The organism is Enterococcus aquimarinus, assembly GCF_001885765.1.
GTDB classification, from domain to species: Bacteria; Bacillota; Bacilli; order Lactobacillales; family Enterococcaceae; genus Enterococcus_I; species Enterococcus_I aquimarinus.
Genome location: NZ_JXKD01000003.1, coordinates 1 through 57,671 on the forward strand (window position 1 = coordinate 1; position 57,671 = coordinate 57,671).

Annotated in this window: 55 protein-coding genes and 1 tRNA gene; 8 read left to right on the forward strand and 48 right to left on the reverse strand. The window is 35.9% G+C overall.

The genetic code is table 11. From position 1 onward, the window contains the following. Positions 1-82: 82 nt before the first annotated feature. The 3 genes from RU93_RS02990 to RU93_RS03000 all read right to left on the reverse strand — a co-directional run bounded on the left by RU93_RS02990 (position 83) and on the right by RU93_RS03000 (position 2,467). Positions 83-1,135, reverse strand: coding sequence for an LCP family glycopolymer transferase (locus RU93_RS02990; protein ID WP_071874127.1), 1,053 nt, complete (start codon positions 1,133-1,135; stop codon positions 83-85). Between the two features lie 136 nt (positions 1,136-1,271). Next, on the reverse strand, positions 1,272-1,673 hold the full coding sequence (gene tagD, locus RU93_RS02995) for a glycerol-3-phosphate cytidylyltransferase (protein WP_071874128.1): 402 nt from the start codon (positions 1,671-1,673) through the stop codon (positions 1,272-1,274). Between the two features lie 185 nt (positions 1,674-1,858). After that, positions 1,859-2,467, reverse strand: a complete 609-nt coding sequence (locus RU93_RS03000; protein WP_071874129.1) for a superoxide dismutase — start codon at positions 2,465-2,467, stop codon at positions 1,859-1,861. A 214-nt stretch (positions 2,468-2,681) separates the two neighbouring features. On the opposite strand from RU93_RS03000, the gene RU93_RS03005 reads away from it, so the two are divergent. Then, a complete protein-coding gene (locus RU93_RS03005; protein ID WP_071874130.1) occupies positions 2,682-3,491 on the forward strand; it encodes a DUF1189 domain-containing protein in 810 nt (269 codons plus the stop codon). A 46-nt stretch (positions 3,492-3,537) separates the two neighbouring features. On the opposite strand, the gene RU93_RS03010 is transcribed toward RU93_RS03005, so the two are convergent. The 7 genes from RU93_RS03010 to mltG form a co-directional block, all read right to left on the reverse strand. Then, positions 3,538-3,834 carry a HesB/YadR/YfhF family protein gene (locus tag RU93_RS03010; RefSeq protein ID WP_071874131.1) on the reverse strand — a complete coding sequence of 99 codons (297 nt, stop codon included), beginning with the start codon at positions 3,832-3,834 and terminating at the stop codon, positions 3,538-3,540. 13 nt (positions 3,835-3,847) lie between these two features. After that, positions 3,848-4,513, reverse strand: coding sequence for a potassium channel family protein (locus RU93_RS03015; RefSeq protein WP_071874132.1), 666 nt, complete (start codon positions 4,511-4,513; stop codon positions 3,848-3,850). 16 nt (positions 4,514-4,529) lie between these two features. After that, positions 4,530-5,159 carry a response regulator transcription factor gene (locus RU93_RS03020; RefSeq protein WP_071874133.1) on the reverse strand — a complete coding sequence of 210 codons (630 nt, stop codon included), beginning with the start codon at positions 5,157-5,159 and terminating at the stop codon, positions 4,530-4,532. Continuing rightward, complete coding sequence (locus RU93_RS03025) at positions 5,156-6,235, reverse strand: sensor histidine kinase (RefSeq protein WP_071874134.1); 1,080 nt, start codon at positions 6,233-6,235, stop codon at positions 5,156-5,158. Before RU93_RS03025 ends, RU93_RS03020 begins: the two co-directional genes overlap by 4 nt. Continuing rightward, complete coding sequence (gene liaF / locus RU93_RS03030) at positions 6,232-6,963, reverse strand: cell wall-active antibiotics response protein LiaF (RefSeq protein WP_071874135.1); 732 nt, start codon at positions 6,961-6,963, stop codon at positions 6,232-6,234. Before liaF ends, RU93_RS03025 begins: the two co-directional genes overlap by 4 nt. 114 nt (positions 6,964-7,077) lie before the next feature. Next, positions 7,078-7,551, reverse strand: a complete 474-nt coding sequence (gene greA / locus RU93_RS03035) for a transcription elongation factor GreA (protein WP_071874136.1) — start codon at positions 7,549-7,551, stop codon at positions 7,078-7,080. Positions 7,552-7,732: 181 nt separating this feature from the next. After that, positions 7,733-9,040, reverse strand: coding sequence for an endolytic transglycosylase MltG (gene mltG / locus RU93_RS03040; protein WP_071874137.1), 1,308 nt, complete (start codon positions 9,038-9,040; stop codon positions 7,733-7,735). 187 nt (positions 9,041-9,227) lie between these two features. Here mltG and RU93_RS03045 point away from each other — a divergent pair, with 187 nt between their 5' ends. Further along, complete coding sequence (locus RU93_RS03045; protein ID WP_071874138.1) at positions 9,228-10,283, forward strand: acyltransferase family protein; 1,056 nt, start codon at positions 9,228-9,230, stop codon at positions 10,281-10,283. A 71-nt stretch (positions 10,284-10,354) separates the two neighbouring features. On the opposite strand, the gene RU93_RS03050 is transcribed toward RU93_RS03045, so the two are convergent. From RU93_RS03050 to RU93_RS03170, 25 genes are all read right to left on the reverse strand, one after another. Then, positions 10,355-12,700: a bifunctional glycosyltransferase/CDP-glycerol:glycerophosphate glycerophosphotransferase gene (locus RU93_RS03050; protein WP_071874139.1), complete on the reverse strand. Its 2,346-nt coding sequence runs from the start codon at positions 12,698-12,700 to the stop codon at positions 10,355-10,357. Then, entirely contained in the window at positions 12,697-13,872 is a 1,176-nt protein-coding gene (locus tag RU93_RS03055; RefSeq protein WP_071874140.1) for a glycosyltransferase family 2 protein, read from the reverse strand. The genes RU93_RS03050 and RU93_RS03055 overlap by 4 nt, the downstream gene beginning before the upstream one ends. Before the next feature lie 10 nt (positions 13,873-13,882). Then, the gene (locus RU93_RS03060; protein WP_071874141.1) at positions 13,883-14,998 is read right to left on the reverse strand and encodes a CDP-glycerol glycerophosphotransferase family protein; all 1,116 of its coding nucleotides are present in this window, start codon (positions 14,996-14,998) and stop codon (positions 13,883-13,885) included. Between the two features lie 3 nt (positions 14,999-15,001). Further along, the gene (locus RU93_RS03065) at positions 15,002-16,027 is read right to left on the reverse strand and encodes a ribitol-5-phosphate dehydrogenase (RefSeq protein ID WP_071874142.1); all 1,026 of its coding nucleotides are present in this window, start codon (positions 16,025-16,027) and stop codon (positions 15,002-15,004) included. Further along, the gene (locus RU93_RS03070) at positions 16,028-16,729 is read right to left on the reverse strand and encodes an IspD/TarI family cytidylyltransferase (protein WP_071874143.1); all 702 of its coding nucleotides are present in this window, start codon (positions 16,727-16,729) and stop codon (positions 16,028-16,030) included. It lies immediately after the preceding gene. Between the two features lie 21 nt (positions 16,730-16,750). Next, complete coding sequence (locus tag RU93_RS03075; RefSeq protein WP_071874144.1) at positions 16,751-17,569, reverse strand: ABC transporter permease; 819 nt, start codon at positions 17,567-17,569, stop codon at positions 16,751-16,753. A gap of 14 nt (positions 17,570-17,583) precedes the next feature. Further along, positions 17,584-18,321 carry a WecB/TagA/CpsF family glycosyltransferase gene (locus RU93_RS03080; protein WP_071874145.1) on the reverse strand — a complete coding sequence of 246 codons (738 nt, stop codon included), beginning with the start codon at positions 18,319-18,321 and terminating at the stop codon, positions 17,584-17,586. Beyond that, a complete protein-coding gene (locus tag RU93_RS03085; protein ID WP_169818082.1) occupies positions 18,315-19,361 on the reverse strand; it encodes a CDP-glycerol glycerophosphotransferase family protein in 1,047 nt (348 codons plus the stop codon). Before RU93_RS03085 ends, RU93_RS03080 begins: the two co-directional genes overlap by 7 nt. A 67-nt stretch (positions 19,362-19,428) precedes the next feature. Beyond that, the gene (locus RU93_RS03090; RefSeq protein WP_071874147.1) at positions 19,429-20,484 is read right to left on the reverse strand and encodes an ABC transporter ATP-binding protein; all 1,056 of its coding nucleotides are present in this window, start codon (positions 20,482-20,484) and stop codon (positions 19,429-19,431) included. 173 nt (positions 20,485-20,657) lie between these two features. Beyond that, positions 20,658-22,499, reverse strand: coding sequence for an LTA synthase family protein (locus RU93_RS03095; protein WP_071874148.1), 1,842 nt, complete (start codon positions 22,497-22,499; stop codon positions 20,658-20,660). Positions 22,500-22,725: 226 nt separating this feature from the next. Further along, positions 22,726-22,947, reverse strand: coding sequence for a hypothetical protein (locus RU93_RS03100; RefSeq protein ID WP_071874149.1), 222 nt, complete (start codon positions 22,945-22,947; stop codon positions 22,726-22,728). 183 nt (positions 22,948-23,130) lie between these two features. Further along, on the reverse strand, positions 23,131-24,429 hold the full coding sequence (asnS, locus tag RU93_RS03105) for an asparagine--tRNA ligase (RefSeq protein WP_071874150.1): 1,299 nt from the start codon (positions 24,427-24,429) through the stop codon (positions 23,131-23,133). Between the two features lie 43 nt (positions 24,430-24,472). Next, positions 24,473-25,663 (reverse strand): pyridoxal phosphate-dependent aminotransferase, encoded by a 1,191-nt coding sequence (locus RU93_RS03110; protein WP_071874321.1) that lies wholly within the window; start codon positions 25,661-25,663, stop codon positions 24,473-24,475. Between the two features lie 36 nt (positions 25,664-25,699). Then, positions 25,700-26,203, reverse strand: coding sequence for a cell wall elongation regulator TseB-like domain-containing protein (locus RU93_RS03115; RefSeq protein WP_071874151.1), 504 nt, complete (start codon positions 26,201-26,203; stop codon positions 25,700-25,702). Further along, entirely contained in the window at positions 26,196-29,024 is a 2,829-nt protein-coding gene (locus RU93_RS03120) for a helicase C-terminal domain-containing protein (RefSeq protein ID WP_071874152.1), read from the reverse strand. The genes RU93_RS03115 and RU93_RS03120 overlap by 8 nt, the downstream gene beginning before the upstream one ends. Positions 29,025-29,154: 130 nt before the next feature. Continuing rightward, on the reverse strand, positions 29,155-29,355 hold the full coding sequence (locus RU93_RS03125; RefSeq protein ID WP_071874153.1) for a cold-shock protein: 201 nt from the start codon (positions 29,353-29,355) through the stop codon (positions 29,155-29,157). 201 nt (positions 29,356-29,556) lie between these two features. After that, positions 29,557-30,672 carry a baeRF6 domain-containing protein gene (locus RU93_RS03130; protein ID WP_071874154.1) on the reverse strand — a complete coding sequence of 372 codons (1,116 nt, stop codon included), beginning with the start codon at positions 30,670-30,672 and terminating at the stop codon, positions 29,557-29,559. 282 nt (positions 30,673-30,954) lie between these two features. After that, positions 30,955-31,026, reverse strand: a tRNA-Arg gene (locus RU93_RS03135). 52 nt (positions 31,027-31,078) lie between these two features. Beyond that, positions 31,079-32,257 carry a GNAT family N-acetyltransferase gene (locus RU93_RS03140; RefSeq protein ID WP_245785362.1) on the reverse strand — a complete coding sequence of 393 codons (1,179 nt, stop codon included), beginning with the start codon at positions 32,255-32,257 and terminating at the stop codon, positions 31,079-31,081. A gap of 73 nt (positions 32,258-32,330) precedes the next feature. Next, positions 32,331-33,581, reverse strand: a complete 1,251-nt coding sequence (locus RU93_RS03145) for a PTS sugar transporter subunit IIC (protein ID WP_071874155.1) — start codon at positions 33,579-33,581, stop codon at positions 32,331-32,333. A 63-nt stretch (positions 33,582-33,644) separates the two neighbouring features. Next, positions 33,645-33,962 carry a PTS lactose/cellobiose transporter subunit IIA gene (locus RU93_RS03150; RefSeq protein ID WP_071874156.1) on the reverse strand — a complete coding sequence of 106 codons (318 nt, stop codon included), beginning with the start codon at positions 33,960-33,962 and terminating at the stop codon, positions 33,645-33,647. 21 nt (positions 33,963-33,983) lie between these two features. Next, a complete protein-coding gene (locus RU93_RS03155) occupies positions 33,984-34,301 on the reverse strand; it encodes a PTS sugar transporter subunit IIB (RefSeq protein WP_071874157.1) in 318 nt (105 codons plus the stop codon). A gap of 375 nt (positions 34,302-34,676) precedes the next feature. Next, positions 34,677-37,397 (reverse strand): sigma-54-dependent transcriptional regulator, encoded by a 2,721-nt coding sequence (locus RU93_RS03160; protein ID WP_071874158.1) that lies wholly within the window; start codon positions 37,395-37,397, stop codon positions 34,677-34,679. 27 nt (positions 37,398-37,424) lie between these two features. Beyond that, a complete protein-coding gene (locus RU93_RS03165; protein ID WP_071874159.1) occupies positions 37,425-38,759 on the reverse strand; it encodes a DEAD/DEAH box helicase in 1,335 nt (444 codons plus the stop codon). A gap of 9 nt (positions 38,760-38,768) precedes the next feature. Beyond that, positions 38,769-39,764 carry a Gfo/Idh/MocA family protein gene (locus RU93_RS03170; protein WP_071874160.1) on the reverse strand — a complete coding sequence of 332 codons (996 nt, stop codon included), beginning with the start codon at positions 39,762-39,764 and terminating at the stop codon, positions 38,769-38,771. A gap of 332 nt (positions 39,765-40,096) precedes the next feature. On the opposite strand from RU93_RS03170, the gene RU93_RS03175 reads away from it, so the two are divergent. The 3 genes from RU93_RS03175 (at position 40,097) to RU93_RS03185 (ending at position 43,042) form a co-directional block, all read left to right on the forward strand. Next, on the forward strand, positions 40,097-40,444 hold the full coding sequence (locus RU93_RS03175; protein ID WP_071874161.1) for a DUF4828 domain-containing protein: 348 nt from the start codon (positions 40,097-40,099) through the stop codon (positions 40,442-40,444). A gap of 72 nt (positions 40,445-40,516) precedes the next feature. Further along, positions 40,517-41,815, forward strand: a complete 1,299-nt coding sequence (locus RU93_RS03180) for a serine hydrolase (RefSeq protein WP_071874162.1) — start codon at positions 40,517-40,519, stop codon at positions 41,813-41,815. A 30-nt stretch (positions 41,816-41,845) separates the two neighbouring features. Further along, on the forward strand, positions 41,846-43,042 hold the full coding sequence (locus RU93_RS03185) for a YdcF family protein (RefSeq protein WP_071874163.1): 1,197 nt from the start codon (positions 41,846-41,848) through the stop codon (positions 43,040-43,042). Between the two features lie 41 nt (positions 43,043-43,083). Here the strand turns inward: RU93_RS03185 and RU93_RS03190 are convergent, their stop codons facing one another. Next, complete coding sequence (locus RU93_RS03190) at positions 43,084-43,590, reverse strand: HD domain-containing protein (protein WP_071874164.1); 507 nt, start codon at positions 43,588-43,590, stop codon at positions 43,084-43,086. 103 nt (positions 43,591-43,693) lie between these two features. Further along, positions 43,694-44,488, reverse strand: a complete 795-nt coding sequence (locus tag RU93_RS03195; RefSeq protein ID WP_071874165.1) for a TrmH family RNA methyltransferase — start codon at positions 44,486-44,488, stop codon at positions 43,694-43,696. Positions 44,489-44,583: 95 nt separating this feature from the next. On the opposite strand from RU93_RS03195, the gene RU93_RS03200 reads away from it, so the two are divergent. Then, positions 44,584-44,856: an acylphosphatase gene (locus tag RU93_RS03200; protein WP_071874166.1), complete on the forward strand. Its 273-nt coding sequence runs from the start codon at positions 44,584-44,586 to the stop codon at positions 44,854-44,856. A gap of 106 nt (positions 44,857-44,962) precedes the next feature. Then, positions 44,963-45,904 (forward strand): membrane protein insertase YidC, encoded by a 942-nt coding sequence (yidC, locus tag RU93_RS03205; protein WP_071874167.1) that lies wholly within the window; start codon positions 44,963-44,965, stop codon positions 45,902-45,904. A 182-nt stretch (positions 45,905-46,086) separates the two neighbouring features. On the opposite strand, the gene glyS is transcribed toward yidC, so the two are convergent. The 11 genes from glyS to RU93_RS03260 form a co-directional block, all read right to left on the reverse strand. Continuing rightward, a complete protein-coding gene (gene glyS / locus RU93_RS03210; RefSeq protein WP_071874168.1) occupies positions 46,087-48,159 on the reverse strand; it encodes a glycine--tRNA ligase subunit beta in 2,073 nt (690 codons plus the stop codon). A 1-nt stretch (position 48,160) separates the two neighbouring features. Next, positions 48,161-49,075, reverse strand: coding sequence for a glycine--tRNA ligase subunit alpha (gene glyQ / locus RU93_RS03215; protein ID WP_071874169.1), 915 nt, complete (start codon positions 49,073-49,075; stop codon positions 48,161-48,163). Between the two features lie 286 nt (positions 49,076-49,361). Then, the gene (recO, locus tag RU93_RS03220; protein ID WP_071874170.1) at positions 49,362-50,162 is read right to left on the reverse strand and encodes a DNA repair protein RecO; all 801 of its coding nucleotides are present in this window, start codon (positions 50,160-50,162) and stop codon (positions 49,362-49,364) included. A gap of 75 nt (positions 50,163-50,237) precedes the next feature. Next, positions 50,238-51,137, reverse strand: coding sequence for a GTPase Era (era, locus tag RU93_RS03225; protein ID WP_071874171.1), 900 nt, complete (start codon positions 51,135-51,137; stop codon positions 50,238-50,240). Between the two features lie 15 nt (positions 51,138-51,152). Continuing rightward, positions 51,153-51,551 (reverse strand): diacylglycerol kinase family protein, encoded by a 399-nt coding sequence (locus RU93_RS03230; protein WP_211272547.1) that lies wholly within the window; start codon positions 51,549-51,551, stop codon positions 51,153-51,155. Continuing rightward, positions 51,535-52,020, reverse strand: a complete 486-nt coding sequence (gene ybeY / locus RU93_RS03235; protein WP_071874173.1) for an rRNA maturation RNase YbeY — start codon at positions 52,018-52,020, stop codon at positions 51,535-51,537. Before ybeY ends, RU93_RS03230 begins: the two co-directional genes overlap by 17 nt. Then, positions 52,010-54,220 (reverse strand): HD family phosphohydrolase, encoded by a 2,211-nt coding sequence (locus RU93_RS03240; protein WP_071874174.1) that lies wholly within the window; start codon positions 54,218-54,220, stop codon positions 52,010-52,012. The genes ybeY and RU93_RS03240 overlap by 11 nt, the downstream gene beginning before the upstream one ends. A 22-nt stretch (positions 54,221-54,242) precedes the next feature. Next, positions 54,243-55,208: a PhoH family protein gene (locus RU93_RS03245; RefSeq protein ID WP_071874175.1), complete on the reverse strand. Its 966-nt coding sequence runs from the start codon at positions 55,206-55,208 to the stop codon at positions 54,243-54,245. Positions 55,209-55,420: 212 nt separating this feature from the next. Continuing rightward, positions 55,421-55,870, reverse strand: coding sequence for a GatB/YqeY domain-containing protein (locus RU93_RS03250; RefSeq protein WP_071874176.1), 450 nt, complete (start codon positions 55,868-55,870; stop codon positions 55,421-55,423). Positions 55,871-55,909: 39 nt separating this feature from the next. Further along, positions 55,910-56,086: a 30S ribosomal protein S21 gene (gene rpsU / locus RU93_RS03255; protein WP_002356740.1), complete on the reverse strand. Its 177-nt coding sequence runs from the start codon at positions 56,084-56,086 to the stop codon at positions 55,910-55,912. 200 nt (positions 56,087-56,286) lie between these two features. Next, positions 56,287-56,718: a Fur family transcriptional regulator gene (locus tag RU93_RS03260; protein ID WP_071874177.1), complete on the reverse strand. Its 432-nt coding sequence runs from the start codon at positions 56,716-56,718 to the stop codon at positions 56,287-56,289. Between the two features lie 91 nt (positions 56,719-56,809). Here RU93_RS03260 and RU93_RS03265 point away from each other — a divergent pair, with 91 nt between their 5' ends. Further along, positions 56,810-57,667, forward strand: a complete 858-nt coding sequence (locus tag RU93_RS03265; protein WP_071874178.1) for a pyruvate, water dikinase regulatory protein — start codon at positions 56,810-56,812, stop codon at positions 57,665-57,667. The last annotated feature ends 4 nt before the right edge of the window (positions 57,668-57,671 follow it).

The window sequence follows — 57,671 nt, forward strand, 5'->3', positions numbered from 1 at the left end:
AAGATGTACCAACCCTAGTTGTTAAAGAGCCCAAAATCAAAAAGATTCTGTCCTTTTCTTCACGGTAGTTATGTATATATTCCTACCAACTAGTAGTTGACTCAACGTCCTGTGTTGTTTCTTCTGTTTCCGATACGCGATCATCATAAAACTGATTTCCGATAAAACCGTTATAAGAGTATTCGAATTGTGGATCAATCGTTAATTCCTCATTCGTCGGTAACTCTAATTGCTCTTTTAAACTATTTTGAACAGTCAGCAATTCTTGCATTCCCAAAATTTGATAATAAATGCCATTCATTTGTTCATCTCTACCTTCTAACTGCTCTTGTTCAATATTTTCAAAAGCCGGATAGTAATTAGTAGCAATGTCTAGCATTTCATTCCAAGTTAAATCAGTTTTCGAATTTTTCTCAACTGCTTTTAAGATTTTTTGATAATTGCTGACGCCATTTAAACTAAGTACTTTAGCAATAATTTTCTCTAGTACTTCTCGCTGACGTGCTTGACGCCCAATATCTCCAGCGGGATCGTCTTTACGCATTCTGGCATAAGCAAGACCTGTTTTACCATCTAAGGTAATTTTACCAAAAGGGACATGAACATTTTCTAAGGTAAATTCAATTTTGTTATCGACTTCAATTCCACCGACTGCATCAATAAGATCACGCATCCCCTGCATGTTGATACTAACATAGTGGTCAATTGGAATATCGAGGAGTTTTTCAACCGCATCCATCGCTAGTTCTGCGCCACCATAGGCATAGGCGTGATTTAATTTATCAAAAGTCACCCCATCTAACATGTCCGCATAAATATCTCGATCTAAACTCACGATTGTTGATTGTTTTTTTTCAGGATTAATCGTTACAACCATCATACTATCCGAACGACCTTGTTCTGTTCGTCCTAGAGCGCCAGTATCAATTCCCAATAACAAAATAGAAAATGGGTCTCTTTCTTCAATACTCATCGCAACATCTCTTTTTTGAGTCGTGCGATTGACTGCTTGACTAATATTGTCCATCATACTATTTGCGTCCCCTAGAACTTGCATCGCATAGATCGTTATCCCTGCCACTGCAACGACCATGATACTTAAGATGGAGATGACTACTTTTTGATAACGTCGCATAACGCACCTCTTTCAACTATTTAGAATTGTCAGAAAAATTTTCCCATATTATAACAAAGGATACAACCACTTTTCCACTTTGTAATCAAAATTTAATTTTTCAGAGGGCGTCACGAAAAATTAAATTTCAGCTATTTTAAAAACCTATTTCTAAATCTTTCTTAATTTTTGTCGTTGATATTTCAGGGGTACGACTTAAATAAATAACTTTTGCTGCCGTGCTATCTTCAATAAAATCGAATTTCCCAGTCCAATCATTTCCCATAACAAAAGTATCAATTTGATATTCTTTAATATCTGTGATTTTTTGGTCCCAACTTTCTTCAGGAATAACTAAATCAACATATCGTATAGCCTCTAATAATTGCTTTCTCTTTTCATAAGAAAAATAACATTTTTCTTTTTTTTTTTGAAAGTTAAATTCATCTGTTGACAATGCAACCACTAAATAATCGCCTTGCTCTTTTGCACGACGCAATAAGTTAATATGTCCATAATGTAATAAATCAAAGGTACCGTAAGTAATAACTCGTTTCATCATTCTACCTCTTTTTCAATTGTTTCATTTACTTTCATCACGATAACAAATATCTTCTAAAATAGCAACTAGTAATGACAGAATTAGCGGAAGGTTAACTTTTATCATGCCACGAAAGAAGCCTCTCTTATATTTCATCTTCTTGATGAAATTGAGAGAGGCTTCTTTTAATTAATATTTGAATTTTATTTTGCTGCTAAATAAAGTTCATTTACTTTATCCCAGTTTACAACATTCCAAAATGCATCGACATAATCCGGGCGTACGTTTCGATAGTTTAAGTAATAAGCATGTTCCCAAACATCTAGACCTAAAATTGGCGTTAAGCCTTCCATTAATGGAGAATCTTGATTTGGAGTAGAAATAATTTCTAATTTACCATCTTTTAATACTAACCAAGCCCAACCTGAACCAAAACGAGTGGTTGCTGCTGCTTTGAATTTAGCTTTAAAATCAGTAAAACTACCAAAAGCTTCATCAATCGCTGTTTTTAATTCACCAACAGGTTCGCCGCCAGCTTTTGGTGCCATAATTTCCCAAAAGAATGTGTGGTTAGCATGTCCGCCACCATTATTACGAACGGCTGTACGAATGTCTTCTGGAAGCGCATCGATATCCGCAATCAGTTCTTCAATTGATTTTGATCCAAGCTCAGGATGTTTTTCAATTGCTGCGTTTAAATTTGTTACATAAGTATTGTGATGTTTCTCGTGATGTATGTGCATTGTTTCAACATCGATATAAGGTTCCAAAGCATCGTAACCATAAGGTAATTTTGGTAATTGATAAGTCATAAAATTTTCCTCCTAAATGTTATATTTACAATCTTAAGATTAACAAAGTTTAGCACTTTCTTCAAAACATATGCTTGGGTTTTTTCTATTTTTAGGTTAAATCACTCTTTTATTTTTCAAAAACAGTCGTCTTTTTAGTTATTCTCTTGTCATTGCTATCTGACTCCGTTAAAATGAAGGGTATTACCACTACTTACTGTTGAGGAGCTAGACTATGTTATATCTAACAAATGTAAAACGTTCACTATTTAAATTGGATCAATTACAAGAAGCAAAAAAAATGAATCTAGGGGTTGTCATTTTTCATCTTCTTTTATTAAGTTTTGTTTTAGCAATTCCGATTTCTTTACAAGTCATTCAAGTTTTTTCGACCATTCAAGACGATGGAAAAGAAATTGCTCAAAAAATCCCTGACTTTACGATTGAAGAAGGTGTCCTTGTAACGAAAGATGATGCTGAGGGCTTTATTTATCAAACAGACTCGATTATCTTCACCTTTGACCCTGAAGGTAAACGGACTGCAGATGACATTTCTAAAGATATGTTGGGTAATTTTTTGAGTATCGGACTTTTACAAAAAGAATTAGTCGTTACTTTACCTGCTACTGAAAATATCAATTCACTTTTTGGTTCGAATCAATTAACGATTCCGTATACTTCAACTCAATTGAATGATTTAACAGGCGAAAATCTGAGAGAACGTATTTTAGAAAACGAAATGCCTTGGTGGCTTGCACCCTTAACATTTTTGATTGCCATTTATCCGGCTTTTCTTTCTCTAATCATTACAATTGCTATTGCAACTCTTTTCGCCAATCTTTTTTCTCGAATGCGCGGAAGATATGATGGTTTTTTAAATAACTTTAAGATTATTGTTTTTTGTAGTACATTGCCTGTTATCATTACTACACTAATCAACTTACTCAATCCGAGTTTTATCGGGGATACATTTATTCTCATCGCAAGCGTCTTTATCTTTCTTTTCTCATTGAATAACCATTCTGATAAGAAAAAGATTATTTAAAAAAAGATTCCCTTGGTATCCTATCTGGAACACCAAGGGAATCTTTTTATGCCTCTTCCGAAAAAATATAAGTTGGCTCATGTAATTCTTCGTCATAATCAACAACAACATCATATCCTCTAAAAAACCAATCATCGTTTTTATCAATGAAAAACAATACCCCATCTATTGTCTCTTGAAACATGACGCGTTCTGGAAGATCAACAGACATCCCCACAGAGAACCCTTCATGGACTTGTGTACTGCCATAAACTTTCCCGAAAAACCGAATACCTTGCCCTGGTTCCAGAACAATTTCTTTTTTGAACCATTCTAATACTTTTGGAGTAACTGTCACTTTCATCTTACCGACACCTCTATTTATTTATTTTTTCATCGAGCATATCGACATCTTCTGCTGTTCCAATCACGAGTAAATTATCATATTCTTGAACAACTTCTGTCGCATCTGGCGAGACAACGACTTTCCCGTTTCCACGACGAATCGCAACCACAGTCAAGCCATACTTTTGTCGAAAATTCAGTTCAATGAGTGTTCGATTAAAAAAGCGGGCATTCGTTACACGAATTTCTGCCAATGAAAATTCATCCGATAGTTCAATAAACTCTAAAATATTTTTTGAAACAAGATTATGAGCGATTCTGACTCCCATGTCTCTTTCAGAATGAACCACTTTGTCGGCTCCTATTTTCTCTAACACCCGAGCATGATACTCATTTTGAGCTTTCGCTAAAACATTTGGCACACCCATCTCTTTTAACATTAATGTCACTAGAATACTCGCTTGAATATCCTCTCCAATCGCGACAATAACATGGTCAAAATTTCGAATCCCTAAAGATCGTAACGTCATCTCATCTTGAGCATTTCCCACTACTGCATGTGTTGCAATATTCATATATTCATTTACCCGATCTTCGTTGCTATCGATGACTAATACTTCTTGTCCTGATTCTACTAAAGAACGGCAGATACTTCCACCAAAACGTCCTAATCCAATAATGGCATAATTTTGCTTCATCTTTTTGCGCTCCTTTTTATTTTACCAAATGATGTTTAAATGCATAAATCGCCGCTTGCGTTCGATCTTCTACTTCTAATTTCGCTAAAATATTCGATACATGGGTTTTCACTGTTTTTAAGGTAATAAATAATTGATCGGCAATTTCTTGATTGCTTTTTCCTTCTGAAATTAATAATAACACTTCTTGTTCGCGTTTTGTTAAGTCCTCATGCAATTCTTTTCGAGGCTTCGTTGCCTGCTGTACAATCTTCGTCGTCACTTCTGGTTCTAAGACGCGTTCTCCTCTTTGTGTAGCGCGAATGGCATCCGCTATTTCTCGGGCAGTAGACGTTTTTAGTAAGTAACCACTTGCCCCTGCTTGTATTGCAGGATAGACTTTTTCATCATCAATAAAACTAGTGACAATTAAGATTTTTGCTGCTGGCCATTCTCCTAATATTTTCTTGGTGGATTCAATCCCATCCATCACTTCCATTACCAAATCCATTAAAATCACATCTGGTCTTAAGTCTAGTGCTTTCTCATAGCCAATTAAACCATTCTCAGCCTCTCCAACCACTTCAATATCTTTTTGAATCGACAAATAAGAAGAAACACCTAATCTTACCATCTCATGATCGTCAATTAACAATACTTTTATCATTCTACGTTCCCTCCCAGTAACGGTATTTTCACTTCAATACTTGTTCCTTGTTTCGGAAAACTAATAATTTTTAATGTTCCGCCCGTACTCGCCACACGTTCCCGAATATTCATTAAGCCATAACTTCCGGCTTTATTATTCTGGCTACTCACATCAAAACCTACACCATCATCCACAATTCTGAGTAGAATCGATTGATTGACTCGGTGTAGATAAACCTCTAATTCTGAAGCTTTTGCATGTCGCAAGATATTCGAAAGGAGTTCTTGGACCACACGAAACAGTTGATCTTCCGTAGCTAACGGGAGCGCGACATCTTCCATTTCCCACTTTAATTGAATCGTGACTTTCGTTTTCAATTCAATTAATAATTGTTCGATTCCTTCTTTCAATGTTTTCCCCTCTAACGTTACAGGTCGTAAATGAAGGAGCAGGGCACGCATTTCAGATTGGGCTGCATTAATAATGCCTGTCACCACACCTAATTGCTGCTGATAGGTCTCAGGTATCCCACTTTCTTCTCCTTGTTCATCTAACGCAGCAAGTAACATCATCGCTGCAAATAGCTGTTGTGAAACAGAATCATGAAGTTCTCTAGCTAGACGATGTCGTTCCTTTTCCAGAATTTCTTCTTTCGTCACACCATCAATTAATTGCGGTCGACTGTTTAAAAGTTGCAATTCCGATAAAATTTCTTTTAGTTTCATTCGAATCATATAAAAATCGTTATCCATTTCAAAAAGCGTTTGATTCGAAATCGAATAAGGCATACTTTCATCTAAAATCGGATTATCGAAATTTCCACCTGCTAATAAACGTAATTTTTCTTCAATCGGCATTAATAAACGTTTTTGATAAAAAGAAATAAGGATATAATTGGTTAGTCCTATAATCACTGATAGTGCAAATAGATAAAAAACAAAGGGAATAAACAAAAATTTAATTTGAAAAAGCTCGAGTAACCACTTATCGTGACCTAGCGCCATCCCATATGTAAACAATACGAGGACTAAAATTAAAAATGTTAAAAATCCAGTATATATCGCAATAAAAAATTTAGGGTTATTTTTCATCATACTTGAATAACCTCAACATCTCCGATTAAGGTATTGGCAATGATTTTAATTCGGCGTGAAGAAGTATCGTATTCTGGACTATAAAGCATTAAATGTTCATTACGCATCGCAATTCGGCTTTCGTCAAATACAACCGTCCCTGCAAAAACACTACAATCTACATGAATCCCCACTCCGAGCGGAACTAAAATTCTCGTTCGTCCAAACCCCTTACGAATTAAGATGACATTATCTTTTTTAGGTAAAATCGTATTTCCTAAATCAATAATCGTGTCACCACTTGCAATCGTTAAATTAATATCATCCCATTCATAGATTTGACTACCTAAACGTTTATTACCAAAAAGTTGTTGTTTTTCTAATCGACCGTTTTTATTACGAGGTTCCATCGTTTCGACAATCATCATTTTTTTTCTTAAATGAAACGGACTATTCGACAACTGTAGACCAGATAACTCCAAGCCTGTTAGTCCAATAAAGATAATCGCAAAAATCAACATAAACCAAACGGCTGGAATATTCAATAAGCTAAAAAAGATAAGCGTTAACCCAATCATTCTTTTTATATTTTTAGGTTTCGTCTCTGACACATTGTTTTGAGATAATACCATCAAGAACAGACCGATTCCTAACATTACGATGACAAGATAATTATTAATAATTTGCCATATCGCTAATAAGGCAAATAAACACTCAATCACAATGAAAAAACGCCATGATTTATTCATTTCAATCCTCCTATTCTCTCCAGTCTATCATACCAATTTTATCAGATTTTGCATCCACCTTTAGACTGAAAAATAGAAAAAGAAGGGTCAAATTGACACCTTCTTTTTCTATTTTTATTTTACGCCAACAATTTTGACAGACATGTCTCCACCAGGAGTAGAAATGGTTACTTCATCATTTAATTTTTTACCGATTAAAGCCCGAGCAATCGGTGAATCGTTAGAAATTTTACCAGCTAATGGATCAGCTTCAGCACTACCGACAATAATATATTCTTCTTCGTCGCCATCTGGTAATTCAATAAACGTAATCGTTTTACCTAGAGCCACTTCATCTTGATTCACATTGTTATTATCAATAATTTCTGCAAAACGAATCATCGTTTCTAATGTCGTAATCCGACCTTCGACAAAAGCCTGTTCATCTTTCGCAGACTCGTATTCAGAGTTTTCAGATAAGTCCCCAAAACTACGCGCGATTTTAATACGTTCAATAATTTCGCCACGTTTTACTGTCTTTAATTCTTCTAATTCTAATTCTAATTTTGCTTTACCTTCTTCTGTCATTGGATATACTTTTTCTACCATGATTAATATCTCCTTTTGCATCATATACTATTCGTTGATTTTATTTTTTGTTAGATAGAGGACTGTCACTTCCGCTATGTTAAAATGTGTTTTTTTTAATAAACAAAGGTAACCTTTTGCTTGAATCCACAAAAGATTACCATTCTTTTATTTAAATGTAAACCGTTTTATTGTTTTTTGACTAATTATTTACATATTGTTCCACAAGGACATTATGTTCTTCAAGCGTCTCAGAAAAGTACACTTTCCCTGTTTTTAGGTCCGCCACAAAATAGTAATAACTGTTATCAAGTGGGTTTAAGACAGCTTCAATTGCAGACGTCCCTGGATTATTAAAGGGTCCTGGACCAAAACCAGTGTTCTTATATAAGTTATACGGAGAATCGACTTCTAAATCCTCGTAAGTGACTAATTCTTTATGTACGCCTAAGGCATATAATATCGAAATATCTGATTGTAATGGCATCTCGATAGCCAAACGATTAAAGAAGACTTGAGCAATCATTCGTCGATCTTCTTCTTCTACTCCTTCTTTTTCAACTAAAGAAGCTAATGTTAAAATTTCATGAATATTCCAATCACTTGCTTCAATCGCATCCGCGTACTGGGCCATCACTTCGTCCGTCTTCGCAACCATTTGAGAGACAAAATTTTCCAATGTCATTCCCTCGAAATAATCATAAGTTGCCGGGAATAAATACCCTTCTAAACGGTAGCGAACACCTTTTACTTGGCTAACATCTGTTAATAACGCAGGATAACGATCTTTTAACTGATTAAAGAAGGTTTGGTCTTCCATCACTGCTAGAAATTCTTCTTTCGTGAATGAGGTGTCTTTTTCAATTGCATCCCCGATCTGACTCACATCAAATCCCTCAGGAATGGTTAAGCGGGCATCCGCTTGATCTGCGGCCAATCCACCTTCTTTTAATATTCCACTAATTTCATCAAGTGTCATATTTTGCGAAAGCTGATAGCGACCTGCTTGAAAACCACTCAAATTATTAAATTTAGTAAAGAAATTAAAAATTGTCCCATTTTTAATAATATTACTTTCCTCTAAGATTTCACCAATCATTTTGTTAGAAGAACCTATTGGTATTTCCACAAAAACAACTTCATCATTCGCACTATCTAATGGTTTTAAACTATCCGTTACATAACGATACGCGGAAAATCCTAAAATAGAAAAAACTAGAATCAAGGTTAAGACAACAATCATAACAATTCGATTAACAATTTTATCTTCTTTTTGACGACTTCTTTTTTGACTATTTTTATCGGAAGATCGACTATTAGTGGTCTTCTTATTTGGGCTCACCGTTTTGGCTCTTCCTTTCTGATTTGACCGCGTGAGTGTTGGTTCAGCTTCAGTCTCAATTTCAGGGTCATTCATTTTTTGTTGTTCGTTATTTTCGGGAATTTCTTTTTTTAAGGAATTCATCACTCGATCTTTAATCGATTCTTCCTCTGGATGTTGTTTTGACAAAACAAATCCTCCTTACATTCAAAATACTAACTTTTTCTATTATACATGAAATACGTGTGTTTCGGAATATTTTATGTTCTTTATTATTTTTTACTAATAAATTTAGCTCTCTGTTTTTTAAAAAGTTTCAAATCGTAATTTATTATACTATAATAAGATTTACCACTTATTTCAAAGGAGAAAATTTATGTCCATCATTTTATTTTTATTTCTTATGTTTTTTTCTCGGGATTTGATATTTTTACCTGAGGATAAATTTAATGAAGATTATTTATTACAAAAACAAACTACAAATATGAACGGTATTTTTGTTTTTCTTGTTTTATTATCTCATTCCAGTCAATATCTTAATATAGATCAAGAAATTCATCAATATTACAAAATATTCAAAAATTTTTTAGGCCAAGGAGTTGTAGTTACATTCCTAATGTATTCTGGTTATGGTATTATGCAAGGAATCAAATTAAAAGGAAATAACTATATTAAAAGTTTACCTTCTAAAACTATAAAATTATTTCTTTATTTCAATGCGGCACTCTCATTATACTTTTTATTAAATATTTTTCTCCAAAAAAGTTATCCACTAAGGCATACTTTACTAGCAATAACTAGTTGGACATCTATTGGAAATAGTAACTGGTATATCACAGCTGTACTTCTATTATACATATCCGTTTTTATTTCATTTATCATAGCTAAAGATAAGTATTTATTAGGGATTTGTCTGACATTGTTTCTAACTATTACAATCGTATATATTCAAATGAAACTTAATCGACCTGGGTATACATACAATACAATGATTATTTTTCCTTTGGGAATGATATATTCATATTTCAAAGAATATATTGATAAATTTATCAATAACGACTTAAGATGGTTAGGCATATTACTGTCGCTATACGGAATTACTTCTTTTACTTACTTTAAAAGATATTCAGGTGGTATTGAGTTTTACTCAGTTTGGATTGTAAGTTTTTCATTAATTCTAGTACTTTTCTCAAAAAAAATCATCTTAATTAATCCTTTATTGGAATGGTTAGGAAAAAGAGTTTTTTCTATTTATATTTTACAAAGAATTCCTATGACTTTATTGGCACATTTTAATTTGAATCAACATTATGTTATTTTCTTCGTCTCTAGTTTATTTTTCACATTAATTTTATCTCTTCTTTTTGAAAAATTCTTTATGAAAAATATCGATAGATTTGTCGAGAGATTTAAAGATCAGACTTATCAATGAAATATCGCCTATCGTCGTTTATTATAACTTAATAAATGATGATAGGCGATACTTATTCATTTAGTCATTATCTAAAGCGAAAGCACTTCTTTAACAATACGTTGGGCTGATTTCCCATCTAATTCATCAAAAAATCGATCTCTAAATTCAACAACTTTTGTTAAGTCTTGTTCTTCAATCATTTCTATTGCTTGAAATAAAGAATCATTATTTGCCACAATCGGTCCAGGAACAAATTTTCTGTATTCATAATAAAAATTGCGTTCAGCTAAATAGTTTTCTAAATCATATGCAAAGAAAATCATTGGTCTTTTTAGCAATGAGTAATCGAATATAACAGATGAATAATCTGTGACTAAAATGTCCGTTACAATTAACAAATCATTCATATCCATTCCACTAAGATTCAACACATGATCTTTTAAATCATAAGGTACACCTTGTGATTTGCTGACTGATGGGTGCATCTTAATTACTAACACATACTCATCAGAAAATCGTTTAACAAACTCTCTGATATTCAACATCATAGAGAAATTCTTTCTTTCTGCTGGTCCGCCCCTAAAGGTAGGAGCGTAGGTAATAATTTTTCGTCCATTAATTTCTGGATGCATATTTAAAAATTTCGTTTTTGTAAAAGCAAGATACTCTTGATCTAATAATTTATCCGCTCTAGGTACCCCTAAGGGCAACACATTTTTTTCTGCAATATGAAAAGCTTCTGCGTAGAATGGAACAATTTCTTTAGAGGAACAAATAACTTTAGAATAGTTTTGATGTGCCGCCTTTTCAAATGCAGCAGTATTTGCATCTAAACTACCAATTGCTCCGAACCCGAATTTTTTAAAAGCTCCTGCTGCATGCCACAATTGGATAACGTTTGTTTTTTCGGGTAATTTCAAACCATATATTTGACGATAATAATCATCCAAAAAAATAATTTTTGCACTAGCAACATCTCTTAAAAGTCTGTTTTGTGCCGAAAACGAACGATTATTCGCCTTTAAATAACAAAAAACTTTTTCTTTATTGATATTATTTTCAGAAATTTCATCGTAAATCATTTGAAAAGTCCCAGTCATTTTCTCATCTTTATTTGTCATAAACAAAATTTTTGTTTTTGGCAATGAGATTTTATATATGGGAAACAATATTTTACGTAAAACTACTGTTTTGAACATTGTTCCAGCTTTTTTTGTCAGAATCTTGCTTTCTTTTGCAAACCGACGTTTCCCTAAGTAAAGAACTATTGGAGCTGTTGTTTTTAAATGGATACTTCTTTTTAAGGCAATCATTTTTTTGTTAGCATCTTGAATACGTATATTATCTTGTATATGAGCTACTGTTCCAGGTGACATATGTTGAAATAAACTTTTGAGTAACATAATATATTCGTTATATGCTTCTCGTTGGATAAACGTAAATCGTTCAACGAGCTCAATCGTCAGCATTTGAAAATAAAACATATTTTCTGAGAATAGTTGTTTAGGCATCTTTTGATTCATTATAATGAGTTGTTCAAAAACTTTCTTTTGTGCTTCTGAATCTTTAGTTTTTAATATTTCACGAATAGCTGGCCATAAATCAAAACGAATAACTCGATCAAAGTAAACCTTTAACGATTCAATGACCCCATATTTATTGTCAATGTATTTTTCAAAGAGAGGTAATCCAATAAAAAGACTCTGACTAACATCTGTAAAAGTAGCATAAGGGTTTACTTTTACAATCTGTGACAAGGAAGCTTCTATTGTTTCTCTAGAGCGATAATTATAGACTATTTGATCAATTGTATAAATTTTATTACTCCGCAAGAGTGCTTCTAATACGAAAGGTTGATCCTCACCTATTTTAATTGTTTCGGGCATTCTTAAGTCTCTGATAATCTTTTTGCGATATAGTTTACTGGCAGGCCCCAGTGAATAGACTAATTCAGGATTAGTTTCTATGCTTCTTGCTCCTTCTTTAAATAAGCCCGCGTTATAATGTCCCGCAATATACCACGAACTTGTAGAGTTAAAACTTAAAGATCTTCCCATTACAATATCCGCATCTTCTTGTATTGAAGCTGTATATAAGGCTTCCAAGGCATACGCTGGCACGATATCATCTGCATCTACAAAGTAAACATATTCACCTCTGAATAACTCTAGCCCTGTATTTCTTGCTTTTGCTGGACCACTGTTTGCTTGCGTGACTAAAGTTATTTTTGGATTATTTTTCGCTAATTTTTTAAGAATATCCAAAGTCCTATCAGTTGAACCATCATCAATTAAAATTAGTTCGATTTCTTCCAATGTTTGACTCATTAATGAAGAAACTTGTTCTTCTATAAAATCTTCAACATTATATGTGGGAGTAATGATTGAGATAATTGGTTCTCTCTTTTTTGATTGCTGAATAATTTGATACGTCATTTAATTCTCCTACCTAACCTCTTAATGAAATAACTGCAACATGTAAAGATTTTTAAATAAAATTCTTGAATACGATGTTTTTGAATCCTTTGAATTTTATTTAAAAACGTACTTTGACTACTATCGTTTTGCAGTTTGGTAATATTTTCGATCAATAAATAATACACAGGTAATGCTGGTCTACGAATTAAAAAATAAAATGATTGAAGTTCGAAAAAAATATATTTTTTGAAATTAGCAGACTCGCTGAACAATAAAATAAACGGCTCTGACCCAAGCAATATTTTTTCTAATACTATATTAAAAAATGTTGCTTGCTTAACGCCACTTTCACGGTAGTTCGCTTTAAACAAAACGCGTAATTCTATTTCAGTCAATCGATTTATGTAACCTAAATACATTATTTTCTTTTCTTCTACCGTATAGTTTTTTTCAATAGTAATCATGTTGTATGCGTCATTGATTATAGCTAAAATATTTTTCAAGTTTTCGATTGTATTCTTTTGATAAAGTTGCGTTAATGATTGATTTTCTTTACCTCTAACTCGATAAAAGTAAATAGCTTCATGAGTAACAGCAATTTTATTTGATCTTAAATAAGTCTTTAAAACAAACAATTGATCTTCTGCAAAGTTTAGTGAAGAATCAAAAAAATTATTATCTAATAAGGAATGATGATACAGCTTTGCAGCAGGACCTATCGAATAAAACAACTCCGTATGTTCAGCAATGTTTTTTACTCCATCCACTGACGTTACTTGATACTTGTGATGCGAGGGAACGGACCAGTTTTTATACCCATCTGTTCTTAGCGTTCTTCCAAGAGCAAGTAAACAATTATTTTCTGTTATGATTTTTAATAATGTTTCAATTGCTTCTTCTGACAAGTAATCATCACTATCGACAAACATAATATATTCTCCTTTAGAAGCTTCTATACCCAGATTACGAGCATAAGCGGGTCCTTGATTTACAATCGAATATATTTTTGTATTATTTGAATCTTTAGTGATAATTTCAGCAATATTTAAAGTATCATCTGTAGATCCATCATCAATCAGTATTAACTCTATATTGGAATAAGACTGTGTAAGAATACTAGTTAAACATTGTTCAATATAATCTGCAACATTATACATCGGGATAATAACGGAAACCATTTTATCTTTCATTTCTTAAAACCTACTTTGATTTTTCTGTCATGATTTTTTTTACAAACAAATAAGCACGTTCACTATTTTTACTATCCAAGAAAGGAAAATTTTCTTGTTTTAACCGTTGAATACATTCTTTTTCTTTGATTGGAAATTCAAATAGACAATTAATTAAATCTGTTGCTGTTTTATATATAGGTAAGCCGAGATACTCTTGGTAATCAACAAAAAAACCAACACTTTTAGTATATTCTTCATAATCAGGAGCATATATTTTTATCGATTTCTCAAAAAAAGAATAATCTAGAAGGAGGGAAGAGTAATCGGTTATTAAACAATCAACTTTACTCAATAACGAACTCGATCTAGATGTATCTTGAAAAATTTCAATTTTAGAATTATTTACCTCAATAATTTTATCTAATTTAAAATAAGGATGTAACGAAACATATAGTTTTATCGATTCATCGGTAAATTGTTCAGAAAATTCTGCTAGAAAATTGTTAATATATTCATATGCGGGATCGTCATTTTTAGCTGTTCGATATGTCGGTGCATAAAGCAATTTAATTTTAGTATCACTAATAGATGGAGATCCTAGTTTTGTTAAATCATCCAATCGTGGTGCACCTGTTATAATTACCTTGTCTGGTGATATTGCAAAAGAATCAACTAATGCAAAACGATCACTTTCTGCATTAGCTAATACCCAATCATAATTTGAATGATGATTGATAATACTCTCTGTATTTTTTTGAATACTCAGACCATATTTCTTTAGATGCCCAATTGCATGCCACACTTGAATAATTTGGTTCTGTTTTTTTTTATTATTAATACAATATATAGGGAAAAAATAATCATCAATTATAAAAACAGAAGATGTAGCCAGATGAAATAACGCAATGATAGAATACCAAAAATAATTTATTTTACCTCGTAGACTACGATGATAATTAAAACAAACTATTTTTATTTGTAACTCTTCATCACTTTGCATCACTTGATAAATATTTTTTAGATTTCCAGACAAACTATCACTTCGATTAGTACACAGAGTAACTTTATTTTTATTTGTAGGGAATAAAAAAGAAAAAAAGTGATACAAGAAATTAATTGTTTTCTTTAATAATAAAAGTTTCATTTTTTATATTTCCCATTTCATGACAGTCTTGCCCCAATTTGTCGTTAAATCTTCATCGAAACAATCAATAATGTCTTGAATAGTATGTATTGTTTTGACTGATCCTATAAGGTTTTTCAAACGATTTCTTGCACCTTGGTGTTTTTCTAAAAAATCAACTGTTTGTTGAAAATCTTCTACACCACTACGACTACTACCAATCATTGTCAAACCACGCTCTAAAACCATTCTCGTATTGATTTCAATTAGTGATTCAGAAACACCCATTAGTGCAATCGTTCCTTCAGGTCTAATATAGTCAATAATTTGATTAATTGCAGTTTGACTCCCCATTCCTCCTGTACACTCGAAAGCATGACTAATTGTCAGATTTTCTGGAATTTGGTTTATCAAAAAAACTTTATCGACAAATGAAAAATAGTCTAATTTTTCTTCATGCTTGCCAAAAACATAAATCTTGGACTCTGGATATTTAAAAGACAGAATTAAAGATGTAATATAACCTAAATTCCCATCACCCCAAACGCCAAATATTTCTTGATCGTTATTCATTTTTTCTTCCATACGATTAATTGTATGGTAAGCAACAGAAATTAATTCAATAAATGCAGACATTTCAAGGTCAAAATCTTGAGGTAAAATAACTGCTCGATCTCGTCGCAAAAAAATATATTCTTGCATATAACCATCATATCCGCTTGATCGAAATTGTGAGTTTTTTAAATAATTCTCATGAACAATTTCATTTTTTTCATGAGGTGTGTTTGGAACCATTACGACAATTTGTCCTTTTTTAAATTCATTAAGAGAATCAAAAATAACTTCTCCAATACCTTCATGAATAAGGGCCATTGGTAATTTTTCAGCTAAAACTTGTTTGTCACGCCTCCCCGTAAAATATCTTTGATCTGCATGACAAATCGATAAATACATGGGTCTAACAATTATTGTGTCTGCGTTTAACTCTTCATTTACTGTAATTGATTCGAATTGACGGGGAGAAACTAAGCGATATACTTGGTTTAACATCTATATTCGCTCCTCTACAATTGTATTAGCTACTTTCAAATCATATGGTGTAGTAATTTTTATATTATAGCTTTCTCCTTGAACCATTGCGACCTTTTCACCTGCTAATAAAATAATTTTACATGAATCACTTAAAAGGCTCTTTTCCTCCTCAGATAATTTTTCATAACTCTCGACGAATGTTTTAATGTTAAATGATTGAGGTGTTTGTCCTTGATACATTTCTTCTCTGACAGGTATCTCTAATAGTTCTCCATTCATTCCTCGAACAATAGTATCGAAAGCAGGAATAACAGTATCTACAGCACGATATTTTTTTAACTTTTCGATATTATCTTTAATAATTCTTCTTGTAACAAATGGACGGACCGCATCATGAGAAATAATAACATCATCATCATTGAGTCCATAATTTTCTTCAATGAAATGAATACTATTTATTAATGTATCGTTACGTTCTTTCCCACCAGCTACAATTTCAATTCGATCATCATCTACATATTTTTCAATAATATCGCGTGTATGCTCAATCCAAAGTTCAGGACAAGAAATGATAATTTTATGAAAATCTTCTATTAGTATAAATTTTTCAATTGTATGTATCAAAATTGGTTTGTTTTTAATAGATAAAAACTGTTTAGGCATATTTACATTACCCATTCTCGTACCTTTACCGGCTGCTAATATCTGTGCATAAATCATATTTATTACCTCCTCAATTGGTTAAATAAAATCAATAAATCGTGCTCTAAATTTCATATGAAGATGTGAGCCGACAATCATTACAAGTAAAATGACTAACCAAAAAAACATCGTTTGACTGCCTTTTTCCCAAAACCAACTTTTAGATAAAAAAGAATCTCTAAATCCATCAATAATATAATATATCGGATTTAATTCTAGCACTCTCACAACCCACCGATTACTTTCACCTTGAATTAATGTTTGGAAATTCCAAATTGCTCCCGACAAATAAAATAATAGTCTCAATACAGACTGCAACATGATATGATAATCACGCACAAGAACCGTAATAGTTGAATTCAAAATTCCAAAAGAAAATAGAAAAGCGATCATACAAATAAAATAATAAAAATACTGTAGCCAATAAATACTAGGATTAACATTGAATACAAACATTGAAATCAGTAAGACGCCCATCATGGCGCGATAGCTGACAAAATTACTAAACATATTTACTGTAGGTAATATACTAACTGGAAATTTCATCTTGGAAACCATACCCACTTTAGAATAAATACTATTTGATCCACCTAGTAATGAATTATTAATGAAAAACCATGCAATAATCCCTATCAACATCCATATAATATAAGGAGTCCCTTCCATCAATCGTCCTCGATTAACGCCAATACCAAAAACGATATAATAAATACCAACTTGAATTGCTGGATTTAAAAATTGCCATACTAATCCTAAATAATGACTTTGATATGTAGCACGTTCTTCGTACTTAGAAATTCGACTAATTGTTCCAAAATTTTTAATTTGTTCAATTAGAACAGTTTTAACATCATTCACTACAACATTCTCCTTTATTCATTCCCATATCTATAATTCCAATAGAGTGACTTAACAACAAATACCGGTAATTGTAAAATTCGATAAATACGTTTTGGATTCGATAGGGAGCGATATAGCCACTCTAGATTATGTTCAATTATCCATGCAGGAGCTCGATTTACTTCACCACTTATTACATCAAAACTACCACCTACATTTTGAAAAACTGTACTATCTAATTGAGAATAGTACTTTAACAACCATTTCTCTTGTTTGGGTGAACCTAATGCAACAAAGATAATATCCGCCTGACTATCATTAATATTTCTTATTATTTCCTTATCTGATTTTGTAGTATACCCGTCAATATAGCCGGCCACTTTGAGTTCAGGATGTTGTCTTTTTAAATTTAATACAGCTTTCTCGACAACGTTAGGACTTGCACCGTATAAAAAAATAGATTTACTATTTTTTTCCGCAAATCGAATTAATTCCATCATTACTTCGATTCCTGCCACACGTTCTTGAATATTTCCATTAGTCCACTTAGACACTTTAACTACTCCAATTCCATCTGGAAACCTATGAGTCGATTGGTGCAGATACTTTCCAACTTGTTCATCTTTCAATGCCATTAACAGAATTTGCGGATTTAGACTTGTTAACAACATTTTCTTATTCATCTTAAAATAATTGGGAACCTCTTCAATAAGTTCCTTTAATTGCCAGTTTTCTATTGAAAAGCCTAAAATTTTCTCTGACTTTACCATTTATTTCCTCCCACGATATATCTTACATATGCCAACAACCGAATTGTTGCCTGACCGTCATTATAAGTGTTCCATTCCTTATTAAACAAATTTGTTGACGTAAGAGTATCTGATGTCAATAAGGTGATTATTTCTGTTGTAGACTTCACCACTGGCAGTGAGTCAATCTTTAAAAAATCTTCTTGTATGCCAATTTTTTTTTCATATAAATCACGATCATACCAGAATAATATTATTGGTGAATTAGGATTAACCAAACTAAAATCAAAAAGTACAGAAGAATAATCCGAAATTAAAATATCTGCTTCCAAAATCAGATTATTCAAAGACTCATCTTTTCGACACCATCGGACAAATGACGTGTCCTCTTGCGTCCCAATTAAAAACTGAATATGAGGATGTAGTTTAACTATTAACCGATATTGATCACCAAGCTTTTCTTCCAATTGTTTAATGTCTAATGGTGGAAGTGCTACTTGATTATCTCGATAAGTGGGTGCGTACAAAATTACTTTTCGCTTATCAAAGTCACTTTCAACTTTTATTTGTTGAAAAAGAAAATCTGTTCGTGGCAACCCAAAATAAAGCATTTGTCTCTCTTGAGCTAAATAACTTCTTTGAAAAACTTGACTCATTTTATGCGAACTCACAATATACTTATCAAAAGAACGGTAAACATTTTTATATCTTTTTAAGTCTGCCTTAGTGCAACTAGATATTTTATGTTCTTCTAATCCAAAACGTTTTACGGCACCCACCGCATGCCAGATTTGAATAAAAACTTGATTTTTCTTCTTAATTGCACCTAAAAAAGGGAAATAATTATCACAAATCACTACTCTACTATTAGTAATAACTGGGATAGTGTAACTAATAAAGTAAAAGAGAGAATCAAGTGGATAGATTTTAATCCCTTTTTCTCGTAAACGTAATGCCTCTGAATGACATTTTTTATTATAAAAAACAATGACTGTTTGTTGTTGATTCAATTGTTCTATAAAGCCATGATTATTATCAGGAAAACTTAACAAATAAATCACACGCTTTTTTGTTTTAGCAAAAGATAAGAATTTGGAGTATATTGAAATCAAAAACATATATGTTTGCTTAAAAATAGCAATCAACCTCTTTATATTCGCCCATAAAAAAATCAGGGTGAACTTGTTCTATCTTTGGAGTACTAATGATTGATCTAAAGGAACGGTTCGAAATGTGTAAAGTCCCAAAAAACAGTAATGATGCTATAATCACTCCGATAAATATTTTCGTGAAAAATGACATTTTACCAATCGACGGGCCATTTAATACTCTTTTATCATAACCTTTAGAAATGATTCTTTTTTCTATTTCATCTAAATCGTACTCGATTTGTCGTGCTTTAAACTCATCTTGATACTCTTTTTTACGCTCAGGAGAAATACTTCGAAACCATGCAATAAACTTACGATAGTTTTCGACAACTTCTGCTGTAGTACCGTATTCTCTTAAATCGCCATAGTGCATCCACACGACCTTGTCACACAACTTTTCAATTTGAGGCAGCGAATGAGAAACAAAGAAAATTGTTTTGCCTTGTTCCTTAAATTCCATTATGCGATCTACACACTTTTGATAAAAAGTATCATCTCCAACTGACAATGCCTCGTCAATGATTAATACATCCGGGTTATGATGAATAGCGATTGAAAATCCTAATCTAGAACGCATTCCGCTCGAGTAATTTTTAACAGGTTGATTGATAAACTCACCAATGTCAGCAAAAGAAATAATGTCATCTAATACATTATCAATTTGTTCATGAGTAAAACCGTTCATCAAGCACTTTAAGCGGATATTTTCAATTCCTGTTAGTTGTGGTTTCAAACCTGCATTAATTGCAATAATAGAAGTTTCCCCATTAATATACATTTCGCCAGTGGTATGTGGTATTATTCCAGCCAATATATTGGATAATGTCGATTTACCAGATCCATTAATTCCAATTAAACCAATGGCCTCACCCGCATAAACTTCTAAGTCCACCCCTTTTAATCCCCAAAAATGTGGAACATTTTTTTGAGAAAATTTGAATAAGGCTTTTACCTTATCTGATTTTCGCTTATATAAATCATATTGCTTTGTCACCATTGTTAATTTTACTTTTACATCTTTTTCATGTGTCATCTATGATTCACCTTATTTCTATTCATTCTCGTTGAAATTTTACACTAAAACAGTTAAATAATCAAAAAACAATCTAACTTTGAATCATTAATTCCCGCTACTCATAATAATCTAGGTTGAGTCGCGTGTCTATCTTATAAAAAATTTAAGGATATCTTACGATTTTAAGGATACTACTTTACTTGTTCATTCAAAATAATTTTTAAATCACTCCCTTTCATGAGATTTCTCTCATAAAAGTTCGAACGTTTCATCAATTCCATTTTTACTTCCTCATAACCCAACTCTTCAATTAACGTTTGTTCGTCAGAAAACAAATTAACACCTAAACCAACTCGATTATTAGGTATTTCTACATGTAAGGCAGCTAGCGTTGTCGGCAACATATCTACTGCCGAAAAATGACGATTTTTCTTAACTTCTGCTATTTTTCCAGTATTTATAAATACATTGTATACACTTCTTTGATAATCTGAATCCAGAGATTTAAAAAAGTCTTTGTCCATTGTTAGATGGTCACCTGCAATCACGATTGTTGTATCCTGATAGAATGGTTGTTCCTGAATCCACGCAATTAATTGCATTACTTGGTTATCACTTTCATGTATGACATTACTATATTGATCATTAAATAAATTAGGCGTACTATCTTCAACATAGCCATCTTCAAAATGAGTATCTGCTGTGAGCATTGTAAAGTTAAAAGGATTATCTTGATTGGATAGTTCTGTTAATGTTTTTTTAGCATAATCAAATAACTTTCTATCTTCGTAGCCCCACCAAACATGATAATCTGTATCTATTAATTGTTGTTCTTTCGCCCATTGATAATCACGGATTTCATAATTTCCGTGTTGACTAAAGTACTTAAGTCTACCTGCAAACGTGGCATCAGAACCCATAAGTAGTACTTGTTTATACCCTTCATTTTCTAATATTTCACCTATAGAGTATGCTCCAGGTAAAAATTCCTCGCCTTCTTTACCGTAATTATTTACATGTAAATTGGTCCCACCGGTAGTTCGCAAAGGAACTCCTGCAGTTTGAGCAACCATCGAACTAGCTGTATGATTTGTGCCAGGCAACGGTAAAAAACCGCCTAAATATTCGGTTTGAGAAAAGTGAATACCCTGATCTAATGCCAAATTTGTTAAATTAGGAATCAAATTTTCCTTTTTACTTCCACCTAATTCTTGAGAACTATAACTGCTTTCCATTGATTCTAGGAAAATATAAATTAAATTTCTTTTTTCTTCAGGAAAAATGTAATCTACAGATTTTGGGTGTACATAATATTCATCATAAATTTTCGTTTCATCAAAGTAATAAGCTTGAATATCTGCAAAACCAATCTCTCGTATACTCAACGTAATTCCTAACCCAAAAACAAGAATACTAAAAGTAAATACAATAACAAAAATACTATCCTTAAATAAAAAAATTTTATTTAATTTGAAATTGAGATCGTAAAAACAGAGATAGTATAACATTGAATAAATTAAGGAAGTGATAAAAAGACTCGTTAATAATGGATGAACAAGATAGTTAATAATTTGCGAAGTGTCCGCTCCTGTCATTGGTTGACTGAACAAGTAAACTATCTGGTCAAAGGTTACATTATTGAAGGTTTCCATTACCCATAAACTACTTGTATATGTCAAAATACCGATGAATATTAGTACCCCCGATGCGAAAAATAATAAATAACGTCTACGTTTTATTTCTATCTTTTTTTCTAAGTATTTTTGATTTTCTAACCATTTAAAAAATTGTATAAAATTCAATATAAGAAGTATCGCTAATAAACTCAAAAGATTATTTTTCGTATATTCCCCACCTAAGGGAGCAATTAGGGCCGGAACATTTAGTACTGCTTTATCAAAGTACCTCCACAAAACTAAATTCAACAAATTAGACATTATAAATAAATGAAAAAATAGAGGCAAAAGCTTTAAAATACCTTTAGAGGAATTTCTCAAAATAATAAAAAATAAAATAAAAATTAATGTTAACATATCATCACGACTCCTGTATCAATCTCTAAATAAAACTATAACATAAACTAAAAATAATTGTATTCTGTCATCAAATATTAATATAAAACAATACTTATTGTATGTTTCAATCGAATACTAGAATAGATAGCTATTAATCATAAATCTTATGCCATTTTCTCCATAAAAATAGCGGAGTAATTTAACGTTTTGGTTACAAAACGTTAAATTACTCCGCTATTTCCTTTTAACTAAAAAAGTATTTCTCATCCACTGGACCTTTAATGTCATATTGTTGCGCTTTGACGATGGCTTTGTCTTTAAATTTCTCTTGATCAATCAATTCACAATGCTCGACTTCTACTAAAACGTAATCTTCAAAAATTTCTTTGATTTCCCCCACAAATGGTCGTTGAAAATCCTTTGTTTTCACTTCATACTTTTTACCGATGACTAAATCCTCTAACATCGTAACGCCTCCTAAGTGAATTATTTACTACTTAATTAATAACACTTAATTGAAGAAGTTACAAGTAGATCAAGGATTTTCACAAATTTTTATGCTTCTAAAACTAAAATTCATGACTATGCTTATTAAGAATAAGAAAAAGATCAAGTAAACGATTCTTTACTTGATCTTTTGCATTCTCTATTAAGGATAAATACGGTTAATCAAACGTGGGAATGGACTTGCTTCACGCACATGTTCAATTCCAGAGATCCAAGTAACTGCTCGTTCTAATCCTAAGCCAAAACCTGAATGTGGAACAGTTCCATATTTACGTAAATCTAAATACCAAGAATATTCCTCTTCATTTAGACCAAATTCACGAATACGTTCTAACACAAATTCATAATCGGTTGCGCGTTCAGAACCGCCGATAATCTCGCCGTATCCTTCAGGTGCAATCATATCTGCACAAATAACGACGTCTTCACGCGTTGGATGTGGTTTCATATAGAATGGTTTAATTGCTTTTGGATAATTCAAGATAAAGACTGGTTGCTCAAATGAATTCGCAATGAAGGTTTCATGTGGTGAACCAAAGTCATCTCCCCATGTTACATCGTCAAAGCCATTTTCGTTTAATAACGTTACTGCATCATCGTAAGAAATCCGTGGATAAGGTAATTGCGTGTATTTTTCTAAGACAGCACGATCACGGCCTAATACGTCTAACGCGTAATCGCAGTTATCTAAGACACTTTGAACTAAATAAGCGACGTATTCTTCTTGAACAACTAAACTTTCTTCTTGTGTTGTAAAAGCCATTTCAGGTTCCATCATCCAAAATTCAATTAAATGACGACGTGTTTTAGATTTTTCAGCACGGAATGTTGGTCCAAATGAAAAGACTTTCCCAAATGCCATCGCTGCTGCTTCTAAATATAATTGACCTGATTGGGATAAATAGGCTTTATCGCCGAAATAATCCGTCTCAAACAAATCAGTCGTACCTTCTGGCGCAGAGCCTGTCAAAATCGGTGGATCAATTTTAACAAAGTGACGTTCGTTAAAGAATTGATATGTTGCACGGATAATTTCATTACGGATTTGCATAATGGCATGTTGTCTAGACGAACGCAACCATAAATGACGGTGATCCATTAAAAATTCCGTTCCATGTTCTTTAGGAGTAATGGGATAATCATGGCTTTCCCCAATGACTTCAATCCCTTGAATGCCAATTTCATACCCAAATTTAGAACGACTGTCTTCTCGAATTTCACCCGTAATCATGACAGAAGTTTCTTGATGAAGGTTTTTTGCGATTTGGAAAATCTCTTCTCCTACTTCGTTTTTAACAACGATTCCTTGGAAGTATGCTGTTCCATCACGTAGTTGTAAGAACGCAATTTTACCACTTGAACGCTTGTTTGCAACCCAGGCGCCAATTTGAACGATTTCGCCAATATGTTTTTTGGCATCAATAATTTGAATTTGTTCCACTGATGTCTCTCCATTCTATATTTAAAGATTCTTCAAGATTGTATTACTTTTGACGTTTTTTTTCAACAAAAGCTTTGATTCTTTGGACGGTTTGTTCCAATGTTTCCCAATCACTCGCATAACTAATCCGAATATTTTCAGGTGCGCCAAAACCTGCACCTGTGACCAATGCCACGTGCGCTTCTTTTAGTAAGTCATCGGTAAAAATTGTCACATCATCATAGCCACAGATTGCCATCGTCTCTTTAACATTTGGAAATAAATAAAAAGCTCCTTGAGGCTTCGCACACTTGACGCCAGGGATTTCTAATACTAAAGGATACAAACGGTTTAACCGTTCTTCAAAGGCCTTGCGCATTGCTTCTACAGAGTCTTGTGGACCCGTCAGTGCTTCTACAGCAGCATATTGACTAACGGCAGTGGGATTACTTGTCGCTTGCGAAGCAATATTGGTCATTGCTTCAATAATTTTTTGATCCCCTACCGCAAATCCAATGCGCCATCCGGTCATCGAATAGGTTTTTGAAACACCGTTAATGATCATTGTTTGGCGACGAATCGCTTCTGAAATCGTCGCGATGGGTGTAAACGTCGCATCTCCATAAACTAATCGACCGTAAATGTCATCGGCAATGATTAAAATATTGTGTTCAACAGCCCATTCCCCAATTGATTGAAGCTCTTCTTTCGTGTAAATCATTCCCGTTGGATTAGATGGCGTATTTAATACGAGAGCTTTGGTCTTCGCTGTTAAACATGCCGTTAATTGCTCAACCGTCACTTTAAATTGATTTTCTTCTTTGCCTTGAACAAAGACTGGGACGCCTTCTGCTAATTGGACTTGATCTGCGTAGCTAACCCAATAAGGAACTGGAATTAAGACTTCATCTTGCGCATCTAAAATGACTTGGAATAATGCATATAGGGCAAATTTCGCACCATCGGTAATCAATGTTTCTTTAGGTGAGTAGGTTAGGCCATAGTAACGTTCGATATAGCTTACAACCGCCTGACGAAGTTCAGGAATCCCTGCCGTTGGTGTATAAAAACTTGCTTTTCCTGATTGAATCGCCGCAATGGCAGCCTGTTGAATATTCTCTGGTGTGGGAAAATCTGGTTCTCCTAAAGTGACACTTAAAATATCAAGACCTTGAGCCTTTAACTCCTTGGCTTTAGCTGAAGCAGCCAGCGTCACGGACGGTTTTAATTGTTTAGCACGTTTTGATAACTCCATTTTCATTCATCAATCCTTTCGTTTTCAAACATTTCCTTACTCTTGCGAGGGAAGACGGTGAACGAGCGATCCGTCTTTAAAATCAATCAAATAATAATGCAGCTCGTCATTTCCTTTAGTCATTACTTCCCAAACAACTTGATCATTAAACATACCTAGTGTTGTTTTTTTGATTCTTTCTTGCGGAGCCAACTCTTGCACAACGGCTCTTGCTTGTTCTTGTGTCAATCCATCTTTTTCATCAAAAATCAATAATTTTTCGCCCGTTTTCGGAATAATCACGACAACATTTTTCCCGGCTTCTGTTTCGCCCACTAAACTAAAATAGGTTTCCTCCCGTGTAAACCAATAAAATTGATCGACTCGCTGGATATCGACATGCTCTTTTGCTAGTTGGATAGCCTCTTCTTTCGCTTGACGCATCGGACGAGAGGCACGAATATAAAAAATTGCTGAAAATAAAATGATTAACAGTAAGGCGACAATCAAACTGAATAAAATCAGGATTTTTTTACGCTCTTTTTTTTCGGCTTTATTCACCCGATTTCACTCCTTTACTTGGCTCTATTATAACAGAATGTTGAGGAGAATCGGCTTCTATTTCTTCTTTTGGATAATCTCTTTTGAAGAATTGAGCGATCTCAGGTAACATCTCGGCCACACTTCTTTCATGAATCGCTAAATCTTTTGGTAATGATTGTTGCAGTTTTTGACCATACGAAGAATGGATTAACCGAGAATCGAGGACAACCATCACGCCGCGATCTTCTTCCGAGCGAATCAAACGCCCCAAACCTTGACGCAATTTTAATGACGCTTTTGGTAAGGCTTCTTTTTTAAAATAGTTGTCTCCTTGTTCATCAAGATAGCGCGATTTTGCTTCAATCATCGGTCGTTGCGGGTGATCAAACGGCAAGCGTGTCACAATCAGTAACTGTAACGTATCGCCCGGTAAATCAACGCCTTGCCAAAAACTATCTGCACCAAATAATACCGCTCCTTTACGATGCCGGAAACGTTTTAAGAGTTTTTCACGACTCCCGCCAATTCCTTGGGCAATAATTTCACGACCATTTTCTAAAAAGGACATTTGCATTCGATAATACACTTTTTGTAAAATATCATGCGATGTAAATAAAACGAGCGTTGATTCTTTTTGCTGTTCTAAAATCGGTGAGAGTGTGCGAACGATAAAATCGACATACTCATAAATTGACAGCTCTTTAATCGCTACTTGTTCGTTTAAAACAAATAACCGGACTTGTTCATCATAATGATAGGGCGGTGGAATCACTTTTAATTTTGCATCAGGGATTCCTAATCTTTGGGCAAAATAATTCGTGAATGTTGCCACTTTTAGTGTCCCACCAACGTATAGAATTTTTTCATAGCGAGGATACCAGGCCGTATTCGGTAAAATTGCTGCTTCTAAATCAATTAATTGCATACGCACCGTATTTTGACTGCCGTAAATATACAATTTATGCACATATCTTGGTTCCCAGGATGTAAACCACTGTTTCACAAAAGAGGCTTGCGCGCTGAGCTCCTCAAAGAAAATCAGTGCTTTACCATAGACGATTTTTTCGCGGGCGAGCCACTGTTCGTTGTGTCGGAAGCAAGCTGCTGCAATTTGCTGTTGTAACAAGAGACTCTCTTCATAATAAAGGTATAATTTTTTTAGATTTTTCTTTCCTTGATTTGATAAGTTCAAATCATCTCGTGTCACAAACAGTTCCTCTTTCACTTGAAAAGGTAATAACCATTCGGCAAAAATTTCTTCTTGAATCTCACTAATTTCGGACAAAATCGTTTGATACAACTCAAATAGCTGAAGGATTTCGGCTTCTTGACTCAGCATCGCTCGCAACGTATCAAATAACTGTCCATCTTCTCCAAGATGCCGTAATTGTCGTTGAAAGACCTCTGTATCAAAAAACTGATTCGTCACTTGTTCCATCACTTCTGGTAAATGATGCGCTTCATCAATCATTAAGATCTGACTATTCGGAAGATAAGGTGTTTCTCTTCTTGTTTCTTGTGCTAAAAAAGCATGATTGACAATTAAAAAATTACTTTGAGTCATTTTTTGATTAAGATGAACTAAAAAATCTTCTTGGTAGAAAGCTTGTTTTTTAGATAGATAGTCGACACCACGATGTTTAATTTCTTCAAAGAGTAAATGATTGAGACTCGTTAAGTTTAACTCACCAAAATCACCGGTTTCTGTCTGCGTGAGCCAGACTAACAGGCGCATTTGATAGAGACCATATTGTTTTTGGACAATTGGCGCATCTAAAGTTGCTTTAAAACGTTGTAAATCGATGTAGTTTCCTTTTCCTTTGATGACGGTTGCTTGAATTTTATAATCGAGCAGTTGATTTAATTTAGGAATATCTTCCTCAATCAATTGTTGTTGAAGCAAAATGGAAGCTGTGCTAATGACGACTGGTTTTTCAGGCGTTGCCAAATAACTAAGGGGTAACAAATAGCCCATCGTTTTCCCCATACCAGTCGAGGCTTCAATTAATAAGTCTTTTTCATCTTCGTTCGTTACGTGTTTATGAATTAAATTCATCAGCTTACCTTGTTGTGGCCGATAACTTAACCGTTCCTGAAATAGTCTTTGCTTTTGTTTTTTGGTTTTTGGATACGTGATTTCATAAAGCGGTTGTTCAAAAAGAGTAACTTCTTTCTTTTTTAAGGCAATTTGGTTCACTACCATTAAGTCGGTTGCTAATTCTGTTGGATTTTGCTTCATTTCAAGGGCTAATTGTTTAATATAATCACTCGTTTGATGACTCGTGACCGAACTCAATGTTGCGATTTTTTCAATCGTCACAAGGGGTAAGGCCTTCGCTAGTTCTTCAATTCTTAAAAATAAATCAGCCGTTACTTCCGCATCACTGGCTGCTTGATGAGGATTTTCATGTATGATACCCAAACTTTCAGCTAAGTCATTTAAGCGATAACTTGATTCGGTCGGCAAAAAGATTTGGGCCAACTCCACCGTATCAATCCCGGCAATTGTTAAGCGAGGCATCCCACAACGAACCAACTCATGGTTTAAAAAATGATAATCAAAATGAATATTATGAGCCACAAAAACCGTATCCTGCAACAGGTTATAAATGGTTTGGGCAATGTCTTCAAAATAAGGAGCTTTTTGTACTTGGCGATTGGAGATTTGAGTCAAACTTTGAATTTGACGAGAAATCATTTGACTTGGATTAATATCCGTTGAAAAACGTCCGACAATCTTTTGATTTTCAACCAAAACACAACCAAATTGAATCATCCGATCGACTTTTGGATCGGTACCGGTTGTTTCAATGTCAACAATCGCATAAGTTGTCGTCATCGAAATATCCCCTCCTTCTCTTGTTCTTTTGATATTATACTATATTTTCATCTGATACGAGACCTTCTTTATGGATAAAAAACAAAAAAGACGAAGCCGAGGCTTCGTCTTTTACTAATTTTAGTTTAAATTAAGCTTTGTTAACGTTAGTTGCTTGAGGGCCACGTTGTCCATCTTCAACATCGAAAGTCACTGCTTGACCTTCTTCTAAAGTTTTGAAACCTTCGCCTTGGATAGCTGAGAAATGTACGAATACATCTTTACCGTCTTCTGCAGTGATAAATCCAAAACCTTTATCTGAGTTAAACCATTTTACTGTACCTGTTTCCATAATTAAAAATCCTCCTTGTGTCTCACACACATATTTTGCAATTCGTTGTTAAGGTGAAAATTTGGGAGATGTTCTTAAGTTGAAACAAGCTACCAACATTTACCATTACCAAAAACTACATACTTAGTATAACACACAAATCCAAAAAAAACAGACTTTTCTTAACTTTTTTTAAAATTCGATTCTTTTTAATGCGTTTTCTTAATAGCGGAGGCTTGCAATTAATCCTTTTTGTCCAGGAGCATTTTTCTGTTCTAGTACATAGACATCGCCGCCATTTATTAAGGTATCGATCGATAAGGAGTTTAACTCTTGGCGCCAATCATACTCTGTGTCTGGATCATCTCCAAAGCCATCCGTTAAATTGGATGTTGCAATAAACAGCTGACCGATACGCCCTGTTTTTGCACTTTGTTTAATATCGGATAAATGATGCACATATTTTCCATCCATTAACCTTTGGTAAGCTAACACTTCTTTTTCTTGTAGCTCTTTTTGAATCGATTCTAGATTTTTTTCCAATTCTTGAAGGGATAGTTGTGTTGGCGAAGACGGAACGGAAATAGTCTGATCTACGTGAATCGAGCGAACGACTTTTCTAAATAATGTTTGATTTTCCGGCAGGCCATAAAGGAAAACCGGCAGTTTTTCTTCTGTTTCAAAGAAGTCCTTCAAATATTTACCGACTGCAAGATAGTAATTGCTCCAATCAATTTCAAGTTCTTCTTCTTTTGTATTGGTCCCGTGTCCCGCGTGGTTACCAAGGTTACTTGAAGAGCGGTAATGCAAGACACCACGGCTATCATCGCGTTCTGTCCCTAAAGCAATTTCCAGGGTCGTTGGCGCATCAGCAGGTAATGGCACTTCTACTAACTTTTTATTCTCCATTTTATACAAAGCCATTGAATCACGATTCAAGGCTAAAACATAATAGGAATAATTAAATTGTGCATTTTTGATAATCGCTAGTAGATAAGGTGTGTCTCCAACGTAATATTGATCATCCACTTCAATGCTTAATGGATGCACAAATGTTTCATGAGGTGTTAAAATAATCGCTAGACTTTTCGAGCCATTGCGCCAAAAGTCGCGATCGTTTAAAATACTATCTGCTTTTTCTTGAATCACAGACCAATCGAGATTTGGATACCGTTTCTCGTAGCGTTGTTTTGCTTCTTTGACAAAATTCTTGAATTTCAAGTGACTTTTTTCCACTTGTTGGAATGCCACCTGCGTATTTAACATAATGGTAACAAAAGGTCCTTCTACTTGGTTCGATGTGAGTTGTAGTAATAAATCTTTGCTGTTTTTCGCCATAAACAAATTCCTCCTACAATTTTTTCTTCTTACACCTTTAGTGTACCAAAAGACAGACATTCTAGAAAGGAAAACGATTACAAATTAGTGAGAAAAAATAATTTCTGAAGTTTTGGAGGTTTCTCCAAAGGATTCATCTTGCAATCATCCATCGGGATTAGATGGAGTCATCAGTGTGTGATCCAGTGCGAGTTTTTTACGACTCGATAAAGCCATTAACACAAATGTCGCACAAGTTCTATCGAATGGTCCTACATAAAAGAATCGATTCCTCCATTAAAATGTCCCCTGTAGGAATCGAACCTACAACTAAACCTTAGGAGGGTCTTGTAATATCCATTTTACTAAGGGGACAAAAAAACTCTTTATTCATCTTAACGCGGATAAATAAAGAGTGCAATATTATTTAAAAATAATCTTCTAAAATTGGACGTTTTTTAGGAAATATAGCCGAAATCGCGTTTTCTAACCCCGGTTCAAGAACTAAGAAGCGATAAAAGACTAATTCCTCCAACGACTTGTACCCTAAAAATAATTGCGTAAATCGTTGAATGGAGGTTTTCATCAACGGTAAGCTAGTTTCGACTACTTTTTGGATAACAACCTCACGATTTGATTGAACGTGAATTTCAAAAATCCCAGTATTCCAAGGGCTATAAGAATCTTCTTCGATTTCTATAGCAAAAGAAGTTTGTAAATACTCAAATGGATAGACTTTCAAGAATGCTTCAATGTCTACTATTTTTACCATCATATCTGGTCGACTAGATAGCTGACTAATGGGACGCTCGTTTAAGAAAAAAGGCGTTTGACCATTAGCAGAGCGCTCATAAAAAAATTCTTGGACAGAATCGGCGTGCGATGCAATGTACTTATGCAAACCTCGATAAGCAGCCTCCGTTAGATATACCCACTCGACAATGGTGAAGACTCCTGCTTTCATCTGATAGACCAAATAACCTTGGACTTGCGCTTCTTCATCGTAATAAAGTGCAAAATAATTCCCGGGTTTCATTTGATACTTATACTCATACCACCAGGTTTCACGCAGTAAGCAACCTTCTTCCTGGGTCATCGTCGCTGCATAAATTTTCGCAATCGACGCTTTCGCTTCTTGCCAGTCTTTCCTTAAGACTTTTCCTTTTGGTGAGGCCACCCGAGGCCAGTCTTGATGCGAAATACGGTAACTAGAACGTTCAAATAAAAGCTCATAACCATAACGACGATAGAATGGGTACGAAAAAGGTGCTAAATAGGAAAATAAAATCCCTTGCTCATAACAATCTTTTAAGAGTTCTTTCATAATGGCATCAATACGGCCTCCTCCACGAAAAGAAGGATCGGACGAAACAAAGCCTACGCCGCCCATTTTATGTGTTTTTTGGAAAAAGTTTACGTCAAATGGTGTTAGCATCACTTGACTCGCTAAGTCATCTCCTTCAAAGGAGCCATAATTAATCGAATGTTCTGCCAAGTAGTGAAATCGTTTTTGATACTCTGCACTATTTTCAAATTGAAATGCATATTGTGCTAGGTCAAACATCTTAGAATACTCCTGTTGTTGCATTTTTTTTATTTTTTGCACCAAATTTCCTCCTCGTTTTTGATTAAAAAAAACAAAACTTTAGTAAGTATCACCAAAGTTTTGTTCGAATTTATTAAAGGCTTTGTTCACGTTTAAGTTCTTGTAAAACCCCAATGCGGACAAACGGTGCGTAGATTGCAACAGAGATGACCAAGTTAACAGCTGCCAAAATCGCTCCGGAGAAACTTTGGGTTGCTAAAAATCCGCCTAAAATCGGTGGTGTTACCCATGGTGGCATTACCGTTGCAACTGGGACAAGTCCTAATCTAGTTGCCCAGTAAGCCGTCGTGACTAACGTCATTGGTGCTAAAATAAACGGGATAAACATGATTGGGTTTAATACAATCGGTAAACCGAATAACATTGGCTCATTAATATTGAACAATCCTGGTGCCATACTTAAGTTGTTGACAACATTATAAGCTTTATGTTTCCGTCCCACAAGGAAAATCGCGATAATTAGTCCAAAGGTCGCTCCTGTTCCTCCTAAGTTTACAAAACTATCAATAAATGGTTTGTTGACAATGTAAGGAGCCGCTTTTCCTGCTGTAACGGCTGCTAAGTTTGCTTCGATTGCAGGTGCATTAATCGTTTGTAAAAACGGATCAATCATGTTGGCACCGTGTAATCCAAAGAACCATAAGAATGGTGTAATAAAGGCGATTAGTAGAGCCGATGGATAACTATTTGCTAATCCCATAAACGGTTCTTGAACAGCCGCGTAAAATGAACCAATAATATCAGTAATACCAAATGCGGCAAAAATTGCGGCAACTAGACCAAACAAACTGATGACAATCATAGCTGGTAGTAACGCTGCAAATGAACGAGCAACTGCTGGTGGTACACCATCGGGCATTTTGATGACTAATTTATCATTACCAATTAAGCGAACAAATATTTCAGTTGAGATTAATGCAACAATAATCGCGATAAAAAGGCCGTTACTTGACATTCCTAGAGCGCCACCTAGTGCAAAGAAGGCTCCCAACGAAACTGCTCCTGCTGCTAAACCATCTTTTCCATAACCATGTGCTAGATTATAAGCAACCAGAAAGGCAATTAAAACTGATAAGATCGCAAATGTCCCACTCCAGACAGAACCGCCAAACCCTTTCCAAGCTTCCCCACCGAAAACGGTATTCATGGCATTCTGGAAAGCATCAATTGGCAAGTTATTGAACATTACCGCTAACGCCCCTAAAATCATCAGGGGCATCGTCACCATAAAGGCATCACGAATGGCAATTAAATGGCGCTGTGCTCCAATTTTAGAAGCTATTGGAACAAACTTTTCTTCCATAAACTCTACAAATCTATCCATTATTACTTCCTCCTATTTTTGTATTACATGATAAATCCTACCAAAACAGAACTTCCAAAAAAACTATTTTTCTTCTAAGCGACGATAAACATCAACGAATTCACTTGCTAAATCAGTAAACGCAATCGAAGTCATTAAATGATCTTGAGCATGAACAGTCAGTAACGTCACAGTCATGTGATCACCTTGTGCTTCTTGAGTTAATAAACCAGTTTGGGCACGATGCGCTTCCACTAGTGATGCACGGGCATCCGCTATTTTTTGATCCGCTAATGCGATATCTCCTGCCTTCGCCGCTGCGATTGCTTCCATCGCATCACTTTTAGCGTTTCCTCCAAACATAATTAAGCCCATAATTGATTCTAAATTCTTTTCTTCCACAATAATATCCCCCTAGTCGTTTTACTTAATCAAACCTAATGCTTGATCTAATACTTTGTCTCCATCCATCATGCCATAGTGGCGCATATCGATGACATCTAATGGAATCGCTTTTGCTGCTAATTTTTGCTCAAACTGTGCTTTCATAAAACGAACTTGTGGGCCTAACAGTAAAACATCGACTGCTTTCGTTTCTAATTGTTGATCAGCTTCTGACGCAGAAACTGCAAAAATATCTGCCTCCATTCCTCTTTCTTTAGCCGCTTTTTCCATTTTTGTCACAAGCAGACTCGTACTCATCCCTGCTGAACAAACTAACATGATTGTTTTTTTTGCCATAACATTCACCTCATATTTTTATTCTTACACTTATATTATAAGCAATAAGTATGCCAACTTTTTAAGTGTTCTAAAGCCCGATAAATCAATGTTTGCAAAAAGAAAACACTTACACACTAAGAGTACACGCTATCTGTTCAGTTTTTTTCGGTTTTAATTTTTGCTTCCTTTTTGTTAATTCGGCAAAGAACTTCAACACTAAGCTAGAATGGAGGTAGAATCGTCTTTATATGACAAGCATTTAAAAACAGTTGAAATTTTATATCCTTATGCCGATTTATAAAAAATAAGAGAAATAACTCTAAAAAAAAGACAAGTCTAATCCTATCAAAGAAGGATAAACTTGTCTTAATCATTTATTTAATGAATCACACACTAATAGCGAGTGTGTAACTCACCTTGCTGCATTTCTAACTTATTTTCTAAAAACATTTGAGTTAGATGAGCAACCTCGTCTTCAGAAATTCGAATTTGATATTTCTTTTCAATACTCATCAAGCCAGTACGCATGAGATCACTTTCTAAACGGTAATTCTTTTGAAAATCATTTAGATGCTTGAAAATTGGCCGTTCTTCCCCTCTTAAAATACTTTCAACTAAGAAAACAAGATGAATCACTAGCCCCGATTCAACAGCAGGATCGACAATTAAATGGAGTTGATTTTGAACTTGATGAACCAATCGTTGTAACTCTTCAATTAGTTGTTGCAATGAAGGGACATGCGTGATGGCTCCTTGCAGTGATTTAACAATCGTCTCCACTGGTAAACTCTCACTAACCATTCGTTTTAAAATATTTAATTTTTCATCATCAAAAATATCATATGCCGAAAAGAACGGAATATTTTGATACTCTACCTCAACAGTCCCTGCAATTGCCTTAATTTCATATTGATCGAGTAGTTCATCAATATGTTTTTTAAAGGTTTCCCGCTCAATAAATTGCATTTGAATCACTTCCACTTTCGATTGATCCACGATTGGTAAGATTCGTTGGTACAAATGAGCCGCGACGCCTTCACCCGTAAAACAGGTTACGATGATAGCTTTTTTAAGATCTTCTTTTTTAGCTACTTGCTTGAATTGCTCATGTACGGCCATTTCAAAAGAACGTTGAACGTTTTTATAAATGTCTTCCAAACTACGACCAACATCTGCCATTCTAAGCGTTTCAAGGACAACCATCGTACTTGTCATCGAAATCGCTTTGGTACGAATGCCTGTTTCTTCAAATAGTAAATGCGCAAATGAGTTTAATGATCCCATGTCGGTTAATAATAAAATGCCATTTTCGTAACGCTTCTCATTTGCCCGAATGTGTTTTAATAACTGTCCATACATGGCTTTTACCTCAATATCAAGTGCCATATTCATCGCGTGACCGATGGAAGTTCCTAATAACTCCTGCGCGGTTTGTAACATACTACTTGCAGTCGCTTCACCGTGCATTAACACGATGACGCCAACTTTTTCAATATTTAGCGACTGTTCCTCGCCTGCTTCTAAGGATAAAAACATACTAATAAAGCCAATCTCATCAAAAGGAATTTCTACGCCTTGCTCTTCTTCAATAATGGAAGACAAGTCCATCGCTACTTGAAATTCAGCTTTTAGATTTTTTCGGACATTATTTAAGTTTGGATGAACAATCATGTGGTCTTTTGAGACACGATCTAATGTACTTTGTAAATGCAATGCAAAAGCAAATCGAATTTTTTCGTTGTACTTACGATCCAATTGTTTTTCAGCTAAATCATATAGACGATTGGTTAATTCCCAAAGTTCTAAAGGAACTAATTCTTTATGAACCGGTAATTGAACTAACTCTTCCACATAAGTCTCAAAATAAGCATCCACATCATGCGAGATTAGATTTTCTAAATCAACCAGTGCGACCCCTGTTTCACTTAAACTTGCCACTTTTTCCTCGATATCATTATAGACTTGCATATCTCTTTCAGGATCTTGTGACCAGACGACTTCGCTCGCTCCAGGATCAAATGTTAAATAATCGCCTTTTCCTTCTAAAAAATAATCGAGGCGATCGGCTACTTCTTTCACCTTCAATAGTCCTTTTTGTACCGCTAGTGAGCAATCTTCTTTTCGTACGATTAAATGCGTTTGTTCATACGTGCGATAATGAAGGAATGCTTTGGCACATACCAATTTTAAATCGCGCTTGATTTGTCCAATGTTGGCTTCCGCATCATATAACATAAAAGCAATAATGGCTGATTTTTCTACTTGAATACGCTGGTTTAAGCGATTCGCTTCTTGTTTAATAAACAATGAAATAATTTGGTACCGTTCATCCATCGTGCGAGAAATCAAATTCGGTAAGGTAATCGACATTGGTATTCTACGATTAAATGTTGTTAAAAAGGTATCCGAAGATTCTGTTGTTGCCCCAATAATCTGAACACTGGCTTCTGACACTTTATCGCTTTCTCCTAAAGGGCGAAATGTCCCTTTATCGATAAATGTAAAGAGCATTTCTTGTCCTTCAGGAGGTAAGCGATGAATTTCATCTAAAAACAAGATTCCACCGTCCGCTTTGGCTATTAAACCCGGCGTATCTTCCAGTGCGCCGGTATAAGCTCCTTGACGAACTCCAAAGATATGGCCAAAAAGCAACTGTGGATTTTGCGCGTAGTCGGCACAGTTAAATGAGATAAATGGCGCATTTTCTTTTAACGTTTTCGAAGAAACAGCAAAATGATACATGCATTCAGCAAACATCGATTTTCCTGTTCCTGTCTCACCAAAAATAATGGTATGAAGGCCTTTAGGTGGATATAAAATCGCTGCCTTCGCTTGTTGGATGCTCACTTTTAAGGAATCATTCGCTCCGACAAGATTATCAAAGGTGATGGCAGATGACGTATCCACATGATTTTTTTCATTTTCTGTTGCTAAAGCGGCATAAATGACAGGTCTTCCCTCACCTTTAGCAATTTGTTGTTCTTTATATAGTTCATTTAAATAACGACTGACGTTGCTTCGATCCATCTTCAATAAATCTGCGATTGCATGAGCAGTCAAGCCTTCAGGGTGCTTTTCGATGATTCGCAGAATTTCATTTTTTCTAGAATTCATGTTATCTCCTTAAATGATCCCTGGTGGTTACATAGCAGGTGGTGTTTTTTTTCGAGCACCTTTATTTTTTTGTTTCGCAGTTTTTGATTTTTTCTTTTTGCGTTTCTTTTCTTCCGGTCTTGTCGTCACGGAACGTTCTTTCGATGGCGCAGCGAATGATTTTTCTTTTGGCGTCATTTTGCCTTTATTGACCGACGTTTTATCGCTGTTTTTTCGTTTCGTCACTTCTACGCGATATTTTTCAGGTAGCTCGGCAACCAGTTCGCCGCCATAAATAAAGGTTTCGGTTACAGTAATCTCTAAATCACGGGCAATTCGTTTTAAATCACGAAGTGTGTTGTCTTGAACAATCGTCACAATCGTTCCTGCAGCACCCATCCGTCCAATCCGACCCGCACGATGTAAGTAACTCTCTTTTGTTAGAGGAACTTCGGCATTAATGACAAAAGGAACATTCGCAACATCTAGGCCACGAGAGGCTAAATCCGTTGTTAATAGTTGGCGGACAGATCCGTCTCTAAAGCGGTTCAATGCTTTCTTACGGGCATCTTTTGATTGATCTGACGCTAAGGAAGCTACCAGAATTTGATTGTATAGAAGTTTTTCTTCCGCACTCCCTAATTCTGATAATTGATTAAAGAATACAAAGCCTTGGAAATCTTTGAGATGAGCAAAGCGTCGTAATGCTTCAACGACTTGTCGTTTGGAATAATTCAAATAATAATGATTCACGCGCTCATTCTCTGGATTCAAATCCGTAACGTCAATCACTTCTAAATCCGTTTGAACAATTTGGCGAATCGCAGGTAACGCCACATCTGCTGTTGCTGAAAAGAAAGCATAGTGCGTTTCTTGAGGAAGTGTTCGCAAAATTTGATCCACGAATTCAATGGTTCCTTGTTGTAATAACTGGTCGGCTTCATCTAGAATGACTGCTTTCATTTGTTGCGTTTTTACTTTCTTTTGTTTCATTAGCTCGTTGACTCGCCCCGGTGTCCCTACCAAGACTTCTGGTTTTTCTTTTAGTTTTTCAATTTGGCGATTGACATTCGCGCCACCAATTAGTGATTGCACTTTTAAGCCTAAATCTTTCCCCCATACGCGAGCGACTTCTGCCACTTGTATTCCAAGTTCTTGGGAAGAAACCAAAATCAATAATTGATTTCCTTGACCAGGTATCACTTTTAATAATGTTGGCAGCAAATAGGCTAATGTTTTACCTGATCCCGTTGGCGAAATCCCTACGACGTCTTTTCCAGACTGTAGTGGTTCAAAAACGGCTGTTTGTATCAAAGATGGGGCTAAAAAATGGTTTTCTGCCCATCTTTTTTGCCAGACTGCTGGCAAGTTTTCTTGTATCATAATTTCCCTCTATTCTTTATCTGCAGCGTAAGAAACATCTACTTGTTTTCTCATTTTATAAAGTAGTAAATTGACGCCTTGCGCTAACGTTAATAACTCTTGGTACGTTTCATGGTGTACGGTAGGATCTTGCATAATCGCTGCAAAGACGCGTGCTTCTTCTATCATTGGATTTTCTTCGACATGAAGTGGTATTTCTTCAACGGTGTGATCGGCTCTTTGATGAATCGTAACATGATTAATCGCATTGACACTACTTAAGACAAATGTCTTAGCCGTTGTATAAATCTCTGACGGTAAAAAGGAATCACCAATTTTCCCATGTTGGATCGTAACATCAAAATTTTCATAACGTAAAATCACCGTACCAATGCCATCGACCCCTGTTGCAATTTTACGCGCAAAGTGATGGACCTCTTTAGGCATTCCAAACCATGCGACGGATGCATAGACCGGATAGACTCCTAAGTCAGCTAACGAGCCACCGGAAAAGGTTGGTGAAAAAATATTCGGCTCTTCTCCTGCCAAAACAGCGTCATACCGAGAAGAATATTTCATATAACTAAAATTAGCTCCAATGACTTCTTCTAGCGGCGGAAGAAGTTTCTTCACCTTTTTAAAATTGTCTTCATGAATATTACGAGCCGCTTCAAAAAACAATACGTTCTTTTCATTGGCTAATGTCATAATTTCAACCATTTCTTCTGGAGTTGAAAATGCCGGTTTTTCAACGATAACATGTTTATTCGCTAAGATCGCGGCCTTTGCTTGAGAAAAGTGTAAACTATTTGGCGAAGCGATATAAATGACATCCACTTCAGGTAAATGAACAAATTCATCTAAATCTGTTTCGCAAATAACTTCTCCATACCGTGAACCAAATTCTTCGGCTGTCGCTAATTTTCGTGAGTAAACAGCGGTTAACTGGTATTCTTTGGTCGCAAGTGCGGCTTCGACGAATTGGTGGGTAATCCAGTTCGTCCCAATAATCCCTAAATGCATCATCTGACATTCCTTCTTTCTCATTATGGTGTGTGATTGGCTCTAAATCGATTATGATTCTCTCAATGTGCCCTAGCAAGAACTTGCATGTGTTTTGAATAGTCAACGATGGATCTTGGCTTTTTTCCATCACCGATTGGCTCATTCTTAAAATAACTCGCATCAAAAAGATGATGGCTTCGCAAAAATAATGCTTTGAAGCGCATTGATTCATCTACCTGCCTGAATTGTATCATAAATTCCCCTTCTCAGCAGAAAAAATCAAGGAAAGTATCAAGTCTTTTCAATTATTTATGCTATACTTTCAACTATAAGATAACTAGGGATGTGATAACATGAATAAAAAACTATTTTTGATTACTGCCTCACTTGCAACCGGACTCGTTGGTTCACTCATTATTAAAAAACACAAACAGCCAAACCTTTCACCTAATGATGTTTTCGTTGGTGAATGGTATTACTCAAAAAAAAATCAAACCAAAGTAACTCTGACGATTACACCCAATTTTGAACTCCTCATTCCAGGGAAAAAACAACCTGTCGCGGCATTAACAATCCTTCCGCATCGGATTGTTTTTTTAGATCAATTGGGCTATGAAATTGTATTTGAACAAAAAGATCAGCAGTTCTATTATTTCGATGAAGCCGAAGATGCCGTGTATGAAATTTTTAAGCATATTTAACCAGACAAAAAATAATTATCCTTCGATTTATATTTACTACGACTATTTTTCGAATGTTAAAGGAACTTACTCATGAATTTAAAACCTATCACTCATTCTTTTCTTGTTCTTTTTTTGACAATCAGCAGTCTCTTGGCCTTTCCGTTAGATCTTTTCGCTGAAACAGTCACGACACCAGATGACTTCTCCATTGAGGCTAAGGCTGCTTTAGCAGTAGATATGCAAACGGGGACCATTCTTTATGAACAACAAAGTGAGGAACGAATGCCAGTCGCATCGATTACAAAGCTTCTTAGTCTCTATCTCGTCCAACAAGCCATCGCCAACGGAGAACTCAGGTGGGACGATAACGTGACGATTTCATCTGATATTGCGACGTTAAGTCAAAATCTAGCACTCTCAAATGTCATTCTTGAAGCAGGAGAAACCTATACAGTTGAAGAATTATTTGAAACGGCCGTCATTCTTTCTGCGAATGCAGCGACGGTTGCACTAGCCGAGCTTGTTGCAGGTTCCGAATTTGCTTTTGTTGACTTGATGAAAGAACAGTTAACCACTTGGGGAATAACCGATTTCGTTCTTGTCAATAGCACAGGACTAAACAATGAAGATATGACAACGCCTTTGTATCCATCGTCCAACCCGACAGATGAGAATGAATTTACAGCAAAAGATATTGCTATCATTACGCGTCATCTCCTCCAAGATTTTCCCGAAACATTAGACTATACGAATAAAGCTTCTGCTGTCTTTGAATCGAAATCAGGTGGTCCGGCAACGATGTATAGTACTAATTGGCTATTAGCCGGAATGCCTTACGAAAAAGCTGGCGTTGATGGCTTAAAAACAGGAACAACCGATTTAGCAGGTCCTTCTTTTGTTGGTACGATTGAAAAAGATGGCCGCCGAGTCATCACGGTACTGTTAAACGCAGAGACTTCTGAGGCGCGTTTCAGCGAAACAAGTCGACTCATGGACTATGCTTATAATCAATGGGCTTATCAAACGATCCTAAACGCCGGAGATGAAATCCCAAGCGTCTCACCAGTCGAAGTATTAGAAGGCAAGGAAGAAGCCGTTTCAGTGATTGTGAATGAAGAACTGACGGCGCTGTTACCGATTACTTCAGAACCATTTGACTTTCGTTATACCCTGTTGTTTGACGATTCTTCCACTAAACTTAAAGCGCCGATTGCAAAAAACCAAGCACTCGGTGAGGTACAAGTCCAACTACCAGCAGACAGCCTCGTCTATTTAGAAGAATCTGATCGCGAAGCTGCCTTAATCGCAAATACGACAACATTCTACGCAAATAATGATGTCGAACGTGTCAATTTCTTTGTTCGATTATGGCGTCAATTATTTAACTAAATCGATGCATATTCTATTGGAGGGGTAAAAATGACTGCACTTTTTTCACTCTTACTCGTATATAGTGTAGGAGTCGTTTGGCTTTATTACCAAGCAAAAGAAGCAACGCTACCAAATCTTAGGTTCAAAATAAGCTGTTGGACGATCGTTTCTTTCGCTTGTTATGTGATGATTCTGGAAATCAAACAAGGAACGTTCTATTTTCTCTTACCCTCTGTAATTTTACTGTTTTTCTTTTTAAACTATCGTAGAAACAAAACATTATTATTCAACGGGTTTTTATTCAATCTCTTTTTGCTCTCATTTAGTTTTTACCTTTTTTATCACTATTTATTAACGAGAGATTTCCTTCTCTTTTGTTTACTCGTTTGCCTAGCTATTATTGGCCTATTTTTCCTTTTATTTGGTACTTGGAGTTTAATCTTACTTTTAGTTTGGAATGCACGCTTCATGATTCGGCGCGAAGGTCGCTCCATCACGAATTTATTGACACTTATCTTAGCCATTGTCTTGATTCTAATGACACTTTATGATCGCTTCATCGTGACTATCATCCCAGAGTGGCTCGCGACATTTTTATCCATTATTCCTTTTAGTTTCTTTTACTTCTCGTTGATGTTTGTCAACTTTTTAACGATTTCGCTTATTTATCAATTGAATCGGCCTGATTATAATCAAGACTACATTATTGTACTAGGTGCTGGATTATTAGATGGTGTGACCGTTACTCCCCTGTTGGCACAGCGTATTGACCGTGCATTAGCCTTCTATACACAACAAAAAACGTACACAAAACAACCACCGAAAATTATTTTCTCAGGTGGGCAAGGGCCTGATGAACAAATACCTGAAGCGGTCGCGATGCAAAGCTACGCCTTAGAAAAAGGATACCCTTTAACTGATTTATTGCTTGAAGACCAATCGACGACGACTTTTGAAAATATGAAGTTTTCTAAACGCTTGATCGATCAACGACATCCACAACAGGCAAAGGTCATCTTTACCTCTAATAATTACCATATCTTCCGTGGTGGTGTTTATGCGCGACTGAATCATTTGCATGCGGACGGGCTCGGTTCAAAAACCGCCCTCTATTATCTACCTACGGCCTTTTTACGAGAATTCATTGCCATGATTGCCATGCATCGTCGCACCCACTTTCTTTTTTTAGCGGGAGCGGGCATTATTTTCTCTTTACTGGCGCTCATTACCATTATCACCGGATAAAAAAAGTTCAAGTGATTCCCGAACGGGGTCACTTGAACTTTTTAAATCATTGTTTGATTTTTTAAGACTAGTTGTTGCCAGCGACTTCTAAATTTTAGAGCAACTGGACCTGTTGCTTCTTTAATCGCACAGTATTTATCAACCATTGTCACAATATAGCTTTCTTTATAGCGTGGTAAGGCTAGTGTTGCTCCCCACATATGCTTCACAATAATATCACGTTCTAAATCAGATAATTCCGTGATTTTCTCTGCATTTTTCATCGCAATTCTTGGATGCATATAAGCATGGGAGCCTTCATCAAATTTAGTTGTACGCCAATCGTAAAAAAATAAATCATGAAGTAAACCTGCACGAGCCGTCGAACGGACATCACCTTTCCATTTTTTTGCTAATTTATAACTATAGTAAGAGACGCTAATGGAATGTTCTAAACGAGTGGAGTGATAGTGTTGGACATACGTCGCGAGGCTTTTAACTTCTTCTGTTTCAAGTAAGTCCTCTACATATGATAAGTATTCTGCATCCTGCTGCCATTCTTGGGTCATAATGATTTTTTGCCACCTTTAATTTCATCTATGTTTTTTCATAATTTAAAGTATAGCACCTTTTTCACAGATGTCTAAAGAAGCTCGTTTTCTTAGTTAAAAATTAACACTTCCTTAAGTGTTCGTTTACGTTTGATAAAGAAGCAAAATGATACATTAAAATGCCTCCTGCTACCCCAACATTCAGCGATTCAGCTGCTCCGTATAACGGAATATAAACATTTTGATCCGTTTGTGTGAGGAGCTCTTTTTGTACACCTTGTCCTTCATTCCCTAAAATAAAAGCCACCGAAGCAGATTCTGGGATGCTCGTATACGTAATCGCTTCTGGATTTAATTCTGTTCCATAAACCGGAACCTTTTCTTTTTTTAATTGATCGATGACCTCAAATAGATTCGCCGAAACAACTGGTAGATGGAAATGACTTCCTTGCATACTACGCAACACTTTCGTACTATAAATATCTGCCGAACCTTCTCCTAAAATGACTCCTGAAAACCCTGCGGCATCTGCCGTTCGGATTAACGTCCCGACATTTCCCGGATCTTGAACGTGGTCAAGCAAAAGCCATTTCCCACGATAATCGCTGATAATCCGTTCTTCTTTATGAACTAATGCGACAATTCCTTGGGGCGTCGGCAATTCAGACAAACTTTTCAATACTTCTTCTGTCACAAGTGTCAGCTCTAGCGCTTGTTTTTCTAGCCACTCCCCGTAGTCAGCCAAGCCCTTTGGATCGACAAAAAGCTGCTCAATCATCGCGCCATGTAACACGGCTTCTTCGACTAAGTGGTAACCTTCTAAAAGATATTTTTGTTCTTTGTCGCGTTGTTTTTTTTGATGGAATTTCTTCATTTCTTTAATCAATTGATTTTTACTTGATTGAATTTCTTTCATTTATCTCACCCACTTGAATTATAGCATGAAGAAAACAAGATAACTTGTTGAAAAGGAAAAAAAACGGTATCATTTACTAAAAAGGGGGTATTCTTATGCGAAAAGTACGAATGCGTGTCACTGGTCGTGTCCAAGGTGTGGGGTTTCGTTTTATGACAAAGATGGTCGCCGATCAACTAGGAATTTGGGGGTGTGCTACGAATGAAGACGATGGGTCCGTCGTGATTGAAGCAATGGGGCCTGACGAGGCTTTGGAGACATTTATTGAAAAAGTGAAAGCCTCACCTGCCCCGTACGGCAGAGTCGCTTCATTTACACTCACGGAAGATACTACCATCGAGTTGCGACAAAAGTTCTATACTAATTAATCAATTGTGAAGAATCCATGGCTTTTTTACTCGTAACATTGATAATTCTTTACTTTTTTAGTATAGTTAATCTTGTGTTCATTTTAGATAGAAAAGGAAGAATTCAATGAAAAATAGAAAAAATTGGCTCGTCGGTTCCGGGCTATTTGCCGTTTTAATGACACTCTCTGGTTGTGTGAGTATGCTAGATGATGGGACCCCTGATCCAACAGGACTCATTTACCGTTTTATGGTTGAGCCTTTAGGTCGCGGATTAACCTTTATTGCGACGGATTGGAATATGGGTTATGGCTGGGCGATTATTGTGATTACGATTATTGTACGGTTAATCATTTTACCTTTAGGGATTAACCAATCGTATAAATCAATGGTTCAAGCTGAAAAAATGCAGTACATTAAACCTCAAATCGATATTGCTCAAGCAAATGCAAAAAAAGCAGTCACTCGTGAAGAACAAATGCAAGCTCAATTAGAAATGCAAAATGTGTATAAAGAAAATGGGCTAAGTATGTTTGGTGGGATTGGATGTTTACCATTACTCTTACAAATGCCTGTCTTTACCGCTCTTTTTTATACCGCTCGTTATACACCTGGGATTGATCAAACGAGTTTTTACGGAATTTCTTTAGGCGAAAGCAGCATCATTCTCGTTGCGATTGCTGGTTTAGCTTACGCGCTTCAAGGATACCTTTCATTAATTGGCGTTCCTGAAGAACAAAAGAAAACAATGCGTAGTATGTTAATTGTTTCGCCATTAATGATCGTCATGATGTCTTTCTCCTCTCCTGCCGGTGTAACATTATACTGGGTAGTCGGAGGGATTATTGGATGTGTTCAAACATTCATTACAAATGTATTAATGAAACCTCGTATTAGACGTTCGATTGAAGAAGAGATGAAGAAAAATCCACCAAAAGTCGTTGTAACACCAAGAAAAGAAGCGACACCTGTCAAAGAAACAAAAGCTCCAGCTAAAAAATTGAACGCGACAAACACTAATAGTGGCGGTCGTAATGCAGGAAAACAACAACGGAAATCGCCCTTATAAAACAAGCGATTAAATGATAAAAGAAGCCAGCTCCCATAAAAGGAACTGGCTTCTTTTTTTAGTTGAATGAACAACTTTTGTGCCAATCAATTGAAGGCATTCATCGCCCAAAATGAGCGCGAGTAGCTTAAGAATTCAGCAATTATTTGTAAAAATATACGACTCGTTCAAGAGCGGCTTGCTTATTTCGTCATTAAATGATCTAAACTTGCAATCACAAGAGCCATGCGAGAAATTTGTTGCAATTGATTTAAACGGTTATTACGAATACGATCATCGTCAACCATGACCATCGTTTCGGCAAAATACGCTTCAATCAATGGACGTAGCTGGATTAAGGCCTCATAATTTTGTGCCATCGTACGCGTCGAAAATTGTGATTGGACTTCACTTACAGCATCAAACAACGCTCTTTCAGCATCATTTTCAAACAAGCTAGGATCAACTTCTAGCGTGTCATTGGTTGCTTTTTCCGCTAAATGAATAACCCGCGTCAAGGCTTCCACCGATACTTTGAATTCTGGATCGTCTAGATGAGCTTTCAAAATTTCAGCAGCATCAAATAGTTGTGATAAATCAGGTTGTTGTGACGCAATCACGGCTTCGATCACATCATGGCGAATCTCTTTAGTCATTAAGAATTGTTTGAGACGCGCATGAATAAAGGCTGTCATTTCTTGCTGTTTAGACTCTAAAGCTAAGCCATAACGAATTGGATCTTCATTAATGACGGTAACCATTTCCGCTTGTAATGCGGCCAACGGGAAATGCCATTTCTTTTGTTCTAAGATGCGAACAATACCATAACTTTGACGACGTAACGCGTAAGGATCGTTTGAACCACTTGGAATCATACCGACGGAAAAGAACGTCAACAAACTATCGAATTTATCCGCGATCGCTAACACCGCACCGATATTAGATGTCGGTAAGTCTCCTTCACTTGAAATTGGTAAGTAATGTTCTCTTATTGCACGAGCAACTGCTGGCTTTTCTCCTTGTAATAAGGCATATTTCTCTCCCATAATTCCTTGTAATTCAGGGAATTCGCCAACCATGTTCGTTACTAAATCAAACTTATAGATTTCACTAGCCCTTTGTAAGTCAGCTAATTCTTCCGATGTTAATCCGAATTGTTTGCCTAAAATTTGGGCAATCATTTGTACCCGATTCATTTTTTCTTCCATCGAACCAATTTTTTTATGGAACGTCACTTGTTTTAATTTTTCTAAACACTGTGCAATCGATAGTTTTTGATCTTCTTGATAGAAAAAGGCAGCATCTTCTAACCGTGCAACTAAGACTTTTTCATTGCCTTTAATCACATTTTCAATCGCATGGTGATTTCCATTACGAACCGAGATAAAGTGCGGCAATAAATTCTTTTCTTGATCACGCACGTCAAAATAACGTTGATGTTCCTTCATTGAAGTAACGAGCACTTCTTCTGGTACACTTAAATATTTTTCATCATAGTTTCCGACAAACGCTGTTGGATACTCAACTAAATTGGTGACTTCATCAAGCAAGTTAGAATCAAAATCAATGGACCACTGATTCGCATCCGCAATTTCTTGGATTTGCTCGACAATCATTTGTTGACGGCGCTTAGCATCCGCAATCACAAAAACGTCACTTAATTTCTCTAAATAGTCAGCCGCTTTGGCAATGGTAACTTCATGTCCTAAGAAGCGATGACCACGAGACGTACGACCGGTTGGAACGTCTAAAAACTCAAAAGGAATGACTTCATCATCAAGTAAAGCTACGATCCAGTGTACGGGACGGATATACTCAAAATCATACTTTCCCCAGTGCATGGTTACTGGGAAAGTAAGACTCATCATGACTTCTTTTAATCCTGTTAGAACTTCAAAAGCTGGTTTTCCTTTTGAATATTTTGTGACATGGACATATTCGACGCCTTTAAGCTCTTTGAAGTAAATATCATCCGTCGTTAACCCTTGACCACGCACGAATCCTTGTGCTGCTTTTGACCATTCTCCTTGGGCATCAAGCGCAATTTTTTTCGCTGGTCCTTTGATTTCTTCTTCGGTATCTGCTTGTTTATCTGCTAAATCTCGAACGAATACCGCGAGGCGTCGAGGAGTAGAATAAGCCGTAATCGCCTCAAATGTTAGTGAATGATCAATTAAAAAACGTTCGACTTTTTGTCTTAATTGCTCCATGCTCGGTCCAACTACATGCGCAGGCATTTCTTCTAATCCTATTTCAAATAATAAGTCTTTTTTCATCTTATTTCTCCTCCTCTAACCATTTTTGTGCTTCTTCAGGGCTTAGTAGGGGGTAACCTAATTTCGCTCTTTCTTCTACGAAAATTTTAGCAATTTCTCGTGATAGATTCCGAATACGCGCTAAATATCCGGCACGTTCAGTCACCGAAACAGCTCCTCTTGCATCAAGTAAATTAAAATTATGGCTACATTTTAAGATGTAATCATAGGCTGGATGCACTAAGTTCTCTGCAATACAACGTTTTGCTTCTTCTTCAAATTTATTGAAATTATCTAAAAGCATCGCTTGATCACTCACTTCAAAAGAATATTTGGAATGTTCGTACTCCGCTTGTTTGAAAATTTCGCCATATTTTACGCCTTTTGTCCACTCGAGGTCATAAACACTTTCGACTTCTTGGATATAAGAAGCTAACCGCTCTAGCCCATAAGTAATTTCAGCCGTAACAGGCTTACATGCTAAGCTACCAACTTGTTGGAAATACGTAAATTGCGTAATTTCCATACCATTTAACCAGACTTCCCAACCAAGACCCGCACACCCCATCGACGGATTCTCCCAGTTATCTTCGACAAAGCGAATGTCATGTTCAAGAGGATCAATTCCAAGTAATTGTAAACTTTCTAAATAAAGTTCTTGAATATTTTCCGGTGATGGCTTCATCACAACTTGAAATTGGTGATGTTGGTACAAACGGTTAGGATTTTCCCCGTAACGACCATCAGCAGGACGGCGTGACGGCTCTACGTAAGCTGCGTTCCAAGGTTCTGGGCCAATCGCTCTTAAAAACGTATAAGGGCTCATTGTACCCGCTCCTTTTTCGGTATCATAGGCTTGCATTAACATACAACCATTACTCGACCAAAAGTTTTGTAAGGTCATAATCATTTCTTGAACCGTTAATTTTTCTGTCATCTTATTTCCTCCCAATTTTTTCATGCTGATTGATCATCCAGTCAATAAAAAAGTCCCTATACTTGCCCAGATAGACAAGTATAGGGACGAATAAGTTCGCGGTTCCACCCTACTTCCGATAAAAATCGGCAGCTTTTATTCACTGTGCTCTCACTCGCCTCAAATAAAGTTATCGACTATTTGGCTCTCACTCACCCAAACTCGCTATAAGGATAATTCTTTATTTTTTTAATGATCAACGCACGATTCAGTTACTAACTATCATAATTCTTTTGCCCATACTTTGTCAATCATTTTCCTGCTTTTCCTGTGTTTGCACATCTCTTTGCATAATTTGACCCCATTCATTCATTTGCTCAATAAATTTTTTGCTTTTCAAATGAATCCCCACATATTCTTCATAAAGCTGATCGATGATTTGACGAATCAATTGCTTCGTTTCTTTCTTTAATTTAATCGATTGAATATCTTGATACGAAATTTGGGAAAATTGACGGATGAGATGTATGGCTAGAGGATCTGCGCCGTAGCGACGTCGATCTTCTGAAAAATGCCGTTCGCAAAGGATTCCGTGATATTTAGGTGAAAAATCAAATTTCCCCCTCGTCTCGCTACATATTTGACAAGAATGCCAGTTAAATGCGGTACCAAAACGTTGCAAAATTTGAATTTCAAAAATATTCGTAATAATTTCTGGATCCTTGCCATCTTCCAAATGATCCAGTGCTTGTTCTAAAAAAGTATATAAATTTGGATCATAGACGCGGTCTTCAATGGCTGCATCGCATAAATTTAAAAGATAAGTCGCATAAGCCGCGATAAATATATCTTTTTGAATCATTAAATACGGCGATACATACTTGGCCCCATTTAAAAACGAAAGTCCCTCTTCATTGAATCGTCCCATGTAAGTCGCTTTAGTGTATGGCATGATGGCAGGGGTTAAGGGATTATTTTTTCGATGAGCCCCTTTAACAAAAAACATTAGCTTGCCAGAAGACTCTGTAAAAATTTTAACTAATTTGTCTTTTTCTTTATAATCTTTCGTAAATAAGATGATTCCTTTCGATTCTACGACATTTTTCAATCGTGACGTCGCTCCTTTCTACAATCATTGAGGTCCTAAACGAAAAACGAGACAATCATGCTTGTCTCGTTTTTTTTAATAGTCCTCTTCGCGGTAACCAAAATCAGTTAAATGCGTCTTCTTGTCGCGCCAATCTTTTTGCACTTTAACCCATAGCTCGAGATAGACTTTACTGCCTAGTAAGTTTTCAATATCAAGACGGGCTTTGGTGCCGATTAGTTTCAGCATTTTTCCACCTTTTCCGATAATGATCCCTTTTTGGCTATCTCGTTCCACAATAATCGTTGCTTGAATTTCGATTTTATTATTTTCGTTGCGTTTCATTGATTCAATCGTGACCGCAACAGAGTGAGGAACTTCATCTCTCGTAAAGAACAATACTTTTTCTCGAATTAATTCTGAGACAATAAAACGTTCCGGATGGTCGGTTACTTGATCTTCCGGGAAATATTGCGGACCTTCGGGCATTTGAGCAACTAATGTTTCCATCAAGCGTTCAAAGTTATTGCCTTCAGTAGCAGAGATTGGAACGATTTCTGCAAAATCCATTTGTTTCGAATAGTCATCAATAATTTCTAAAAGTTCATCTGGATGAATCGTATCAATTTTATTAATAACGAGATAAACAGGAACGGAACTTTGTTTCAAACGCTCAATGATTAAATCATCGCCTCGGCCGCGCTTCATATCTGCACTGACCATAAACATCACGATATCCACTTCGCGCATGGCGCTATAAGCAGTCGCTACCATAAAATCGCCAAGACGATGTTTCGGTTTATGGATTCCTGGTGTATCGATGAACACGATTTGCGCTTCATCTGTTGTATAAACGCCTTGAATTTTATTACGAGTCGTCTGTGATTTATCACTCATAATCGCAATTTTTTGACCGACAATCCGATTTAATAAAGTCGATTTCCCAACGTTGGGGCGTCCAACGATGGCTACAAATCCTGATTTATAATTTGACATAATTGTACCTCTTTCTTAAAATATCCATTGATAAATTTTTGGTAAAAAAATGAACATACCGACAATGATTGCAAAGCAAGCGGTCAATAATACTGCACCGGCTGCCATGTCTTTGATTTTTTTCCCAATTGAATGAAAATGAAAATCAGTGACCATGTCGACAACATTCTCAAAAGCAGTATTGATCATTTCCATCACTAACACTAAAAAAATACTAAGTAATAGCCAAAGCCACTCCCAACGATTTAAGCGGAAAATGATTCCTGCAATAATTGTAAGGATTCCTGCTATCGTGTGTGTGCGCATGTTTCGTTCTTCGCGATAGACCGTTTTAATTCCTGTCAAAGCAAATTCAAACGAGCGAATAAAATGTTTGTTTTTACCAATCTCCTCTTGCTTATCTTTGTAGTCCATAAGCATCCAAGATTTCCTTTTGTAATCCAAACATCTCTGCTTCTTCATCCGGTGTCAAATGATCATAACCATTTAAATGTAAAAAACCATGAACCGCTAAAAAGCCTAATTCTCGCTCATAGCGATGCCCGTATTCATTCGCTTGCTCTTTCGCTTTATCAATCGAAATCATAATGTCACCGAGAATTTTAGGGAAATCAACGGCATCTGGAAAATCATCTGGAAAAACAATCGCCATTTCCTCTTCGCCTGTTTCTTCAAAAGCAAAACTAATCACGTCAGTCGGGACATCCTTCTGACGGTAGACTCGATTAATTTCTTGGATGGCGTCATTATTCATAAATGTCACAGACATCTCTGTTTCTTCTGGCAGATTTAAGAAGTCTGCTGCAAATTGTAATAAAGAATCGACTTCTTTTTGTTGCGCGGGTGGGACTTGGTTCGTCTCATCAATAAAGTTAATTTCCATTTCGATCTCTTCTTTCTTGTTCTTGTTTCATTTCTTCTGCTTCTGATTTCATTTTAGGATACTTGATGCGGGAGTGGAATGTACTGCATAACCCATTCACTAAAGATTGTTGAATGATTTTAATTTCTTTCATCGTTAAGCCAGAATCATCTAGCTGACCATCCAGTAAGCGATCATGAATTAAATTCGTCACAAATTCATTAATTTTTTCGTTCGTTGGATGATCCATTGCACGCACTGCAGCTTCACAACTATCCGCAATACTCACAACAGCTGCTTCTTTCGTTTGAGGAATCGGACCAGGATAACGATACTCTTGTTCAGAAATATCAGGATTGCGTTCTTTTGCTTTATAGTAAAAGAACTTCATCAGTGTCGTCCCATGATGCTGACGACAAATATCAATTACCATTTGCGGCATCTTATTTTGTTCCAACACAACGGCTCCATCGATGACATGTCCGAAAATAATTTGTTTACTATCACTTGGCAGTAAAAAATTATGCGGGTTCTCTGCCCCTGGCGGTAAATTTTCGACGAAAAAGTTCGCGTGTTTCAGTTTTCCAATATCATGATAATAACAGGCTACGCGCGTTAAGAGCGATTGCCCACCGATTTCTGCTACAGCATTCGCACTTAAATTGGCGACCATCATACTATGATGATACGTACCTGGTGCTTCTTCTAATAGTTGCTTTAATAAAGGATGGTTCGGATTGCTTAATTCATTCAACACAATCATACTATTATCGGTAATTAATAGCTCAATATAGGGATGTAACCCGATCGTTAGAATTAAAGAAAGAATTCCTCCCACTAAACTTGTCGCAAGATTCATCCATGAACGACTATCGGTAAAACTCATTCCTTGATAAATGACTAAAATAACGTTCATCCAGAATGGAAATAACATTAGCCAAACAATCGCAGCGAATCCTTGTTCAGAAATTCGTTTTCGTTTTAATAAAGTTCCCATTAAACCAGAAAACAAATAAGATAGTAAGATAATATTCAAGAAATTGGTGCCAATTGAATCGTAGAAAATATAAGTTGCCAAGATAACTTGGAATAACGCGGCTAGCACACCAGTCCTTCGACTAATAAAAACGGTTAATATCAACGGCACAAATGCTGCTGGGAAAAGGAGCGGCATATACTGGGTATTGTTCATTTGAAACAGTTGAAGGAACTTCATGACAACGATGCTAAAAGACATCATCGCTGTATAAAAAATAACAGCAATAAAGCGTGTCGTATTGGGTTGAATCTGTTTTAGAAAATACAATAAGACGAGCACTTGTAACACGTTTGATAAGATCATCGAGACTAGCGGGAAAATACTCGTACTTTGTTTCGTCATTCCCAGTAAATTTAATTTTTCAATCATATTAGCATCGATTTGAGAACCTTCTCGTACGATGACTTCCCCTTGAAAAATCATTACCGGTTGCACGGATTCTTTCGCAGCTTGCATGAGCTCTTCCGTCCGTTTTTCATTTAAGACAGAATTTACAACAATTCCTTGGTTAATTAAATAGCGAATCGCTTGTGCTTGGTCATTTGAAACATTTAAAAAAGAGATTTTGTCGTTCGCATTTTGTTTGATATCTTCTAGATTACTCGCTCGAACTTGTTGACCCATCTGCTCATTCATGATGGCCAATGTTTGTGTCTCGACTTCTTCTATCTCTGTATTGGTCATCGAAAAAATGAGTTCATAGAAAGGATTCGGTATTTTTTGATAAAATGTCAAATCATCTGAGTCCACTTGTTCGAATCGTTTTTTTAATAAAGCAATTTGTTCGTCAATCGTAACGGCCTGAAAGGTCTCATTTTCTTTAACCGCTTTTTGTCTTGATTCATTTTCAAGTGCTGCTTCTGTCTTTACTTCGCCAATCAGACTAAAAAGCGTTTTGAGTAACTGCTCTTGACGTTTCACTAAATCTTCATCATAAGTATATTCTGGGGTGACCGATTCTGCAGCAAGTTGTCTTTTTTGTTCAGTAGCTTGGGTATTTTCGATCGTTTTATTCGCTCGAATACTTTTTTCAGCTACTTGTCCTTCTTTATAATCGACCGCTCGTTGTTGAACGTTAGGAAAGATCAGAAGAGAAGAAAATAAAAAGAAAAGGACTAAAACAAAAGGGATCAGAAACTTTCCTAATTTTTCATATATTTTAATTAAAGGTTGAATAATCATGGCACTCCCCCTCTTTCACAGATTATTTATCGTTTCCTTCGTCGTAAGCTCGAATAATTTGAGCGACTACAGGATGACGAACCACGTCATTAGCATCGAAGGCAACAAAAGAAATCGCCCGAACTTTTTCCAGGGTTTTTTCAGCATGAACAAGGCCACTGGTCACCCCTTTTGGTAAATCAATTTGGCTCGTATCGCCATTGACAATCATTTTAGAATTAAAGCCTAGACGTGTTAAAAACATCTTCATTTGCGCGACAGTTGTATTTTGTGCCTCATCTAGGATAACAAAGGCATCTTCCAGTGTGCGACCTCTCATGTAGGCTAGCGGGGCAATTTCGATCACGCCACGTTCCATTAAGCGATTCGTATGCTCCATACCAAAAACTTGATACAAAGCGTCGTAAACCGGTCTTAAATAAGGATCAACTTTTTCTTTTAAGTCACCTGGTAAAAAGCCGAGATTTTCGCCAGCTTCCACAGCCGGACGTGTTAAAATAATTTTTTGGACTTCCCCTTTTTTCAAGGCACGAATCGCCAGTACAACCGCTAGAAATGTTTTTCCTGTTCCGGCTGGTCCAATGCCAAAGACAACATCGTGTTTTTCAATCGCGCGAATATATTTTTTTTGACCGACATTTTTGGCACGAATGGGTTTTCCGTGGCGATCTTTCAGAATTTCTTCCTCATACATCGCGACAAAATCAGTCATCGTGCCTTTTTCAGCCATCTTGATTGCCGTTACCACATCAGGTGAACTCACCGGAATACCACGATGAATCAGTTCTTGTAAACTTTTAATAATGAGAGACGCTTTTTCAGCATTGCTAGGAGCCCCTTGAATTTGGATCATTTGTCCTCTTGTCCGGATGATGACTTGTATTGCTTCTTCAATGATTTTTATATGTTTATCATGGGCACCTAGTAGTAAATGTGCATCATCATGCTCTGACAACTGGATATCAATGGTGATTTGTTCTTCTGCCAAAAAAATCGCTCCTTCTTCTAAAACATTCTACCCTATGATACCATATTCTTCGAAAAAGAAGAATTGCTTGACGAAAGAAAACTAGACAAAACATCCGCGACTAAAGTGGCTTGTCCGCTTGCATCCCTAAAGGGTCAAATCCTATTCTCACTTCTCTTTGAAAAAGAAGCCATAAAAAAAGTCGTAGGAGAGTTTCCTACGACTTTTTGTGGTTACAGGTTATTTAATTGTTCTTTTACGATTTCATTTACTAAGTTTCCATCGGCTTTGCCTTTTACTTGTGGCATTACCTTGCCCATCACTTGCCCAAAAGCTTGTGTGGAAGTCACTCCTGTATCTTCAATCACCGACGCAACAATTTGACGAATTTCTTCTTCCGTTAATTGTATCGGTAAGTATTTTTCAACAATTGCGATTTCTGCTACCACTTTTTCGACCAAATCATCACGATTGGCTTTTTCGAATTCAGCTAATGAATCACGACGTTGCTTCATCTCACGAGACAACAGCGTCAATTCTTCATCGGCAGTTAATTCTCTACCAAGTTTAATTTGTTCATTTTGCAACGACGCTTTAATCATGCGAATCACCTGCAAAACAGTTTTCTCTTTTGCCTTCATCGCTAACTTCAAGTCATCGTTCAATCTGCTGAGTAGTGACACACTACCAACTCCAATTCTTTGCTTCTAGAAAACTAGAAATTAGAATTTTTTACGTTTTCTAGCAGCTTCAGATTTTTTCTTACGTTTCACGCTTGGTTTCTCATAAAACTCACGTTTACGTGATTCTTGTAATGTACCTGCTTTTGAAACGGAACGTTTGAAGCGACGAAGAGCATCATCAAGAGACTCGTTTTTGCGAACGACTGTTTTTGACATGTTAATCCCTCCCTCCGAGCTTAAAAAGTAACCGTTTTTGTGAATGTCAAAAAATCTAACGCTCACAATACTGTCCTTTGAAAATTATAGCGAAGCCTTGAAATAGTGTCAAGCTGTTCTGGCGAAATCTTCTATCTTTTTTTAAAATAACAACAATAAATCGTCTATTTCCTAATTTATCTCGCTGTTCTCTCTTCTTTTTAATGGCAAGCTTCACATTTACCAAATATTTCAAACCGATGATCTTCAATTAAACAACCAGGCAACTGTTCTTGAATGAGATCCATCGGGCAAAAATTAATTTCTTTTGTGCTACCACAAACGGTACAAATAAAATGATGATGGTGATGATCGGAACCAGGTGCTGAGCAATGGAAACGAAAATGCATTTCACTATTTAATTCCGTTTCTTCCAAAATGCCGATTTCAGAGAATTCATGTAAATTACGATAAACGGTATCTTGACTTAAACGAGAAGATTCCTTCAACAAATTTAAATGCACTTCTTTTGCTGAAACATACCGGTTGGATTGTGCTAAATAATGAAGCATCTTCTCGCGCGTTTGTGTATGTTTTTTACCGCTATCTTTTAAAATTTGAAGTGCATGTTTGACAGATAATTGATTTCCCACTAACTTCCCCTCCTAACGCCAAAATCCATGCGAATAGTTCATCGACTGTATGGTATAATAAGAGTGACTAAATTGCAAGTGAGGGATGCTTATGACTGAAAAAAACAAGAAAGAACCATTATATTTTTTTATCATTTCTGATTCTGCCGGAGAAACTGCCTCAAAATTAGCCCAAGCGACGATGGCCCAATATCCAACGGTTGAGTTTGAAATTTTCCGCCGCACATTTATCACTACCAAAGAAGCCTTAATTAAAGCGTTAACCGATGCTAAAAAATGTGACGCCATCATCTTACATACGTTAATCAACGAAGAATTAGTTGCCTTGGCTGATCATTTTTGTGAAGCAAGTGAATTATTCCATTTTGATGTCTTGACACCACCCGTTCTTGAAGTTCAGCGACGGACCGGCGTGATTCCATCTAGAGAACCAGGTGCTTTACACCATTTGAACAAAAATTATTTTAAACGAATTAAAGCGATGGAATTTGCCGTGAAATATGATGACGGCAAAGATCCAAGAGGTTTTTTAGAAGCCGATATTGTTTTACTCGGTGTCTCGCGAACTTCTAAAACACCACTTAGCTTATTTTTAGCCAACAAAAATCTAAAAGTAGCCAATTTACCTATTGTGCCACAAGCACACATTCCGAAACAATTATGGGAAATCGATCCTAAAAAAATTGTTGGTTTGACGAACGACCCTGAGATTCTAAACGGTATTCGTAAAGAACGCATGATTGCTTACGGATTGAATCCCGATACTGCTTATTCAGATTTGGATAAAATTAAAACAGAGTTAACCTTTGCCAATGAACTGTACGAAAAGCTCGGCTGTATTATTATCAATGTCGCTAGCTTATCGATCGAAGAAACGGCATCAATGATTTTAAATGCACTCAATTTAGAAGACCATAGCTACTATATTACCGAAGATAACGAAGCGTAATACA

Bases quoted from the DNA above. Each gene is read 5' to 3' on its own strand.
- RU93_RS02990 (WP_071874127.1), bottom strand. From the start codon at position 1,135: ATGCGACGTTATCAAAAAGTAGTCATCTCCATCTTAAGTATCATGGTC.
- tagD (WP_071874128.1), bottom strand. From the start codon at position 1,673: ATGAAACGAGTTATTACTTACGGTACCTTTGATTTATTACATTATGGA.
- RU93_RS03000 (WP_071874129.1), bottom strand. From the start codon at position 2,467: ATGACTTATCAATTACCAAAATTACCTTATGGTTACGATGCTTTGGAA.
- RU93_RS03005 (WP_071874130.1), top strand. From the start codon at position 2,682: ATGTTATATCTAACAAATGTAAAACGTTCACTATTTAAATTGGATCAA.
- RU93_RS03010 (WP_071874131.1), bottom strand. From the start codon at position 3,834: ATGAAAGTGACAGTTACTCCAAAAGTATTAGAATGGTTCAAAAAAGAA.
- RU93_RS03015 (WP_071874132.1), bottom strand. From the start codon at position 4,513: ATGAAGCAAAATTATGCCATTATTGGATTAGGACGTTTTGGTGGAAGT.
- RU93_RS03020 (WP_071874133.1), bottom strand. From the start codon at position 5,159: ATGATAAAAGTATTGTTAATTGACGATCATGAGATGGTAAGATTAGGT.
- RU93_RS03025 (WP_071874134.1), bottom strand. From the start codon at position 6,235: ATGATGAAAAATAACCCTAAATTTTTTATTGCGATATATACTGGATTT.
- liaF (WP_071874135.1), bottom strand. From the start codon at position 6,963: ATGAATAAATCATGGCGTTTTTTCATTGTGATTGAGTGTTTATTTGCC.
- greA (WP_071874136.1), bottom strand. From the start codon at position 7,551: ATGGTAGAAAAAGTATATCCAATGACAGAAGAAGGTAAAGCAAAATTA.
- RU93_RS03045 (WP_071874138.1), top strand. From the start codon at position 9,228: ATGTCCATCATTTTATTTTTATTTCTTATGTTTTTTTCTCGGGATTTG.
- RU93_RS03050 (WP_071874139.1), bottom strand. From the start codon at position 12,700: ATGACGTATCAAATTATTCAGCAATCAAAAAAGAGAGAACCAATTATC.
- RU93_RS03055 (WP_071874140.1), bottom strand. From the start codon at position 13,872: ATGAAAGATAAAATGGTTTCCGTTATTATCCCGATGTATAATGTTGCA.
- RU93_RS03060 (WP_071874141.1), bottom strand. From the start codon at position 14,998: ATGAAACTTTTATTATTAAAGAAAACAATTAATTTCTTGTATCACTTT.
- RU93_RS03065 (WP_071874142.1), bottom strand. From the start codon at position 16,027: ATGTTAAACCAAGTATATCGCTTAGTTTCTCCCCGTCAATTCGAATCA.
- RU93_RS03070 (WP_071874143.1), bottom strand. From the start codon at position 16,729: ATGATTTATGCACAGATATTAGCAGCCGGTAAAGGTACGAGAATGGGT.
- RU93_RS03080 (WP_071874145.1), bottom strand. From the start codon at position 18,321: ATGGTAAAGTCAGAGAAAATTTTAGGCTTTTCAATAGAAAACTGGCAA.
- RU93_RS03090 (WP_071874147.1), bottom strand. From the start codon at position 20,484: ATGACACATGAAAAAGATGTAAAAGTAAAATTAACAATGGTGACAAAG.
- RU93_RS03095 (WP_071874148.1), bottom strand. From the start codon at position 22,499: ATGTTAACATTAATTTTTATTTTATTTTTTATTATTTTGAGAAATTCC.
- RU93_RS03100 (WP_071874149.1), bottom strand. From the start codon at position 22,947: ATGTTAGAGGATTTAGTCATCGGTAAAAAGTATGAAGTGAAAACAAAG.
- RU93_RS03110 (WP_071874321.1), bottom strand. From the start codon at position 25,663: ATGGAGTTATCAAAACGTGCTAAACAATTAAAACCGTCCGTGACGCTG.
- RU93_RS03120 (WP_071874152.1), bottom strand. From the start codon at position 29,024: ATGACGACAACTTATGCGATTGTTGACATTGAAACAACCGGTACCGAT.
- RU93_RS03125 (WP_071874153.1), bottom strand. From the start codon at position 29,355: ATGGAAACAGGTACAGTAAAATGGTTTAACTCAGATAAAGGTTTTGGA.
- RU93_RS03130 (WP_071874154.1), bottom strand. From the start codon at position 30,672: ATGGCGAAAAACAGCAAAGATTTATTACTACAACTCACATCGAACCAA.
- RU93_RS03145 (WP_071874155.1), bottom strand. From the start codon at position 33,581: ATGGATAGATTTGTAGAGTTTATGGAAGAAAAGTTTGTTCCAATAGCT.
- RU93_RS03155 (WP_071874157.1), bottom strand. From the start codon at position 34,301: ATGGCAAAAAAAACAATCATGTTAGTTTGTTCAGCAGGGATGAGTACG.
- RU93_RS03160 (WP_071874158.1), bottom strand. From the start codon at position 37,397: ATGAATTCTAGAAAAAATGAAATTCTGCGAATCATCGAAAAGCACCCT.
- RU93_RS03165 (WP_071874159.1), bottom strand. From the start codon at position 38,759: ATGATACAAGAAAACTTGCCAGCAGTCTGGCAAAAAAGATGGGCAGAA.
- RU93_RS03170 (WP_071874160.1), bottom strand. From the start codon at position 39,764: ATGATGCATTTAGGGATTATTGGGACGAACTGGATTACCCACCAATTC.
- RU93_RS03175 (WP_071874161.1), top strand. From the start codon at position 40,097: ATGAATAAAAAACTATTTTTGATTACTGCCTCACTTGCAACCGGACTC.
- RU93_RS03180 (WP_071874162.1), top strand. From the start codon at position 40,517: ATGAATTTAAAACCTATCACTCATTCTTTTCTTGTTCTTTTTTTGACA.
- RU93_RS03185 (WP_071874163.1), top strand. From the start codon at position 41,846: ATGACTGCACTTTTTTCACTCTTACTCGTATATAGTGTAGGAGTCGTT.
- RU93_RS03190 (WP_071874164.1), bottom strand. From the start codon at position 43,590: ATGACCCAAGAATGGCAGCAGGATGCAGAATACTTATCATATGTAGAG.
- RU93_RS03195 (WP_071874165.1), bottom strand. From the start codon at position 44,488: ATGAAAGAAATTCAATCAAGTAAAAATCAATTGATTAAAGAAATGAAG.
- RU93_RS03200 (WP_071874166.1), top strand. From the start codon at position 44,584: ATGCGAAAAGTACGAATGCGTGTCACTGGTCGTGTCCAAGGTGTGGGG.
- yidC (WP_071874167.1), top strand. From the start codon at position 44,963: ATGAAAAATAGAAAAAATTGGCTCGTCGGTTCCGGGCTATTTGCCGTT.
- glyS (WP_071874168.1), bottom strand. From the start codon at position 48,159: ATGAAAAAAGACTTATTATTTGAAATAGGATTAGAAGAAATGCCTGCG.
- glyQ (WP_071874169.1), bottom strand. From the start codon at position 49,075: ATGACAGAAAAATTAACGGTTCAAGAAATGATTATGACCTTACAAAAC.
- era (WP_071874171.1), bottom strand. From the start codon at position 51,137: ATGTCAAATTATAAATCAGGATTTGTAGCCATCGTTGGACGCCCCAAC.
- RU93_RS03230 (WP_211272547.1), bottom strand. From the start codon at position 51,551: ATGGACTACAAAGATAAGCAAGAGGAGATTGGTAAAAACAAACATTTT.
- ybeY (WP_071874173.1), bottom strand. From the start codon at position 52,020: ATGGAAATTAACTTTATTGATGAGACGAACCAAGTCCCACCCGCGCAA.
- RU93_RS03240 (WP_071874174.1), bottom strand. From the start codon at position 54,220: ATGATTATTCAACCTTTAATTAAAATATATGAAAAATTAGGAAAGTTT.
- rpsU (WP_002356740.1), bottom strand. From the start codon at position 56,086: ATGTCAAAAACAGTCGTTCGCAAAAACGAGTCTCTTGATGATGCTCTT.
- RU93_RS03265 (WP_071874178.1), top strand. From the start codon at position 56,810: ATGACTGAAAAAAACAAGAAAGAACCATTATATTTTTTTATCATTTCT.